This window comes from Streptomyces sp. NPDC052721 (genome assembly GCF_040678315.1).
Classification (GTDB): Bacteria; Actinomycetota; Actinomycetes; order Streptomycetales; family Streptomycetaceae; genus Streptomyces.
Genome location: NZ_JBFATL010000012.1, coordinates 1 through 56,620, shown reverse-complemented (window position 1 = coordinate 56,620; position 56,620 = coordinate 1). Strand labels below are relative to the sequence as shown.

Sequence of the window (56,620 nt, the reverse complement as noted above, 5' to 3'; positions counted from 1 at the left end):
TGCCCGGCGAACGGTATGGACTGCAGCGGGAAGTCCCAGAGTCTGCCGCCCCGCACCTTGCCCGGCCACACCTGCAGGCCGCCGGGGGAGCTGGCGTCGTACTTCCAGCCGAGCGCGGCGGCGGTGGGCAGCAGATTGGCCTGGCCCTCCAGACAGGGGGTACGGCCGCCGATCAGCTCCTTGCGGTAGTCGAAGGGGAGCGGGTCGAGGTCGGTGAAGCCGGTGTTGGTCTTCCACCGCGTCACGAAGTCCATCGCCTGCTCGATCTCGCTGCGCCACTCGGCCGGGGACCAGTTGCGCACGCCGGTCGCGCCGCAGAAGTGCCCGTTGAAGTGGGTGCCGATCTCATGGCCCTCCAGCCAGGCCGCGCGCACCTGCTGGAGCGTGGCGTGGATGTGCCGGTCGGCGAGGTAGCCGATCGCGGAGGCGCCGACCGGGTGCTGCGGCGGCCGGTACAGGTGCTTCTTGGACTCGGGCAGGGTGTAGATGCCGCTGAGGAAGAACGTCATCTTGGCGCCGTGGTCGGCGGCCACCTTGCGGAACCGGGAGAACAGCTTGTTGCTCAGCTCCCCCGCGCCGTCCCACGAGAACACCACGAACTGCGGGGGCCGCCGGCCCGGTCGCAGCCGGTCCGGCTTCGGCTGGTGCGGCTGGGCGCCGGTGTCGGCGGTGGAGCCGTCGCCGATCGGCTTCACCGGCCGGGCCTGCGCGGTGCCGTTCCCGTCCGCCGGGTTCGGCCCGCCGGTCCTGAGGCCGGTGCCGGAGGAGCAGGCGGCCACTGTCCCGAGAGCGCCCGCCGCCGCCCCGGCCGTCAGCACCCGCCTGCGTGAGATCCCGCTCATCTTCTCCCCGATTCCCTGGTCACGGCCCCTGGAGGGCCACTTCGCCGTACGGTCGACCGGGTTCGATGACCGGAGGCCGGGAAAAGATCGCGGCCCGCGGCGGCTGTTGCCGTCCTGTGACAGTTGTGGCGCGGGCATGACGAACGGGGCTCCCCCGGCGCCGGCATGACGAACCCCGCTGCCTCGGGGGTGACAGCGGGGTCCGCGCGGAGGGGGCGCCGGGTCAGGAGGGCCCGGTGCCGGGTCAGGAGGGCCCGGTGCCGGGGCTGAACACCGTCAGACGGACGGTCGAGGAGTTGCCGGAGACCGGCACCGGCCCGCCCTTCCAGGGCACCTTCAACTGGTCCCGCTCGTCCGGCGGGGTCACCAGCAGCGCGGCCGGCGTGGCCGTCTTCGCCCCGCTGACCTGGGGGTTGGAGAAGGTCAGCCCCGCCCAGGCGCTCTGCCCGGGCTTGAGCCTGACGGTCACCGGGGTGCCCGGGGACCGCTTCGGGTCCGGACCCAGTTGGCCGCCGGAGGCGCCCACGAAGGCCGCGCCCGGATAACCGTGCAGGGTGCAGGTCCGGGCGGAGGCGTTGGTGAGGACCACGGGGAAGTTCTCCTGGCCGGCGCCCGGGTCGTTGCGGCCCACGGAGGCGCGCAGCTCGGAGGTGTGGCAGCGGGTGCTCGCCGCGGCCGGGGTCGTCGTGGCCGTGGCGCCGCCCGACGACGCGGTCGCCCGGGGCGCGGACGATGTGCCGGTGCCGGTGGCGGACGGCGCCGGGCTCGTCGTGCCGCCCGTGGCGGGGGCGGCCGTACCGGAGACGGTGGCGGGGGCGTCGCTGTGCCCGCTCGTGCCGTTGCCGCAGGCGGTCAGCAGGCCCAGCACGGCGACCGTGCCCACGAGCAGGGCCCCGTGCCGCGCGGACCGGGGGGTGTACACCATGTCGCTCAACACTCCTGGAAGTCACGGCACGCGACGGGAACGCGTGCCTACGGCGCCGGGTGCGCCGTCATCTCCGTCCGATGCACGGACCGCCGGAAAAGTTCGGGACGCGCCGGGTTCTGTCGGGTTCTTTTCCCCGCCCCGGCCCTCGGCAGGCGCCGTTCAGGCCACCGTCAGCGAACGGAGTACACCGTCGGTCGCGTCGCCGTCGCCCCTCTCGCGCACCTGCACATAGACCTGCGGCCGCGCCGCCCCGCCCGCCGGGACCAGCGCGGACTCGGTGACCGAGCCGCCGTCCGGGCAGCCGCTCCAGGCCCGGACCAGCCCGTGCCAGTCGGCGTCCGTGAAGCGGTGGGCGCCCGCGTAGCGGCAGCCGGGGTGCGCCAGTGTCCTCACCTTCGCGGTGACGTCGCCGCTCTCGCCGACCCCGACGAACACCCCGTCCACGGCGGCCTTGAGATCGGACCAGCGGGACAGGTCGTCGGCCACCACGAGACCCGGTTCGTGGCCCGGCGTCAGCCCGAGCGCGTGCGGGTCCCAGCCGGAGTCGCGCAGCTCGCGGCCCCAGCCGGCGGGCACCCGGAGGGTCACCCGCCCGGTGGCGTCCGCGACCCGCACCCCGTCGTCCGTGCTGCCGTCCCGGTGCAGCGCCACGGTCACCGTGACCGCGGCGGCGGTGGCGGCGAGGACCGCGGCGGCGGCCAGCGTCACGGTGTTCAGCCGGCCGCGCAGCCCGTCCAGGCGCCGCGCGGGCCGCACCGACGGACCGGCGGCCAGCCGGTCCAGCTCGTGGGCGAACGCGAGGGCGCCGGGCCAGCGCCGCGCCCGGTCCGGCTCCAGCGCGCGCAGCAGCGCCCGTTCCACGTCCGCGCCGAGTTCCGGCCGCAGCCGCCGGGGCGGTGTCACCTTCCCCGGCGGGCCCGGCACGGTCCCGGTGAGCAGTTCGTAGCCGACCGCGCCCAGGCTGTAGACGTCCGCCCGCTCGTCGATGCCCGCGCCGGGCTCGGCCTGCTCCGGCGGCTGGTAGCCCGCCGAACCGGCCGCCAGGGTCAGTACCGACGCCTGCGCGAGGCTCTTGGCCAGCCCCAGGTCGGCCAGCAGCACCCGCCGGGTGCCGTCCGGGGCGGTGTGCAGCAGCACGTTGGTCGGCTTGATGTCGCGGTGGACTATGCCCGCCTCGTGCAGCGCGGCGGCGCTGCGCGCGGCCTCGGCCGTCAGCGCGAGCGCCTCCCGCACCGGCAACGGGCCGTCCGCCGGCAGATCGGCGAGGGTTCCGCCGGCGGCGTACTCCATCACGAAGTACGGCCGTCCGTCCGGGAGTTCCCCGATGTCGTAGACCTGCACCACCCGGCTGGACCCGGCCCGGCGCAGCAGCCGCGCCTCGGACAGGAAGCGCTCCCTGATGTCGAGCCGGTGCGCCCAGTTCTCGGCGAGGACCTTCACCGCCACCGGGGCCTGGAGCTCGGGGTCGTGCGCGAGCCACACCGTGGCGAAGGCGCCGCTGCCCAGCGGCCGTTCGAGGCGGTGGCGGCCGATCCGCTCCAGGGGGTGCATACGACTATCATGCCTGGCCTGTGATCGACTTGAAGGGGGGCCCGTCCGTGCAGGACCAGGCGCCGACGGAAGACCTCGCCCGGCGCGCCGCCGCCGGCGACAGCGGGGCCCTGGACCGGCTGCTGACCGAGATCCGGCCCGAGGTCGTGCGCCGCTGCGCACGCTTCCTGCCCTGCCGGGAGGACGCCGAGGAGGCCGCCCAGGACGTGCTGCTCCAGGTCGCCCGGCACATCAGCGGCTTCCAGGGCCGCAGCCGCTTCGGCACCTGGCTCTACACCGTCGTCGCCAACTGCTGCCGGCAGAAGTACCGCGAACTGAAGCGGCGGGCCGCCGAACAGCCCGCGGCCATCGAGCCGGCGCACGCCGTCGACCCGCGCACCACCAGCGTCATCGCCGGCTCCCGGGTGGATCTGCTGGAGGCCCTGGACCGGCTGGAGCGCGAGCATCCGCATCTGGTGGCGCCGCTGGTCTACCGGGACATCTGCCAGCTGGACTACGCCGAGGCCGCCGAGCGCGCGGGCATCCCGCTCGGCACCCTCAAGTCCCGCCTCCACGAGGCCCGCAAGCAGGTACGGCCCTGGCTGGCCGCCTCCTGAGGCGCGGCCCCGGGCCTACTGGTCCTCCTCGTACAGCGGCAGCTCCGCCCAGATCGTCTTGCCCTCCGGGGTGTGCCGGCTGCCCCAGCGCTGGGTGAGCTGGGCGACCAGCAGCAGACCCCGGCCGCCCTCGTCGAAGGTCTTCGCCCGGCGCAGATGCGGGGCGGTGTGGCTCGTGTCGGAGACCTCGCAGATCAACGTGGTCGCGTCATGGATCAGCCGGAGCCGGATCGGCCGCGCCCCGTACCGGATGGCGTTGGTGACCAGCTCGCTGACCACCAGCTCCGCCGTGAACGTCGCCTCGCTCAGCGACCAGGCGTCCAGCTGGTCCACGACCTGCTTGCGGATCGGCGCGACCAGCGCCGGGTCGGCGGGGATGTCCCAGGTCGCCACCTGCGAGGCGGGCAGGCCCCGGGTGCGGGCCAGCAGCAGAGCCACGTCGTCCGGTGCGGCCCCGCCCGGGAGCAGGGCGTGCAGGACGCCGTCGCACGCCTCCTCCAGGGAGTCCGTGTCCTGCCCCAGCGCCCGGTACAACAGCTCACGGCTGGCTTCCACGTCCCGCTCCCGGGACTGCACCAGGCCGTCCGTGTACAGGGCGAGGACGGTGCCCTCGGGCAGGTCCACCTCGGTGGACTCGAACGGCAGCCCGCCGAGGCCCAGCGGGGGACCGGCGGGCAGGTCGAGCAGCTGAGGCCGGCCGCCCGGCCGCAGCAGCACGGGCGGCGGATGCCCGGCGCGGGCCAGCGCGCAGCGGCGGGACACCGGGTCGTAGACGGCGTACAGGCAGGTCGCGCCGACCTCGCCCGGGCTGCCCTCGGCGCCGGCGTCCTCCGACAGCCGCAGCACCAGGTCGTCCAGGTGCGTGAGCAGCTCGTCCGGGGCCAGGTCGATGTCGGCGAGGGTGCGCACGGCGGTGCGCAGCCGGCCCATGGTGGCCGAGGCCTGGATGCCGTGCCCGACGACGTCCCCGACGACCATCGCGACCCGCATCCCGGACAGCGGGATCACATCGAACCAGTCCCCGCCCACGCCGGCGCGCGCCGCCGGCAGATAGCGGGAGGAGGCCTCCAGCGCGGCCGTGCGCGGCAGTGAGCGGGGCAGCAGGCTGCGCTGGAGCGCGAGCGCCGTCTCCCGCTCGCGCGAGTAACGGCGGGCGTTGTCGATGCAGACGGCGGCGCGCGCGGTGATCTCCTCGGCCAGCAGGACGTCGTCCGCGGTGAAGGGATCCGGGCGGCGGTGCCGGGTGAGCACCGCGACCCCGAGGGTGAGTCCGCGTGCCTGGATCGGTACCGACATCGAGGAGTGGATGCCGAACCGCCGCACCCGCTCGCCGCGCTCCGGATGCCAGGCCAGCCACGGGTCCATGTCACCGGCGGACACGGTGGCGGTGATCGTGCGGCCGGCGGTCAGCGCGTCGGCCTGCGGGGAGAGGGCCGGGTACTCCTCCGCCGTCCCGGGCTGGATGACCGCCTCCGGCAGGCCCGGCAGCACCGACTGGTGGGCGGCGCGGCGCAGCCGCACGGGCGCGGTGATGCGGGCCGGGGGCTCACCGCCGTACTCCTGCGGGTCCAGCAGGTCGATGGTGACGAAGTCGGCGAGCGCGGGCACGCACACGTCGGCCAGCTCCTGCGCGGTACGGGCGACGTCGAGCGTGGTCCCGATGCGCACGCCGGCCTCGTTGAGCAGTTGCAGCCGCTGCCGGGCGCGGTGGTTGTCGCTGATGTCGTGCGCGGCCAGGCACACGCCCCGGACCTGGCCGGCCGGGTCCCGGACCGGCGCCATGCTGGCGAGCCAGGCGTGCGCCCGGTCCTCGCCGCCGGTGCGCATGAAGGTCTGCACGTCCAGGGGCCGGCCCGAGGTCAGCACCCGGAGCATGCTCTCCTCCAGCTCCTCGCTCTGCGGTCTGCCGCCGATCTCCGCGAGCCGGAGCCCCCGTACCCGCTCCTCGGGCAGCCCGACGACGCCGGCCATCGCCTCGTTCATCCGGCGCAGCCGCAGCCGGTCGTCGTACACGGCGACCGGGCACGGCGACTGGAGCAGGCCCGCCTCGGTGAGCGGGTCGTCCCCGGCGGGCGGATCGGTGCCGGTGAGCGGGGTGACCACGAGCCAGTCACCCGGGTGCTCGTCGTGCGGCGGGCGGCGGTGGGCGAGCAGCCACACGGGGACGGTCCGGCCGTCCCGGTGGCGCAATCCGACCGTCCCCGCCCAGCGGGGGCCCGCCGGGGGCCACGGGGTGCCGGCGTCGGCCAGCAACTCGGCGGCGGGGCGGCCCAGGACGGCGTCGGCCGGGTGGCCGAGCAGGCGGCGGGCGCCCTCGTTCCACTCCACCAGCGTTCCGTCGTGGCCGATGACAGCCCGGGCCGTAGCCGCATCGTCGAACGGATAGACCCGGCTCATCGTCGCCGCTCCCAAGCGCACACTCACAGTGAACAGGTGGCACCACTCGCGTACCAGCCTAGTGCTTCGCGCCCGCCCGTGAGCGCCGATCCGGGGCTGCCCGGCCGACCCGTCGAACATGTCGGGGCACGGTCAAGGGAACAAATCCGGCCGATGTGTCGTCGGCCGTACGCGTAAGGTTCCGGACCCTTGACGATCGTGTGTGGCGGCACGTCAGAATCTGTTTGGTCACGATCAGTTGTGAGTACTTCTGGGCCCTGATGAGGGAGAGCCGCCATGTCGGTCACGCGCTGATCGGGGCGGTCAGACAGCGTCGTGGAAGACCAGGCCCAGGGTGCGCCGCCGCCCCGACCGGACCGCGCTCACCCCGTGCCGCATCGCCCCCGCCGACCAGCCGCGGCGGGTACGCACGGGGCGCTCCCGGGTGGTGAACACCAGCCCGTGCCCCTGACGCAGGACACTCGCCGTACCCCGGGACTGGGCGCGCGGGCGCTGTTCGACCATGAGGAACTCACCGCCGGTGTAGTCGGTGCCGTACGCGTCCAGCGCGATCACCACCTGGAGCGGGAAGACCAGCTCCCCGAACACGTCCCGGTGCAGCGCGTTCCAGTCGCCCGGCCCGTAGCTGAGCAGGATCTGCGCCGACCGGTCCTGGCCGGCCGCGTGACAGCGCGCCAGCCACGCGTCGAGCGAGTCGGGCCAGGGCGCCGGGCGGTCCAGCCGGGCCGCCCAGTCCCGGGCGACCGGCAGCAGGCGGGGATAGAGCGCCGCACGCAGCGCGGCGACCGGCGCGGGCAGATCGTGCGTGAAGTAGCGGTACTCGCCGGAGCCGAACCGGTGCCGGCCCAGGTCGACCGTGGTGCGGAACAGTCCCGGCTCGTCGTACAGGGCGGCCAGGTCCGCGCACTCGGCGGGCGTCAGCAGCGGGCCGGTGGGCGCGCTGCCGTGCTCGTCCAGCTCGGCGGCGAGCGCGGCCCAGTCGGTGCGGGCGGCCCGGCGGTCGGCCCCGGCCGGGGTGAGCGTCATGGGTCCTCCCCTCACGGCAGCGCCGGCTGCGGCGCGCCCTCGTGCGTCAGCAGCCACCGCTTGTGCTCGACCCCGCCCGCGTACCCGCGCAGCGAGCCGTCCGCGCCGGTCACCCGGTGACACGGGCGGACCAGCAGAAGGGGATTGGCGCCCAGGGCCCGGCCCAGCGCGCGCAGTTGGGAACGGGGCACGCCGGCCCGGGCGGCCAGTTCGCCGTACGTGGTCGTCGTGCCGTACGGGATGTCGTCCAGGGCCCGCCACAGGGCCCGTTGGAACGGGCTGCCGGCGGTGGACAGCGGCAGGCCGAAGCGGGTCCGGCGGCCCGCGAAGTACGCCTCCAGCTGCCGGTGCGCCTCGGTGAACGGCCGGTCGTCGCGGTCCCCGGGCCGCACCGCGGGCGCGCCGCGCTGCCCGGGCAGGGACAGCGAGGCGAGGGTGAGGCGGCCGGCCGGGGGCACGGATCCGGTCAGCAGCAGGTCGCCCAGCGGGCTCGGGTGCACGGTGTGCGTCTCCATCGGCGCTCCTACCTGTTTCTTCGGTGTTCTTCGGTGTTCTTCGGGGTCCTCCGGCTGCTTCCGCGCTGTCGAGTCTGCTGCGCCGCCGGCCGTGCCACCGGCGGGAATCGGACATGACCCTCGGCCCGGGCCGGTACCACACCGTAGGCCTGGTGACCTGGGCATATTTACGCGTGAGTACCCGCGCGGTACCGTGAGGGGCATGCCAGCTCTCAACGTGGAGTTCAGCGAACGGGAACTAGAGGACCTGCGGCAGATCGCCAAGGAGCGCGGTACGTCGATGAAGGCCCTCGTGCGCGAGGCCGCCGCCGCCGACATCGCCCGGCACCGGGCCCTTCAGGAGGGCGCCGAGGCGTTCCGCCGCTTCTTCGCCGGCCATGCCGAGGAGTTCGCGGCGGCCTTCCCCGACGACGAGCGCCCCGCAAAGGGCGAGGCCGCCTGAGCGATGCCCTCCGTCATCCATATCGACGTCCCGTGGCTGCTCCAGCGGCACGAGGAGGTCCTGCCCGACCAGCCCGCCGTGGACGACTTCTCCGCGCTGGTCGCCGCCGTCGCCCGGCACCGGGTGGACCCGCCCCGGCTCGGCGTGGACTCCGACGCGGCCTGGCGCGCCGCCGCGCTGCTGCACACCCTCGCCGTGCTCAAGCCGCTGCCCGCGGCCAACGCCCGCTTCGCCTGCGCGACCGCCGTGGCCTACATGTTCGTCAGCGGCGTCGGCATCGACCCGCCCTACGGCGCTCTCGTCGATCTGGCCCGCGACCTCATCTCCGGCAAGACCGACGTGTACGGCGCCGCCGACCGGCTCCGTTCCTGGCAGATCTGACGCGCCCTGGGCCCGCCCTGTCCCCGGCCGGCGGGGGAAGCCGCCGGGAGCCGCCGGCCGGGGACGGGCCTTCCGAGGAGGACCGGCACCCAGTCCACTACCGGGCCGCCCGCCGCGGGAGCGTGCGCGTCCGGTGGACGTGTGCGCGCGCTTCACACGGGGCGCATGAGAAATCCGGCCGCTTTCGCGACAACGGCCGGCCGGGGCCCTGATTCTGACTTTCTTTCAAACCGGCTGATGTCCTCCGTGTGCCTTGTTGCCCGTGTGGAAGGTGTGCAAGGGTTCAAACGCGGTTTGAATTTCCCGCTCGCACCACGCGCCAAAAGGAATCCGCTCCGTGCTCACCCCCCACCCCCCTCGTCCTCCCTATCCGCCGTCCGGCGCCGATCCGGGGGAATCCGACGAGTTCCTCGCCGGTCCGCTCCGGGCCGGCTCCGACGCGGAGGCCTCCCGGTCGGCCGCCCTCCTGATGGCCCGGCACTGGCAGCCGGCCCAGGAGTACGCGGTCATCTGCCTGGCCGCCTCCGGACCCCTCGCCCACATGGTCACCGCCACCGCCTTCCACCAGGTCCTCGGCCGGCTGGCGCTCGGCGAACCCGCCGACGCGCTGCGGCCGCGCCTGCTGGTGGCCGTCCGCGACACGGTCCTGAACTGGTCCGGCACCGACCGGATCACCGCCGTGCTCCCCGGACTCGGCAAACCCGCCGGGGGCCGCGGGATGCGCGCCGCGCAACCGCTCGTACCGGAGAACCGCGCCCTTTCCGACCGCTCCTTCCACGGCCTTTCCCGGCTGGAACAGGCCCTGTTGTGGCACGCCGAGGTCGAGGCCGAGCCACTGGACGTGCCCGCCGGACTGCTCGGCGTGGACATCCGGAACGCGACCGCCGCGCTCGAACAGGCCCGGGAGAAATTCCGCGAGGGCCTGGTACGCGCCCACCGGGAACTCGCGCCCGGCAAGGAGTGCCGTTACTACAACCGCCTGCTCGACGTCCCCATACGCCGGGGCGGCGCGCTGCTGCCCGATGTCCAGGAGCACCTGGCCGGCTGCGCCTACTGCCGGCACGCGGCCGAGCAACTGGGCCACGCGGACGCGGCGTTGGGCGTACTGCTCGCCGAGGCCGTGCTCGGCTGGGGCGCCCGCCGCTACCTCGAATCGCGCCCCGGCCGCCGCCCCGGCCCCGCCCGTGGCGGCTCCCGGCGGTCCGGCGGACGCCGCCGCGGCGGCGTCCGGCGCGGCACCGAGGAGGGCGGAAGGGGGCTGCCGGCCCGGTTCCTCGCCGGGGTGTCCGCGCACCGCGCACCCGGCACCGCATGGTCGTCCCGGACGCTGCTGACCGGGGTCGGCGTGGCCTCGGCCGGACTGCTCGCCACCGTCCTCGCGGTCAGCGTGTGGCCGGACGGCGACGACGGCACCGCCCCGGTCGCCACGACCAGCGCGGTCCCCGGCACGTCGGCCCCGGCGGGCGCCACGGGCCTGCCCGCCACCGGCCGGCCGGGTCCGCTGCGCAACGCCGCCGGCCGGTGCCTGGACGTCAAGGGCACGCCGGAGGCCGGGGCGAGTGCCGTCCTCGCCGGGTGCTCGGGCTCGGCCACGCAGCGGTGGACGTACGACACCGACGGGCTGCTGCGCAGTGCCGCCGACACGGGTCTGTGCCTGGACTCGCACGCCGACGCCGGCGTGGTGCTCCTCGGCCGCTGCGCCGACGCCGGGTCGGAACGGGGCGACGACGTGCGCTACGACCTCACGGCGGAGGGCGAGTTGCTGCCGCGGTGGGACCGGACCCTCGCGCTCGCCGCCGGCGGCGACCAGGCGGGGGCCGACCTCGTCGTCAAGGTCCGGGACGGGTCCGCCGGGCAACGGTGGGTCTCCGGCGGCTCGCCGTAGGGCTGCGGCAGATCGCCTCGCCGGCCGCCGGTCCGCCGCGGACCGGCGGCAGAACCAGCAGAACCAGCAGCAGGGCATGCGAGGTCCCGGCGCTCCGGTGCCCGCCGGGACATCGGGCCCGCCGCGGCGGCAGAGGGGTGGCCCATGGGGGCCCGCCCCAGCTGCCGAGCGGTGCCCCGCAGCTGCCCGCCGGCCCCGGCGGTCAGGTCGGCCCGCAGGGTCCCGGACCGACGGGCCCAGGATCCGAGGGGTCAGGACGCGAGGGGTCAGGACCCGATGGGCGGTCCCATGGGCGGCCCCGGTCAGGACCCCCGTGGCGACAGTGCCGCCCGTGTCCTGGGTGAGCGGCACGCCGACACCGACCCGCGTCCCTCAGGAGGCCGCGCCCCCGTCGGATTCCAGGTCCGACCGCGTCACCGTACCCGGGCGTGCGTGGCCCGACAGGGCCAGGGTCAGGTCGAACTCCGCCAGGAGGCAGCGGATGACGTGCTCCACGCCCGCCTGACCGTCCAGGCCCAGGCCGTAGACGTACGGGCGCCCGAGCAGGACCGCCCGTGCGCCCAGGGCCAGGGCCTTGAAGACGTCGTCGCCGGTGCGCACCCCGCTGTCGAACAGCACCGTCAGCCGGTCGCCCACCGCGTCCGCGACCCGGGGCAGCGCGTCGGCCGCCGCGACCGAACCGGCCACCTGCCGGCCGCCGTGGTTGGAGACCACCACGCCGTCCATCCCGGCGTCCGCGGCGAGCCGGGCGTCGTCCGGGTGCAGGACGCCCTTGAGGACGATCGGCCCGTCCCACTGCTCCCGCAGGAGGGCCAGGTCCGGCCAGGTGTGGCTCGCGTCCCCGAACAGGCCGAGGAAGTGCAGCACCGCCGCGTTCGGGTCCTCGTGCACCGGCTTGGCGAGGCCCGCCTGGAAGGCCGGGTCGGTGAAGTAGTTGGCGGTGCCCACGCCGTGCACGAACGGCAGGTAGGCCTGGTCCAGATCGCGGGGCCGCCACGCCAGCAGCGGGGTGTCCAGCGTGACGACCAGCACCGAGAAGCCGGCCGCCCGTGCCCGCGCGAGGAAACTCCGGGTCACCTCGCGGTCCTTGCCCCAGTACAGCTGGAACCACCGCTCGGCGTCCCCCATCGCCTCCGCGACCCGCTCCATCGGCGTGCTCGACGCCGACGACAGGATGTACGGCACGCCCTGCGCGGCGGCGGCCCGGGCGGCGGCGGTCTCGGCGTCCGGGTGCATGATCGACAGCACACCCACGGGAGCGAGGGCGAGCGGTGCCGGCAGGGTCCGCCCGAGCACCTCGGTGGTGAGGTCGCGTTCGTGCACGTCCCGCAGCATGCGCGGCACGATCCGGCGCCGGGCCAGTGCCTCCCGGTTGGCGCGGGCCGTGCCGCCATCGCCCGCGCTGCCCGCCACATAGCCCACCGGGCCCGGGCCGAGCCGGTGTTCGGCCAGTTCCTCCAGCCGGGTCAGATCGGTGGGGAGCCGGGGCACGGCCCCGGTCATCCCGTTCAGGTAGATCTCGTACTGGAAGTCCGCCCAGTGCCGTGCCATCCGTCAACTCCCGCGCGTCGTCGGCCGCGTGCGCCCCCGACGATACCGACGGGTACGTCGGACGGCGCCGCACCGGGTCGCGTCAGCCGGCCCCGCCCGCCGGCACGGGCGCGGGGGCGCCGGCACCGGCTCCCGGCCCGGTGACCGGTGGCACCGGGACCTCCACGGTACGGACCAGCCGGGCGCCCTCGGGGCCGTACGCGGCACGGGGTTCGGGGAACAGCCACAGCAGGGCCAGGAAGAGCACCGCGGCCGCCAGCAGCGACAGCGGCAGGCTGATGTCGACGCCGTGCGCCAGACCGCCCAGCGGCCCCACGAACTGGCCCGGGATGTTCGTGAACAGCACACCGATGAGCGCCGACACCCACCACGCGGTCATGCCGCGCCAGTTCCAGCCGTGCGCGAACCAGTAACGGCCGCCGCGCTGACGGCGGTTGAAGACCTGGAGCGCGTCCGGGTCGTACCAGCCGCGGCGGGTCCAGAAGCCGAGCATCATCACGACCATCCAGGGCGTGGTGCAGGTGATGATCATCGTGGCGAAGGTGGAGATCGACTGGACCAGGTCCAGGCCGAACCGGCCCACGAAGATGAACGCGATCGACAACACGCCGACCAGCAGCGTCGCCTGGACCCGCGACAGCCTCGGGAACACCGAGGAGAAGTCCAGGCCGGTGCCGTACAGCGAGGTCGTGCCCGTCGACATGCCGCCGATCAGCGCCAGCAGGCACACCGGCAGGAAGAACCAGCTCGGCGAGATCGCCAGCAGCCCGCCCACGAAGTCCGGCGCGGCCGGGTCGACGTACTTCGGCGCCTTCGTCGCCACGATGCTGGCCGTCGCCAGACCGAACACGAACGGCAGCAGCGTCGCGAGCTGGGAGAGGAACGCGGCCCCGACCACCCGGCGGCGCGGGGTGGAAGCCGGGATGTAGCGCGACCAGTCGCCGAGGAACGCGCCGAACGACACCGGGTTGGACAGCACGATCAGCGCCGCGCCGATGAAGGACGGCCAGAACATCGACCGCGTCGCCGCGTCCGCCGAGGCCGTGAACACCCCGGCGTACGACGCGTCGAAGTCGCCGGCGAACGCGACCGCGCCGAGCAGGAACAGCACGCTCGCCGAGGTCACGGCGATCTTGTTGACGAACAGCATGAACCGGAAGCCGTAGACGCACACCGCGAGCACCAGACCGGCGAAGAGCGCGTACGCGACGATGTACGACAGGTTGCCGCGCTCCAGGCCGAACAGCCGGTGCGCGCCGCCGACCAGGGCGTCGCCCGAACTCCACACCGACAGCGAGAAGAACGCGACGGCCGTCAGCAGGGACAGGAACGAACCGACCACCCGGCCGTGCACACCGAGGTGCGCCGAGGACGACACGGCGTTGTTGGTGCCGTTGACCGGGCCGAACACCGCCATCGGGCACAGGATCAGCGCGCCCGCGAGGACACCGAGCACGGTGGCGGCGAGGCCCTGCCAGAAGGAGAGCCCGAAGAGGATCGGGAAGGCGCCGAGGACGCAGGTGGAGAAGGTGTTGGCACCGCCGAAGGCGAGCCGGAACAGGTCCCGCGGGGTCGCGGTGCGGTCGGCGTCGGGGATGCGTTCCACACCGTGGGCCTCGACCTCGGTGAGGGCGGGTCCGGACGAGGAGGCGGACGCGGCGGGTGGTTCGGGTGGTGCGGACACGGGCGCTCCAGCGGGGGACGGCAGCGGGGTGCGCTGACGGTACGGCGGGCGGAACCGTGTGATCCAGTGGACGGTTCATCCATCTTTCGCGCCGCCTATGGATGAATCGCCCATCGGCTGGATGGCGGAGGCACCGGCGGCTGGTGATCACTTCATGAACACGAGGAGTCATGTAGGGGCGTGGCGCGGTCGGAGCCGGAATGTTTCAGGACGATTAACGAAGAGCTGTTTTTCGGCCACCCGGCCGCTTCCGCGGCGGGGGAACCGCTCAGTTCCGGGGTCACGGCGTTCGAATTCCGTGACTTCACGCCACTGATTGAACACGAAAGGTTACTGAAACCCATGGGTTCGATGTGAGTTTCGCCGATGGAGTCGGCAGAGTGGCGCTCGCCGCTCCGGCACCCGACCGGACCGGAGCCGGCAACCCGACTGTTCGAGCGGAAGGATGCACACAATGCGGAACACCGCGCGCTGGGCAGCGGCCCTCGGCCTCACGGCCGCCGCCGTTTGCGGACCCCTGACCGGGGCCGCCGTCGCTGCACCGGGCGCCGCCCCGTCGTCGCTCTACGCCCCCTCGGCGCTGGTGCTCACCACCGGCCACGGCAACGACGCGGCCACGGCCACCCCGGAGCGCGCCGTCACCCTCACCTGCGCCCCCACAGCCTCCGGCACCCACCCGGCCGCCGCCCAGGCCTGTGCCGAACTGCGCGGCGTCGGCGGCGAACCGGACGCCCTGAAACCGGCCGACGACGTGATGTGCACCAAGGTCTACGACCCCGTCGTCGTCACCGTCCAGGGTGTCTGGCAGGGCAAGCGCGTCACCTACGAGCGCACCTTCGGCAACGCGTGCATGAGGGACGCCGTCGGCGGCAGCCTGTTCGCCTTCTAGGACCGGGATCGCACGGGTCCCCGTGGACCCCGGATCAGGCCCGCAACTGGGGAGTGCGGCCCCCTGGAGCGGGGAACCTGCGATCTCGCACCGGGGCCGGCGGGCGGAGTGGGGCCGCCCGCCGGGCCCGGGCACACAGCCGCTCCCCGGGCCGGTCCGTGGGGGACCGCCCGGGGAGCGGCGAAAAACAATCTGTTTCAACCAGGTGTTCAGGCCTTGCGCCGGTGACTCGTGTCGCACCAGGGGTAGCGGCGACTGCGCCGGCAGGTACACAGAGCGACGCGGAAGCGGTCCGAGGAGACCGTGGTCCCGTCCTCCAGTTCGATCTCCACGGGCCCTTCCACGAGGAGGGGCCCGCGCCGCTGCACGGTGATCCGCCGGGCCCGGTCGGCCGAAGCCCTCGCCGCCGGGCCGGCAGGGGCGGCGTCCGCCGCCGAGTCGGCGGCGCCCGCGGAGCCGACAGGGCCGTGGGAGCCGGCGGGACCACCGGAGACAGCGGGCCCGCCACAGACAGCGGGGCCGTTGGAGTCAGCAGGGTCGTTCGGCACGGATGACCACCAGCTCTTCCCTGTTCTCGGCCGGCGCGAGCAGCCCGCTCCGGCGCAGCCAGTCCTCCCGGGAGCGCAGCACCGGGCCGAAGGCGATCCAGCGGCGCCGGACCACCGCGGCCTTCAGACCCGCCGCCCGCAGCAGTTCCAGGGTGCGGTCGGGACCGCTCAGCGCCGAGTGGACGATCAGCAGCACCCCTCCGGGGCGCAGCAGCGCCGGCGCGTCCCGGCAGATCCGGTCCAGCAGCAGCCGCCCGTCGCGCCCCGCGTCCCAGGCCCGGGCCCGGCCATGCGGCCCCCGCCCGGCGTCGGGCGCCGGGACATAGGGCGGGTTCGCCAGGATGAGGTCGTACGTCCGGCCGCGCACCGGTGCGAAGAGGTTGCCGCGCCGGATGCGCACCGGCAGCCGCGTCAGCCACGCGTTCAGCCGGGCCGTCCACACCGCCCGCCGGGACACGTCCACCGCGGTCACCGCGGCGCCCCGGCGAGCCGCCTCCAGGGCCAGCGCACCGCTTCCGGTGCCGACGTCCAGCACCCGGGCACCGGGCGGCGGCGCCTCCTCGCGGAGGGCCTCGGCCAGCAGCTCCGTGTCGTCCTGCGGGGCGTACACACCCGGAAGTACCAATGCGATCACATCGCGCGGGTACCCCGGGAGTCATGATGTATGGGACATCTCCTGTTCCGGAGGGGTCCCCGGCGATGATTCCGGTGCCGTGCGCACGGGGGAGTCCAGGGGCGTCCGCAGGGACGGCCGTCCCGCGCGCCAGTCGGCGAGCAGCCGCCGGGCCAGCCGGTCCTCCAGATACTCGGTCGCGTCGATCCCGAAGACGATGTCCGGCGCCAGCTCCGGTTCCTCGGCGAGCAGTCCGCCGATCACCTCGTGCCGGACGACCTGCTCGTGCACCGCGTCGGCCTCCACGTGCTCGTCGTAGAAGAACTCCGCGGCCGGGCCGGCGCCGGTGCGGCGCATCGCCTCGGCCAGCCGGCGGGAGCCCGGCGAGGACGTGATCTCGACCTCGGCGAAGTGGCCCACCAGCGCGCCGCGCAGGTCGCGGTGCAGGCCGAACAGGGACATCAGGTTGACGACGGCCAGCATCTCGGCCGGGGCCGCGTCCAGATGCCGGCCGTACGTGGTGTCCAGGCCCAGGTCTCTCATCAGGTCGGCGAACAGGCGCGCGTGCACCCGCTCGGCCCGGCCGCCGCCGAACTCGTCGTACTCCACCGCGGCCATCGCCGCCTTCGCCCGGCCCCACAGCCGCGGCAGCACCCAGGCGTGCGGGTCGGCCTCCTTCAGGTGGTACAGCGAACGCAGCGCCGCGTACTCCCGCACCTGCCACAGCTCGCCCTCGGCACACAGGAAGTGGGTGACCCCCGTGCCCTCGGCCGGCTCGACCAGGAGGGCGGCGAGCGCGTCGTCCAGGCTGTCGTGGACCGGGGTGTCGGCGCGCAGTGCGGCGCCGAAGCGGTGTTCCAGCGCGGCCCGCACACGCAGCAGCTCCGGGTCCCACTCGGTCTGCGGCGGGACACCGGCGAAGCCGCGGTAGTGCAGCTCGTAGCAGAGGTACAGGGCGAGCTGGAGGTCGTCGCCGTACGGGTCGGCGGCCCCGGCGTCCGCGGGGTCGGGGAGCGGGCCCGTGCCGCGCAGGTACGCGGTGACCGCGGCGGAGAGCGGGCCTCGGGGCGGGGGCAGCAGGGGTCCTCGCACGTGGTGGTTCATGCGGCACGGGTACCCGCCCCGCGGAAAAGCAGTAGTGATCAACCGCACCCTGAGGAGGTCACCGGACGGAGGCCGGACGGGGCCGTCGACCCGCCCGTCGCGCCGGTCCCCCTCAGCGATCAGCGAGTCCCGTGCCGGCCTTGCGGAGCGCCCTGGGGCGCGCCGCCCGGCCGACCTCAGTCGCCCTTCGCCTGCTCCTGCGCCCCGGTGTTCGGGGTGATGGCGTCCCCGGCCTCACCCGAGGCGGCCTTGTCCTCGTCGCGCTTCTCGGCCTCCTCGACCTCCCGGAGCACCTCCTCCAGGGCCGTCTCCGGCCGGTCCTCGTGGTCGTCGTGGCCGTTCCCGCCAGGCATGACGTCTCCTTCCGTCGGCGAGGTGATCTCCCCTGCGAGTTACCCGACGGCGGCGTCCCAAGCGTGTCCCGGACAGGGCGACGAGCCGCCGTCTCCCCGCCGACGGCGGCCCCTCACGACTGGACTGCGACGGCTGACACATGCGGACGACGGGTGCGGCGCCCGCGTCCTGCCGCGGCACCACGCGCCGGAAGCAGAGGAAGGCGATGACCGCGCCGGCGCCGACGAGGACCGCCGACCACCAGAAGGCGGTGGCGCAGCTCTCGACCGGGGCCTGCGCCCGCCAGCGTCCCGGCGGGCCAGGTAGTCGGCGAAACGGCAACGTTTCTCTATTGCGGCCCACTTCGCCGTGCGCGGTGTTTCAGTGTGTGGCGCCCTGGATACACCGCGAAGGTTCGGCCCCGGAGTTCGCGAGCCCGTGCAACGCCGTCGCAGTGAGGTCGTCACCATGTCCCATGCCCCGTCCCCCGCAGGACCGTCGAACGACACCCGGCCGCTCCCGGCCCCGGCCGGAACGGCGGACACCGCCCCGTGCCCGGGCCAGGGCGGTGCCGCCCTGGTGACGGGCGCCTCCTCGGGCATCGGCGCGGCCGTGGCCCGCCGACTGGCCGCCGAGGGCGGCTGGCGGCTGGCCCTGAACGGACGCGACGTCACCCGACTGGAGCAGGTGGCCGCACAGGCCGGTGCGGTCGCGCTGCCCGCCGACCTGACCCGGCCCGGCGCCGACCGCCGGCTCGCCGGCCTCGCCCTGGACCACCTCGGACGGCTGGACCTGCTCGTCGCGGGCGCCGGCGTGGGCTGGGCCGGGGACTTCACCGGCATGCCGGCCGCGCGCATCGACGAGATCGTGGCGGTCGACCTGCTGGCCACCGTGCACCTGGTGCGGACCGTGCTGCCGCACATGGTCGCGACCGGCTCCGGACGCGTCGTGCTCATCGGATCCCTCGCCGGCAGCGTGGGCGTGCGCGGCGAGGCCGTCTACTCCGCCGCGAAGGCCGCGCTGGCCACCTTCGCCGACTGCCTGCGGTACGAGCTGCGCGGCACCGGAGTGGGCGTCAGCCATGTCATCCCCGGCGTCGTCGCCACCCCCTTCTTCGACCGGAGGGGCACCCCCTACACCCGCGCCTGGCCGAGGCCCGTGTCCGCCGAACGGGTGGCCGACGCGGTCTGCGCCGCCGTCCTGCACGGCCGGGACGAGGTGTACGTCCCCGGGTGGCTGCGTCTGCCCGCCCGGGTGCGCGGTGCCGCGCCCGGACTCTACCGGCGGCTCGCCGCCCGCTTCGGGTGAGCGGCCATGACCGCGCTGACGGTCCTGCTCGCCCTGCTCGCGGCCCTGTCCAACGCGTCCGCGTCGGTGCTCCAGCGCCGGGCCGCCGTGCAGGAGCCGGACCAGGGCGGTGGGGCGGGGTCCGCCGTGTGCCGGTTCGCCCATCTGCTGCGCAGACCCTACTGGCTGGCGGGTGCCGGGCTCCTGGGGCTGTCCAGCCTGTTGCAGGCCGGGGCACTGGCCGTGGGCAGCCTGTCCCTGGTCCAGCCCCTGCTCACCGCCGAACTGCTGTTCACGCTGGCCGTGGGCAGTGTCGTCTTCCGGCGCCGCCCGGACCCCCGCACCTGGCTGGCGTTCGTCGCCCTCGCCGGCGGGCTGGCCCTGTTCCTCCTGGCGGCGGCGCCGTCCGCGGGCCGGGCCACCGCGCGGCCGGGGGACTGGCTGCTGGGCGGCGGCGGGGCGCTCGGCGTCGTCGTCCTGCTCGTGGTGATCGCGCGCCCGGCCCGGGGCGCGTCCCGGGCCGCGCTGCTCGGACTCGCCTCCGCCGTGTCCTTCGCCCTGACCGCGGCGCTGCTGAAGGAGGCCGTGGGACGGCTCGGGCAGGGGCCCGCGGAGATGTTCGGGCACTGGTCGCTGTACGCCACGGGGGCCGCCGGACTCGTCGCGTTCCTGCTGCTGCAGGGCGCGCTCGGCGCCGGTTCGCTCACGGCCTCCCAGCCCGCGCTCACCCTCGGCGACGCGCTCACCAGCGTCGTGCTCGGCTGGGTGCTGTTCGGCGAATCGATCCACCTGGGCCTGAGTCTGCTGCCGGAGGCGATCGGTGTCGCCCTGATCGGCGCGGGCAGCATCGGCCTGGTCCACTCGCCGTCCGTCGGCGGGGAGTGGGACGCCACGGACCCGAGGGAGTCCCCCGGCTCCTCCGCCGCTCTCCCGCGCACCCCGAGGAGGTAGGTCACCGATGTCCCTCGTGTCCGGCCGCGCCGTGCGGACGGCCGCCGTCCTGCTGCCCGCCGCAGTCGCCGCGGCCCACATCGGCCCGGCGGCCACCTGGCTCCCGGGCGTACGGCTGCCGCTCTTCCCCGGGCTCGCCGGCACCGGCCCCCGCCTGCACATCGCGCTCACCTTCGACGACGGACCGGACCCGGTGTCGACCCCGCGCTTCCTCGACGCGCTCGACGAGCTCGGCGTGCGGGCCACGTTCTTCGTCCTCGGCGAGCAGGCGGTCCGCCATCCCGCGGTGGTCCGGGAGACGGTACGGCGCGGGCACGAGCTGGGGGTGCACGGCTGGACCCACCACCGGCCCTGGTGGCCGGCGTTCGCCCGCGACGCCGAGGAAGTCGCCCGGACCGTCCGCGCGGTGCACGACCTCACCGGCCACCGCCCGCGGTGGTACCGCCCGCCGTACGGCATACTCACCACGAGCCGCTGGCTGGCCGCCCGGCGGGCCGGACTGCGGACGGTGCTGTGGTCGGCCTGGGGCAGGGACTGGACGGCCGACGCGACGCCCGCGTCCGTACGGGCCCGGGTCGCCGCGGACCTGCGCGGCGGCGGCACCGTCCTGCTCCACGACTCCGACCGCCACTCGGCCCCCGGCTGCTGGCAGGCGACCCTGGCCGCCCTGCCGACGGTGGTCCGGGACTGCCGGGAGGCGGGGCTGACGGTGGGACCCTTGCGTGACCATGGGCCGGTTCCGGTTCCGGGCGGGGTGGTTGTGCCGGCCGGGGTGGTGGGGGAGTGACGGGGTGGTGCTGGGGGCCGGGTGCTCTCAGGCCGTCGGCGCAGCACTCGGCTCCGGTTGCCGACGCGACCTTGGGTGTTTCCTGCCGGCGGTGGTCCGGGACTGCGGGCTGACGGTGGGACCTCTCCGTGACCTGGGCCGGTTCCGGTTCCGGGCGGGGTGGTGGGGGAGTGACCGCCGGCGTCCGGCACCGATCGGCTCACGGGTTCGTCGCCAGATCCGTCACGCAGTCCAGGGCGTCCCCTCGGAACAAGGTGCGGGCGCGGGCCACCCGGTCCGCGCGTTCCCGGGTGTTCTCCCCGAGCCGCCCGAGTGCCGCCAGCAGGGCGGGGGCGTCCGGGGCCAGTTCCGACAGGCCCAGCTCGGTCATGCGGCGTACGCCGTCCGTGCCGTGGCCGGGGAGCGGGCGGTGGGCGATCACGGGCAGGCCCGCGGCGAGGGCCTGGACGGCGGTCTGGCCGGCCGCGTTGTCCACCAGGGCGTAGCAGGCGGCCAGCAGGCCCGGCATGTCGTCGACCCAGCCCAGGGCCAGCGCCGCCGGTTCCCGGGAGACGTGTGCGCGCAGCCGCTCGTTGCGGCCGCACAGCACCACCGGCAGATAGCCGGCCGCCGCCAGCAGCCGTGCGGTGCCGGCCGGGCGGGACGCCGCTCCCCAGGCACCGGCGGACAGCAGCACCGGGGGCCGGCCGGGCGCCCGCCGCGCGAACCGCTCCCGCCAGCGGGCCGCCCCGGGGGCCGGCGCACGGAAGGCGGGCGCGACCACCGGCCCGGTGGTGACCACGGGCACGTCGAGGAACCGGCGCACCTCCCGCGCCGCCGCGTCCGTGAGGCACAGATACCGGTCGTTGCCCGGATGCAGCCACTGCCGGTGCACCGCGAAGTCGAGCAGGAAGACGGCGCTCGGCACCCGCAGCCCGCCCCGCTCCCGCAGATGCCCGGTCAGCTGTGCGGCCAGATGGAAGACGGACACCACCACGTCGGCGCCCAGCCGGTCCACGAGTTCCGTCAGCCGGTCCCCGGCCAGCCGGGCGAGCGGGACCCCGCTGGGCCGCCGGCCGGGCCCGCCGCGCAGGAACGCGCCGTAGACGCCGCCGTACAGCCAGGGCAGGTGCCGTACCGACGCCTGGTAGCCGCGGCGCAGCCCCGTGCCCAGGCCGTACGGCAGCAGCGTCAGCACGTCGGCCACCCGGGCCTCGTGGCCCCGGTCGGCGGCCCGCCGCGCCAGCTCGGCGGCCACGGTGTCGTGACCGGCTCCCATGCTCGCGCTCACGATCAGCATGCGCCGCCGGCCGCCCGGCGGGTCCTCGGTGGTAGGCACGGAGTCCGATTCTCCGCCGCCGCGACGCGCAAACCGCGCACCCGCCGGCCGTGTCGCCCGGCGGGACGGTCACCCGTGCGCAGCAGCGCGCCGTGCCGGTGCCCGCCCTCCGGCTGCGAGTCGCGCGGCGCGTGCCAGGCTGGATGAATCGGCACCAAGAGCGTGTGGTGGGCGGCGAGCAGCGGGAGGAGCCGTGAGGCGGTTGCGGCGCGGCCTGCATCGCGCATGGGAGTGGGTACGCCTGCGGGCCCTGTTCGAACACGGCCGGGAGCTGGAGCTGATGCACCGGGCCATGGGCTTCGCCACCCTGGCCCTGATCACGCTGGCACCGCTGCTGATCGTGGTCGCCGCGGCCGACCCGCTGGTACGGGGCGGCTTCGCCTCCTGGCTCACCGACGGCATGGGCCTGTCCGGCCGGTCCGCCCACGTCGTCACCGACGTCATCAGCCCCCCGCGCAAGGTCATCGGCACCACCAGCGTGTGGAGTGGCGTCCTGCTCGCCGTCTTCGGCGTGTCCTTCGGCGGCAGCGTGCAGAACGCCTACGAGCGGATCTGGGGCCTGGCCGCCGGCCCCTGGCACCGGGTGTGGCGGCAGGCGACCTGGCTGGTGGTGCTGACGGCGTACCTCTACCAGGAGGTCGCGACGAAGTCGACGCTGCACGGGACGCAGCGGATCGTGTTCTCCGCGCTGATCGGTGTGCTGTTCTTCTGGTGGGGGCAGCGTTTCCTGCTCGGCGGGCAGGTCCACTGGCGCTCGCTGCTGCCCGGCGCCGTGGCCACCGTCATCGGCCTGGCCGGCCTCCGCGCCTTCTCCTACCTCGTGTTCACCCCGCTCATCGTCACCAACGCCCTGAGCTACGGCGCCGTCGGCACCGTGCTCGTCGTCGAGTCCTGGCTCATCGGCGTCGGCTTCGTGATCTACGGCGGTGCCCTGTTCGGCCGCTGGTTCACCCAGCATCACTGGGTGCCGTCCCACCACCACGACGAGCCGGCTCAGCCGGGTGACGACGGGTTCTAGGCCAGCTGCCGGCGCACCAGCTCGTGCAGCCGGCCCCCGGTGTCCGCGAGGAGTTCCGCCGGGGTGCCTTGCTGGACGACCTTGCCGTCCTCCATCACGATCACCCGGTCGGCGTCCATGACGGTCGACAGCCGGTGGGCGATGACGATCCGGGTGGCGTTCAGCTTGCGGGTGCTGTCGATGACGACGCGCTGGGTGTCGTTGTCCAGGGCGCTGGTCGCCTCGTCGAAGAAGAGGATGCGCGGGCGCCGGATGAGGGCCTGGGCGATCATCAGGCGCTGCCGCTGGCCACCGGAGACCGCGCCGCCCGCCGCGACGATCGTGTGCAGCCCCATCGGCATCCGCTTGATGTCCTCCGCGAGCCCCGCCAGTTCGGCCGCCGCCATCGCCTCCTCCGGCGTGTACGGCTCGGTGCCGCAGATGACGTCCATGATCGAGCCGGTGAACGGCTGGGCGTGCTGGAGGACGACCCCGCACTGGCGGCGCACCGCGGACTGGTCGAGCGCCGCCAGGTCCTGGCCGTCGTACAGGACGCTGCCGGACACCGGCCGGTCGAAGCCGATGAGCAGGCGCAGCAGCGTGGACTTGCCGCAGCCGCTCGGGCCGACGACCGCCACGAACTCGCCCGGCCGTACGGCGAACGACACGTCGTCCAGCACGAGCGGGCCGTCGTCGGCGTACCGGAAGGACAGCCGGCGGGCCTCCACCGCGCCGGACAGCGGACCGGGGCGGGTGCTCGCCGTGCGCACCTCGGGCGTGGCCTCCAGCACCGGCTTGATCTCCTCGAACAGCGGCAGCGCCGCCACCGCCGACACGAACGCGCCGGTCAGCTGGGTGACCGAGGTCAGCACCATGGTCACCGAGGTGTTGAAGGCGAGGAAGTCCGCCGCCGACATCGCCCCCTTGGCCGGGCCCGCCAGCAGCATGAACATCAGCAGGGTGCACACCGGCAGGTAGACCGCGCCGAGGACCGTGGTCAGGTTCTTGATCCGGCCGGCCTTCTGCTGGAGTTCCCGGCTGTGCGCGAACTGGCGCGCCCAGGCCGCGTAGGCGTAGTTCTCGGCCGCCGCCACCCGCAGCTTCGGCAGCCCGCGCAGGGTCTGGAACGCCTGGTTGTTGAGTTTGTTGCCGAGCACCACCAGGCGCCGCTGCCAGCGCACCTGCCACAGCCCGAGCCCGCCGAACACCGCCGCGATGACGACGAGCATCCCGATCGCGGCCGTCGCCATCGCCGGGCTGTACCAGAACAGCAGGGCGAGGTTCATCGCGCCGACGGTCACCGACTGGGCGACGACCGGGCCGACGCCCGCCAGCAGCCGGCGGATCGTGCTGATGCCCATCGCGGCACTGGCCAGCTCACCCGTCGAGCGCTGGGTGAAGAAACGGGTGGGCAGGCGCAGCAGCCGGTCCCAGACGGCGGGTTGCAGCGCCGCCTCGATCCGGCCCTCCAGGCGCAGGATGGACAGGTTCTCCAGCAGCGTGAACGCCGCCGCGACCACCCCGCTCACCATCACCGCCAGGCACACCTGGACGATCAGGCCCTCCTGCGCCTTCGGCACGTACTCGCCGAGCACCTTGCCGGTCGCGATCGGCACCAGCGCGCCGATCGCCACCGTCACCAGCCCCGCGAGGAGCAGGTTCAGCAGGTCGGCGCGGGTGCCGCGCAGGCTGAACCGCAGCAGCCCGAGCGGCCCGAGCCGCTTGTCGGGCAGCGGCCGGTAGAACATCACCGCGCGCGGCTCGAACTCCTCCGCGTTCGCCTTCTCGACGGGTGTCTCGCGCCCCGTCCCGGGGTGGACGGCCACATAGCCGCCGCGTCGCCACAGCAGCGCGACCGGCGCCCCGGACAACGCCCGGTGGCCGACCAGCGGGCCCACGTTCTCCCGCCACCAGCGCCCGTCCAGGCGGACGGCCCGGGTCCGCACCCGGGAGGCCAGCGCCACCCGCTCCACTGGGTCCAGCCGGTCGCTCTCCGTGCCGCTCTGCGCGGGTTCGGCGAGCCGGATGCCGGCCGCCTCGGCGACCAGCTTGCAGGCCGCGTACGTGGCGTCGGCGTCGGCGGCCGTCGTACGGCGCGAGGAGCGCTTGCCGATGGAGGCCAGCAGGGTCCGGTCGGCCTGGGCGCGGACCGCCTCACCGGCCTTGATCCCGGCGGCCGTCCGGGTCTCGTGGGTGCGCTCCAGCTGCTCGATCCACCGGTCCAGCGCGGTCAGCAGCCGGTACTGCTGGTCCACCATGCTCTGCCACAGCGCCGGGTCCATCAGCAGATCGGCGGCGGCCTCCGCGCCGTACAGCGAGCCGTACTGCACGCTGCCCGGCGGCACCTGCATCCAGAACACGTCGTCGTCCGCGGGGGCCGTCGCCCGCTCCTCGGCCAGCGGGGCCTGGAAGAGGACGGACAGGCCACGGCCGACGCCGAGGGCGAGCGCGTACTCCAGCGGGCTCGACGTCGGCGGCACGTACTGCGGGTTGCCGTACTCGTCGTACGACCAGGTCTGGGTCTGCGCCGGCTGGTACAGCTCGCGCAGGTTGACGCGGTGCACCACGCAGTCCCGGACGGGGCGGGCCACGAGGGTGTGCTGGGGGCCGGCGACCGGGCCGAGCAGCAGCGTTCCCGCCTCCAGCCGGCCCAGGTGGTGCCAGTGGCCCTGCTGGGCGGCGTCCACCGCGTACAGGTCCAGGGCGCCGGCCGCGACCAGCCACAGCACCTGCGGACCCTCCAGGTCCAGGCGGCTCAGACCGGCGCAGTCGAACCGCGTGCCGAGCGAGCCGAGCGCCCCGAGGACGAGGTCGCCGTCGAACCCCTCCTGGACAGTCGTCATCTCACCGCTCCCTGACCAGTGCCGCGTACGCGCCGCCGCGCGCCACCAGCTCCTCGTGCCGCCCGCGCTCCACGACCGTGCCGTGCTGGAGGACGACGATCTCGTCGCTGTCGCGGACCGTGCTCAGCCGGTGCGCGATCACCACGCAGGCGCAGCCGCGCCGCCGCAGGTTGTCCATCACGACCAGCTCGGTCTCCGCGTCCAGCGCGCTGGTCACCTCGTCCAGCACGAGGATGCTCGGCCGGCGCACCAGCGCCCGCGCGATCTCCAGGCGCTGGCGCTGCCCGCCGGAGAAGTTGCGGCCGTCCTGCTCGACCTTGCTGTGGATGCCGCCGGGCCGGCGCATCACCACGTCGTACAGCGCCGCGTCCTTCAGCGCCTCCACCACGGCCTCGTCGGGGATCGACGGGTCCCACAGGGCCACGTTGTCGCGGACCGAGCCCTCGAAGAGGAAGACGTCCTGGTCGACGAAGGAGACGGAGGCGGCGAGCGCGCCGCGCGGAATGTCCTCCAGCCGGCGGCCGTCGATGCGGATCACCCCGTCCCACGGCGTGTACAGGCCCGAGATCAGCCGGGAGACCGTGGACTTGCCGCTGCCCGAGCCGCCCACCAGCGCCACCTGCTGCCCGGGGCCGACGGTCAGGTCGAAGCCGGTCAGCAGCGGCTGGTCCAGCGGGCTGTAGCCGAAGGTGATGTTCTCCAGCTCGACGTGCCCGTGCAGCCGCCGGGTCGAGTCACCGCCGCCGGGGCGGGCGTAGAGCGGGTCGGCCTGGAAGTTCTCCACGTCCTTCAGCCGGGCCACGTCGGCGGCGAAGTCCTGGATGCGGCCCGCCACGCCGTTGAGCCGGGTCAGCGGCGCGGTGAAGCGGGTGACCAGCGCCTGGAACGCGACCAGCAGACCGACCGAGATGTGCCCCTCCACCGCGCGCATCCCGCCGATCCACAGGATGAGCGCGCTGTTGAAGGTGGCGAGCGTCGGCGCGACCACACCGAGCCAGGCGCTCGGCACGCCGAGCCGCTGCTGCTCCTCCAGGGTGGTGGCGTGCTGCCCGGCCCACTTGCGGAAGTAGCCGTCCTCGCCGCCTGTCGCCTTCAGCGTCTCGATCAGCTGAAGGCCGGTGTACGACGTGTTGGTCAGCCGCGCGGTGTCCGCGCGCAGCTTCGCGGTGCGCGTCGCGCGCAGCCGTACGACGAGCCGCATGGCCACCACGTTCAGCAGGGCCACGGCGATGCCGACGAAGGTCAGCTGCGGGTCGTAGGTGTAGAGCAGGACCGCGTACAGGACGACCACGATCGCGTCGACGCCGGCCGCCGCGAGGTCGCGGGCCAGGGTCTCGGCGACCTGGTCGTTGGACTGCAGGCGCTGCACCAGGTCGGCGGGGGAGCGCTGGGCGAAGAACGTCACCGGCAGCCGCAGCAGATGGCGCAGGAAGCGGGCGCTGGAGAGGGTGGAGGAGATGATCCGGCCGTGCAGCAGGTTGGCCTGCTGCAGCCAGGTCAGCACCAGCGTGAGCAGCACGCAGGCGGCCATCGAGGCGAACAGCACGCCCAGCAGCGAGGTCTGGCCGCCGATGAGGAACATGTCGATGTACGTGCGGCTGAGCGCGGGTACGGCCGCGCCGACCGCCACCAGCAGCAGACTGGCCAGGACGGCGGCGGGCAGGGTGCCCGCGGTGCCGCGCAGCCGGGCCGGCATCGCGCCGAGCACACCGGGCTTGCGCCCGCCCCTGGTGAAGCCCTCATCGGGCTCCAGCACCAGCACCACACCGGTGAAACTGCCGTCGAACTCCTCCGTGGGCACGAAACGGCGGCCCTTGGCGGGGTCGTTGACGTACACCCCGCGCCGGCCGAAGCGGCGGCCCATGCCGTCGTAGACGACGTAGTGGTTGAACTCCCAGAAGAGGATGGCCGGTGCCCGCACCTCGGCGAGGGCGGCCAGGTCCATCTGCATGCCCTTGGCCGTCAGGCCGTAACTACGGGCCGCTTTGAGCAGGTTGGAGGCGCGGGAGCCGTCGCGGGAGACACCGCAGGCGATGCGCAGCTCCTCCAGCGGGACGTGCCGGCCGTAGTGGCCGAGGACCATGGCGAGGGAGGCGGCGCCGCACTCGACGGCCTCCATCTGCAGCACGGTGGGCGTACGGACCGTGCCGGTACGGGACTTGGGGACCGGCCGCTTGGCGGGGGCCGCGCGTCTGCGGCCTCGGGTGTCCTGGGACTTTCCCATGTGGGGGGTCACGGCAGCAGCCAATCGACGGGATGCTGGTCGGCGAGCCGGACGGAGCCGGTGGCGAGCGTCATGGAGTCGAGCCGGAACGGCGGTCCGTCGGTGGTGGACCAGCGGTAACCGCTCTTGGTCGACGAGGACGTGGCGAGTTCCACCAGGACGGCCACCGGGCGGCCCTTGCGGGTGAACTGCTCGCCGAGCTGGCTGTCGCCGAGGAACGCGGAGATGGACTGGGCGGACTGCGCGGTACGGTCCACCGACTTCACCTCGCCGCGCAGCACGCCGTACCGCTGCGTGGGTACGGAGGACACGGTCAGGTCGACCGAGGCGTGCGCCGGGATGGCGGCGGCGTTCTCGGCCGGCACGTACACGGTCGCGTACAGCGGGTCGGAGGCGTGGGCGACCTTCTCGACCGCGGCGACGTCGGTGCCGGTCCGGACGATCTGGCCGATGGTGGCGGCGAGCGTGGTGACGCGTCCGGCGGCCACCGTCCGGACCACGGTTTCACCCTCGTCGGTACGGACCTTGACCACGGGCGCGTTCGCGGGCAGCCGGTCGCCCTGCCGGGCGAGGACGGCCGTCACCTGTCCGGCCACCGGGCTCTGCAGCAGATAACTGCCCTGCCCGTGGGTGAGGATGGCGGGCGCGCTCACCGTGGAGGCGACCGAGCCGGTTACCGCCCAGACGGAGGCGGCGGCCATGACGACGACGGTGACGCCGAGCGCGAGCCAGCCCTGCGGGCGCGCGAGACGCACCGGGAGGTCCAGCTCCTCCGGTGACTGGAGCTTGGCGAGGGCCTGTTGGCGGAACTGCACGGAACTTCCCTCACCTGGGGGAGAGACACGGGTGTTTCAGGGCACCGATGAGTCCCGGAGCCTAGGGACGGCTCCGGGACGTCGGTCACACCGAGGTGCGATCAGAGACCGGCGACCAGGCCGTTGATCGGGGCGGTGTGCAGGCCGGAGACGCCCTCGACGGTGCCGACGACGGTGTTGACCAGGCCGGTCACGCCCGGGGCAACCGCGTTCACGGTGCCCAGGGTGCTGTTGAGGGTGTTCGAGGACAGACCACCGGAGACGTTGTCCAGCTCGGCGTCCGAGATCTCGACGGTCTCAACCTGGGGGGTGGAGTTCATGGTGGAACTTCCCTTCATATGGATATTTCACAAGGGGGGAGCGGCCCCCTCTGGGGACAGACGGACGGCCGCAGCCGCGGGCGCCGGGCACCCGTCTCCGGAGGCCCGCCGGACCCCGCGGTGCGATGGATCAAAGCACGCACGCGGGGCGCGCTTCCAATCAACCAGGGCCCTCACCTGGGCACTTGGCGTGCGAAGGGGGTCAACCGTGCAGGTCTGCGCACGGCATGTCGGCGACTCCTTCACACGCCGCGCGGCATCGTCGCGCCGGGTGCCTTGCCCCTGGGATCGCGAATCCGGCACTCCTCGCCAAAGACGTGTCGGGGGGCGCGCGGATGTGCAGATCTCCGGGCGGCCGTGACGTGCCTGGGTATTCGATGTGCAGATTCCCTGAAGGGGGGATTCCGCTTCGTGTTCACGGCTGAGCGTCACCGACTGATCGCTGATCGTGTCCGTACGGAATCGCCCCAGCCGACATTCCGTCAGCCGACATCGCGTCAGCCGACATTCCGTCAGCCGGCCTTCCGTCAGTCGAGAATCGCGTAGACCGTGCTCGCCCGGGCCGCGAGCGCACCCGAGGCGGCGTCGCTCAACGTGACGTCCGCGAACGCCATCCGGCGGCCCAGCTTCGTGAGCACCGCTTCGATCAGGACATCCGCGCCGGCCACCGCCCGCTGGAACGAGGTCGACTGCTGCACCGTCGTCATCGGCACGAACCCGCCCCGGGCGGCCGAGACCGCGATCACCACCGCCGTGTCGGCCGCCGCCATCAGCGCCTGCCCCGACAGCCCGCCGCCCTCCCGGGCCAGCCGGTCGGACCAGGGCAGACGCAGCACGGCCCGGTCCTCGCCCACCGCTTCGACGGTCAAGCCCAGGTCGAGCACCCAGGGGGCGAAGCTGGCGGAGAGGATCTTGTCGGCTTCGGCGGTGGTCATCGTCATATGGGGGATTGTTCCCGGCCGCCCGCCGCGACACGCGGAGCATGGCCGATTCCCCGCGCCGCTACCGCCGTGCGCAACCGGAATTGAACACACCGCGCGGCCGGTGCGTACGTACGGCCATCCAGGCGCCCCGGTACGAACCCGATACGCACTGCCCGTGAGCGGCAGACCCCGTGGAGGTCGAGAAGTTTGAGTCACAAGCGAATGCCCAAGCGCAAGGCCGCGATAGCGGTGGGCGGTGTCGCGGCGCTCGGGGCGGCGGCCCTCCTGCTGCCCAACGCCAACGCCTCCCAGGACCAGGGCGACACGACCGCGGGCGGCACGGCGGACGTGAAGACCCTGAAGGCCACGGACGCCTCGGACCTCGCCGGCCGGCTCCAGAAGATCCTCGGCGACGCCTTCGCCGGGTCCTACTACGACAGCGGCAAGCAGCAGCTGGTCGTCAACGTGGTCAGCGGCGACAACAACGTCATCGTGCAGGCGAAGAAGGCCGGCGCGGTGGTCCGCCAGGTCGACAACAGCACCGCCGAACTCAAGGCCGCCGCACAGACGCTGAAGGCCAGGGCGACCATCCCCGGCACCTCCTGGGCCGTCGACCCGCGCACCAACAAGGTCCTGGTCACCGCCGACTCCACCGTGACCGGCGCCAACTGGAACAGACTGCAGTCGACCGTGCGTAGTCTCGGGTCCGGCACGGCGACCCTGAAGAAGTCCTCCGGCACCTTCAAGACCTTCGTCTCCGGCGGCGACGCCATCTTCTCCCAGGTGCAGGGCGGCAGCGTCCGCTGCTCCCTCGGCTTCAACGTCACCGCCTCCGACGGCAGCCCCGCCTTCCTGACGGCCGGTCACTGCGGGGTCGCCGCCAAGGAGTGGTCCGACTCCGAGACCGGCCAGCCCATCGCCACCGTCGACCAGGCCACCTTCCCCGGCGAGGGCGACTTCTCCCTCGTCAAGTACAACGACCCGAACACCCAGGCGCCCAGTGAGGTCAACGCCGGCAACGGCCAGACCGTCCAGATCAACCAGGCCGCCGAGGCCACCGTCGGCGAGACCGTGTTCCGGATGGGCTCCACCACCGGACTGCACGACGGCCAGGTCACCGGCCTCGACGCCACCGTCAACTTCCAGAGTGAGACCGACCCGAACGGCGTCGACACCGTCACCGGCCTCATCCAGACCAACGTCTGCGCCGAACCGGGCGACAGCGGCGGCTCCCTGTTCACCCAGGACGGCAGCGCCCTCGGCCTCACCTCCGGCGGCAGCGGCGACTGCACCAGCGGCGGCGAGACCTTCTTCCAGCCGGTCACCACCGCCCTCCAGGCCACGGGCGCGACGCTCGGCGGCGGCGGTGGCAACGGCGCGGGCGACCAGGCCGGTGCGGGTGCCGGTGACGAGGCCGGTGCCGGTGACGAGGCGGGCGCGGGCGATCAGGCGGGTGCGGGAGATCAGGCCGGTGCCGGTGACGAGGCGGGTGCTGGTGACCAGGCCGGTGCCGGTGACCAGGCGGGTGCGGGCGATCAGGCCGGTGCGGGTGACCAGGCCGGTGCCGGCGGTGACCAGATCGGGGGCAGCGCCGATCCGTCCGGCTCCGGCGCGGCGGGCGACGGGTCGTCGTCCCTCACCGGCTCCCACTGACCGGGACCGGCGGGCACTGAGCCGGCCGGCACTCCCCACAGGGCTCCCCCTCGGTTCCGGCCGGCGGGGAGTGGTCCGGCCCTCCGGCGGGAGGGCCGGACCCGCCGCACGCCCATCAGGCGTCGCACGCCCGCAGCAGGAGCACCGCCACGTCGTCCACGCGTCCCCGGGCTCCCGCACTGTGCCGGACCACCTCGTCCGCCAGGCTCTCCAGCGGCTGGTCGCCGACCTCCGCGAGCAGCCCGCCGAGGTCGACCAGCGCGTCCTCGATGTCGATGCCCGGGGACTCCACCAGGCCGTCGGTGTACAGGACGAGCACCGAGCCGGGGGTCAGGGACACCTCGGTCGTCGGATACCTGGCCGAGGCATCGATCCCCAGGAGCGGGCCTCCGGCCAGGTCCAGCACCCGCACCCGCCCGTCCGGCCGGCGCAGCAGCGGCGGCGGATGACCCGCCCGGGCCATGACGGCCCGCCCGCGCGCCGGATCCAGCCGCAGATACAGACAACTGGCGAACAGTTCGGCACCGAGGTCGATCAGCAGCCGGTTGGTACTGCTCATCACCTCGTGCGGCGCCTGCCCCACCGTGGTGTACGCGCGGACCCCGGTGCGGATCTGACCCATCAGGCCGGCCGCGGTGACGTTGTGCCCCTGGACGTCCCCGATCACCGCCGCCGCCAGCGGCCGGGTCGGCACCAGGTCGTAGAAGTCGCCGCCGATCTCCATGCCCTGGGTGGCGGGCAGATAGCGGGCCGCCGCCTCGATGCCGGGCGGGGGCGTCAACGAGTGCGGCAGCAGCGCCTGTTGCAGGCCGTGCGCGAGACGGTGCTTGGCGTCGTAGAGCAGGGCCCGCTCCAGGGCCTGCGCGATCAGCCCGCCGAGCGAGGTCAGCACCGCCCGCTCGTCGGCGGGGAAGACGTGCGGCTCCAGGTAGGCCAGTACACAGGTGCCGACCGGCCGCCCGGACGCGATCAGCGGCAGGTACGCCCAGGCCGCGAAGCCGTCCGGGGCGCGGTGCCGGCTCGGATACAGCCGCTCCAGCTGCTCCCGGGAGTCGAAGAAGGCGGGCACCCCGCTGTTCAGGACGTGCGTGCCCGGGGTCCGCTCGGACAGCGGCAGCCCGTTGAACCGCTCCACGATGAGCGGGTCCGGATAGCCCCGGTGCCCCAGCACGTGCAGCCGCCCGCCCTGCGCCCGCAGCAGCGCCAGCGCCTGGCTGCCGACGGCCGGCACCACCTCGTGCCACACCAGCTGCACCACGTCCCGCACCCCGACCGCCTCGGTCAGGGCCCCCGCCAGGCTCAGCAGCTGGGAGATCGTCACGAGCCGGGACGGACCCGGACCCGCCTGCGGCGTCCCGCCCGCCATCTCCGCCACCGCCCTGGCCCGGGTGACGCGCACGCTCAGCCCGGTCGTGCTCGGATACATCCGGAACGACAGCCACTCGCCCGGCGGGCGCAGCGCCACGAACGACGTCACCTGCTGGCTCATCAGCGCCGCCCGGTAACGGTCCTCGTACATCGGGTCGTTCAGCCAGGGCACCGACACCCAGGGCACCGTGCCCAGCAACTCCCCTGCGGGCCGGCCGAGCAGCTCGGCGGCGGCCGCGTTCACGAAGCCGATCCGGCCGTACAGATCCAGAGACATCAGCCCGTACGGCAGCCGGGACACCATCCGCGCCGCCTCGACCGAGCCCAGCGTCTCCGCCACGAACGACATCGGCGCGGCAAGCACGTCCGGCTCGTGTCCGAGCGGGCGGTCCTCCCGCGCGGCCCGCTCCAGCCGCAGCGCCAGCCGTGCGCAGGCCGCCGTCAGATGCTCCCGCTCCCGGTCCGACAGCTCCGGCGGATGCGTGGCCGGCCAGGTCACGAACACCGCGCCGTACACCGTGTGCTCCGTCGCCACGGGCGCGGCGGCCAGCGCGAACGGGTACGGCAGCACCACGGAGATCCTGGGATAGCGGCGGGCCATCTCCGCCTCGCCGCCCACCCACACGAGCCGTCCGTCCCGCGCCGCGTCCGCGACCGGGATGGGCGCGCTCAGCCCGACCCGCTCCCACGGCGCCGCGAAGGCCCGGGGCATGCCCGCCATCACCACCATCTCCAGGACCGGCTCGTCGGGCCTGAGCAGATAGACCGCGCCGGAGTGCGCCTGCACCTCCTCCAGCAGGGAGGCCAGCGCGAGCGACAGCACCGGCTGTCCGGCCGGCGCCGCGCCGCCCGGACGTGCCCGTCCCGGCTCCGGCCCGTCGGACACGCCGACCACCTCCTCGTACGGCCGCGCGTCGCATCCCGGCCACAAGACTCCCTCGCGGCGGCGCCCCGCGCACGGCGAACGCTCGCGAGGCTCCTTTCGCGCCCGCGTGTGCCGGATGGCTCCGAATACCCCGCCCGGCCGTCTCCATGCGCCGACGGAGAAGGGGCGGGCGGGCGGCGCCCGGCGGTGGGGGAGAAGCACAGGTGGTGCACGGACTTCTCGTGTGCGCACCCGCCGCGCAGGGCCGGCCGGATCCGCGCGCACCGGCCCGGCCCTGCGCGGCGCTGAAGCGGTCGCGTGCGGGGCGGGCGCACGCGTGACCGCGGGGCGTGTCGGCGGTGGGCCGGTGCGGCGCGCCGCGCGTGTCGTCGCCCTCCCCGGCGGCGCGTCCGGAGTCTGTGCCGGCCGGATCATCGCCCCTGATCAGGGGCGTGCCAGCCGGATCATCGCCCCTGATCAGGGGTGGTCCGGCCATCGGATCGCACAACGGGGCGGCGCACCGGCCCACGGCGGACGCGGGGCGCTGGGCTGCGCCCTGGACGCGCTGCTGGAGCACCACGACGCGCTGCGCGTGCGGTTCACCCGGGACCGAACGCCTCGGCGGCAGCGCGCACCGGCCGTCCGCCGCAGCCGGCGCCGCCTCCCTCAGGGCCGACGGCAGGCCGGCCCGCGCGTCGCGGCGTCCGTCGCGCCCGCGTTCCCGCTCACCGCCGACCCCCGTCGACGGCCACCCTCGGCCAGGGCATACGGGCCGCGTCCGTTCAGGGCGCTTCACAGGGGCTGCGCAGGCGGCTCATACGCGCTGTAATGGCGACGTGGTGAGTGAGGGCGCTGCGATCAGCGGGACGAGAACGGCGCCGGAGCGTGCCGAAGCCGCCCTCGCGTCGCTGATGGCGTCACCGGCCACCCCCGACCGGCTCCGCCGGGTCCTCGAACAGGCGCTCGTGTTCGCCGGTGCGTCCTTCGCCGGGGTGTACACGCCCGGCGCCGATGCCACGCAGCTCTGTCTCGCCGAGTCGGCCGGTCTGCCCCGCACGCTGTACGGCCTCCGGGACTGCTACCCGGCCGCCGGCGCCTCCCCGGTCGCCGAGGCGCACCGCACCGGGCGCCCGCGCTGGCTCGGCCCGGCAGAACTGGCCGCGGGCCCGGACTCCCGCCGTACCCCGTCCCCGGACTTCTCCGTGGGTGTCCTGCCGCTCGGCCCGGCGGGCGGCGGCTGTCTGCTGGCCGTGGGCGAGCACCCGGGCGGCTTCGGCACCGACGACCGGACCAGCCTGGAGCTGATCGCCCGCGCCGTCGCCGTACCGGCCCCGGCCGGTACGGGTGACACCGGCGAGCTGCTCGAGGACGCCTTCAGCCTGGCCATGGACACCGGCCGGATCGAGGTCGGCGAGGCGACCCTGCGGCTGTTCGGGATCGACCGGGAGAGCTTCGACGGCCGGGTGGAGACCCTGCTCGGCCGCGCGGTGCCCGAGGATCTGCCCGCGCTGATGTCGGTGGTCGAGGCCGACCACATGTCCATCGGCGACCGCGAGCTGGAGTTCCGCATCCTGCAGCCCGCCGGCCCGCCCAAGTGGCTGCGGCTGCGCGGCCGGCTGCTGCCCGGCGGCAAGGGCCGCTCCGCCCGGCTCGTCGGCACCGTCGCCGATGCCTCCACCCTGCGTTCCGACGTGACCGACGTCGCCCGTGTGCAGCGCCTGGCCGCCGCCCTCGCCACCGCCGGCACGGTCAAGGACGTCGGCCAGGCCGTCGTGGCCGCCCTGCGCAAGCCGCTGCGGGCGGACCGGATCGCCCTGGCCGAACTGGAGAACGACCGGCTGGTCGTCACCGTCCTCGACCCGCCCGAGCCCGAGGCCTGGCCCGAGGTGTGGCGCAGCGAGTGGCGCACCGAATGGCCCGACGCGCCGGTGCGCGCCATGCCCACCCTGGCCGCGGCGCTGCGCCAGGGCCGCGCCAGGATCTGGCCCGCCGGCTCGGCGCTGGAGCCCGCTCTCGCCGAGGTCGGCCCGGGCGGCCTCGCCGTGCTGCCGCTGCCCGCAGGCAGCCGTATGGCCGGGGCCTGCCTGGTCGGCTGGGACCGCCCGCACGACTTCGCCCCCGACGAACGCGCCCTGCTGACCGCCTGCGCGGGCCTGACCGGCCAGGCCCTGCTGCGCGCCCACGCCTTCGACGCCGAGCACGAACTCGTCGGCATGCTCCAGCGCACCCTGCTGCCCCGCCGGCTGCCCAGGCTGCCCGGCGCGGTCGCCGTCGCCCGGTACCTGCCCACCACGGCCGGTCTGGAGGTCGGCGGCGACTGGTACGACGTGATCCCGCTGGCCGACAACCACGTCGCCCTGGTCATCGGCGACGTCCAGGGCCACAACGCGGGCGCCGCCACCCTGATGGGCCAGATGCGCACGGCGCTGCGCGCCTACGCCGCCGAGGGCCACACCCCGGACGTGGTCGTCGCGCACGCGAACCGGCTGCTGCTGGACATGGAGACCGACCTCTTCGCCACCTGCGCCTACGTCGACGTCGACGTGGAGCAGGGCACCGCCTGGTGCGTACGCGCCGGGCATGTGCAACCGGTGCTGCGTCACCCGGACGGCACCGCCGAGATCGTGCGGGCGGAGGGAGGCCCACCGCTCGGCGTCCTCGCCCAGGCCGAGTTCCCGATGACCCCGCTCCGGCTCCAGCCCGGTACCGTGATCGCGCTGACCACCGACGGTCTCGTGGAGTCCCCGGAGACCGACCTCGACGACGGCATGGACCGCCTGGCCCGCGAACTGGCCGCCGCCGACCCCGCCCACCTCGGCCTGGTCGCCGACGCCCTGCTCACCGGAGCCCACCGCGGCGACGACGTGGCGCTGCTGCTGATGCGCTACGACGGCCTGGCCGTGAAGCCGCTGCGGGAGAGCTGGACGGTGTGGCGGGTGCCGGAGGCGGCCCGGCACGCCCGCCGCTTCACCCGGCGCACCCTGCGCGCCTGGGGCCTGTCACGGGACACGATCGACGTGGCTCTGCTGGTCGTCTCCGAACTCGTCACCAACGCGCTGGTGCACACCGGCGGCCAGGTCCGGCTCGACCTCAGCCTGATCAACCACCGGCTGCGGCTCGCCGTCGCCGACTCCTCCCCGCGCAGCCCCGTCAAGCCCACCAGCATCGGCTGGGAGGCCACCGGCGGCCGGGGCATCCTGCTGGTGGAGGCGGTGTCGGCGGCCTGGGGCACGGTCCCGGTCAGCGGCGGCAAACAGGTCTGGGCGGACCTCGTACCCGACCGCTGACCCGCCACTCGGGTACGGGTGGCGGCGCCCCCGGCAGGTCGTCGCGGGCCCGCGCCCCTGACCTGCCTAGGGTCGGTTGGCGTGTCGCACACCTTCGAAGAACTGGTCGCGAAGCAGCGCGCGGCCGCCGCCGCCCACGCCCAGGTGCAGGAACTGCGGGACGCCTACGGCCCGCCGGCCGAGCGGCGGATGACCGGCGCCCAGTCGGGCACCTACGAGACCGCCCTGCGCGCCTGGCGGGACCTCGCCCGCGATGTGCAGACGGCGGTGAGCGAGTACGCCCGGCAGACCGGCCGGCCACGGGCCGAGGTCGAGGCGGAGGTGGAACGCGCGGCGGCGCAGGAGGCGGACTGACCCACGGCCGGGCCCGGCCATGACCCACGGCCGGGCCCGGCTCGGCCGGACAGAGCCGCCGGGCCGCCGGCCTGCCGGTTTGTAGGGGGCCGCGCATCCGTGGCGCCGCGCCGGGTACCCGGCGGTCATGAACACTGCCATGTACGAAGCGGCCACGGGCGCCCAGGTCTTCGGCTACGCCCTGATCCTGATCGCCGGAGTGGCCTGCGTCGCGGGTCTGATCTGGGCCTTCCGGCTGGGCTTCAAGGTGCGCGAGCGGGAACCGGCGCCGCCGCGGCCCGACGAACAGCCGAAGATGCCGCCGTCGGGGCCGGTCCACGAGACCCATGAGGTCCGCGAGCCCGACGAGGTGCCCAGGGCGACCGACGAGAGCGAGCGCCTGACCCCCCACGAGCTCGGCAACGCCGGCACCAAGCGCGCCGACGACCAGCGCCGCCCCCGCTGGTCGCCGGGGTCCAGCGGGTCCTTCGGCGGTGGCGGCGGCGGTCGTACCTGACCCGGTGCGGGGCACGGCCGCGTTTGCGGGCCGCCCGGCCCGGGGACCCGGTCAGGCACACATCACACCCCGGGCCCGGGCGGGCCCGGCGAACGGCGCCCGCGGCGAGCGGGACACAGAAGGAAGATGAACGACGTGACCGCGCATGCCAGCGAGAAACCGGCCATACCCCACGCGGAGACGGGCTGGGCGCAGGCCCACCGTCGGCGGAACCGGGGAGTACGCACCTGCGTACCCGCCGTCCTGGACCGCACCTCCGTGCAGCGGCAGGGCCCGGACCTTGAGGACAACATCGTGCGCGGCGAGGACTGAACGCCCGGGCGCGGCCGGACGCCGTCACGCCGCGCGGTCATACTCCCGGTCATGAACCTGCTCGCACCCGCCGCCGCCGGCTTCATCGGCTCCCCCTACGTCCGCGGGCTCCTGGCCGACGACGCGCCGGACGCACCCCACGTCACCGTGCTGGACAGGCTCACCTACGCCGGCACGCTCACCGACCTCCCCCTCGGCCACCCCAGGCTGGACTTCGTGCACGGGGACATCTGCGACGTCGGGCTGGTCGGCAAACTGACGGCGGACGCCGACCAGGTCGCGCACCAACGAGGAGCTGACCGGCCTGCTGCTGGAGGCGTGCGGCCCGGGCTGGGAGCACGTGGTCCACGTCCCCGACCGCAAGGGCCACGACCTGCGCTACTCGCTCGACTGGAGCAAGGCCCGCGACCAACTCGGCTACCGGCCGCGCCGCGACTTCACCACCGGCCTCGCCGAGACGGTCGCCTGTACCGCGCCCACCGGTCCTGGTGGGAGCCGCTCGAACGGCACACCGCCCGCTGACCCGGCAGCCCGTCGCGGCCCTCACCCGCGGTCCCGCCTCGGCGTCCGGCCGGCGGTCAGGCGTGGGTCCTGGTGAGCAGTTCCAGGATCTCGGCCGCCGTGCCGGTCTCACCGAGCCGCGGGAAGACGCGTTCGACGCTGTTCGCGTGCGCCTCTCCGTCGGCGTCGGCCATGGCGTCGGTGGCGAGGGTGACGTGGTAGCCGTGCGCGTAGGCGTCGCGGGCGGTGGATTCGACGCCGATGCTGGTGGCGATGCCGGTCAGCACGATCTGCGTGATGCCGCGGCGGCGCAGCTGGACGTCCAGGCCGGTGCCGTGGAAGGCGCTCCAGTTGTGCTTGGTGACACGGATGTCGCCGGGGTGTCCGGACAGGTCGTCGACGACGACGTCCCAGCCTTCCGGGAAGGAGAGCCCGCGCGGCTGGCGCTCGGTGCGGCCGGGGACGGCGTCCGCCCCGTCCGGCGCGAAGGAGACCCGGACCAGGACCACGGGCAGCCCGTGGGAGCGGAACGCGTCGGCGAGCGCGGCCGTGCGGGAGACGACCTCGGCGCCCGGGTACGGCTGGGTGGGCATGGCCACGATGCCGTTCTGGAGGTCGATCGCGACGAGGGCGGTACGGGGGTCGAGCGTGGTGAGCGACATGGGGTCGGTCTGGCCTTTCGGGTGTCTCGTGGGGTCAGCCGGCCGAGGGACCGGCCGGGCAGGGTCGTCGCCGGCAGCAGTGCGGAGCAGGCGACCGTGAACAGGGCCAGGCTGTGCGGCCCGGCCGTGTCGGCGCGGTGCGGGTGCAACGCCGCGGTGGCGGCGGAGGCGCCCGGCGCGCCGAGGTAGGTGAAGGTCCGCGGCAGTCCGGCCGCGGAGGCGATCCGCTCCGGCTCGGCCTGCCGGGACAGCGCGTTCCGGGTGGCGAGGCCGGTCAGCCCCTGCGGGACGCCGAGCAGCACACCGACCCCGGGCAGCAGCCAGACCGGGCTGCGGTCGCCGGTCAGGACCATCGGCGGGATGAGCCGGCGGCCGAATCCGGCGGGGGAGGGCGGTCCGGGCGTGCTCGGTGAGCCTCGGTGTCACGGCCGGGACAGTCGTTCCATCAGCTCCAGCGCCGCGAGGACGGTCTGCCGCTCCTCCTCGGTGTAGCGGTCCTGGAAGGCGCGGGCCAGCCACTCCTCGCGCACCTGCCTGTTCCCCTCGATACGGGCCCGGCCGCCGTCGGTGAGCGTGACCAGCTGGCGGCGGCCGTCGTCGGGGTCGGGGGCGCGGCGGATCAGCCCGTGCTGCTCCAGGGCGGCCAGCGTGGTGGCCATGGACTGCGGGCGCACCCCCTCCGCGGCGGCGAGCGCGCTGGCCGTGGCCGCGCCGTGCTTGCCGACCAGGGTGAGTGCCGACTCCTGCGAGGGGCTGAGGTCGGCGTCCTGCGCCACCTCGCGGATGCGGCGCCGCAGCCTGCTGAACACCACGCGCAGATCGCGCGCGGCGCGGGCGGCGGAGTCGGAGATGTCAGCCATGCCGCCAGACTAGGACCGACAGCACAGACTGTCCAGTTGGAACTGTTCAGTTTTGCCTGTCTATTTGCCGGGGTACTCGCCGGGCCTCGGACGGCGCGGCACGCGCAGACGTCGGTGCACCCACGGAGCGAATCGAGGAGCGCAGATGACCCCTCCGGACAGGTCCGGCCTGGAGGCGGCCCTGAGCGCCGAGGTGGACGGCGAAGTCCGCTTCGACGCGGGCAGCCGTGGCGCCTACGCCACGGACGGTTCGAACTACCGGCAGGTCCCGCTGGGCGTCGTCGTCCCCCGTACCGTCGAGGCGGGCGCCCGGGCGGTCTCGGTGTGCGCACGCTTCGACGCCCCCGTCCTCTCCCGGGGCGGCGGCACCAGCCTGGCCGGACAGTCCACCAACACCGCCGTGGTGATCGACTGGAGCAAGTACTGCACCGGTGTGCTGTCCGTCGACCCGGAACGGCGCACCTGTGTGGTGGAGCCCGGCATCGTCCTGGACGAACTCAACCGCCACCTCGCCCGCCACAAGCTCCAGTTCGGCCCCAAGCCGTCCACCCACAGCCACTGCGCGCTCGGCGGCATGATCGGCAACAACTCCTGCGGCTCCTCCGCCCAGGCCTACGGCAAGACGGTCGACAACGTCCGGCGCCTGGAGATCCTCACCTACGACGGACAGCGCGCCTGGGTCGGCCCCACCCCGCCCGACGAGCGCGCCCGGATCATCGCCGGCGGCGGCCGGCTCGCGGAGATCTACGCCGGCCTCGACCGCATCGCCACCGAGTACCTGGCCGACATCCGCCGCGGCTTCCCCCAGATCCCCCGCCGCGTCTCCGGCTACAACCTGGACTCCCTGCTGCCCGAGAACGGCTTCGACGTCGCCAAGGCGCTCGTCGGCAGCGAGGGCACCCTGGTGACCGTCCTGCGCGCCGAACTCGACCTCGTGCCCGTGCCGCCGTACCAGTCGCTGCTCGTCCTCGGCTACGAGGACATCTGCGCCGCCGCCGACGACGTCCCCCGTCTGCTGGAGCACTGCTCGCCCAGCCAGCTGGAGGCCCTGGACGGGCGCATGGCCCAGCTGATGCGCGAGGAAGGCGCCTACCTCGACTCCCTCAACATCCTGCCCGAGGGCGACAGCTGGCTGATGGTGCAGTACAGCGGCGACAGCCAGGAGGACGTCGACGAACAGGCACACGCGCTGCTGCGGGCCATCGGCCGTGGCGAGAAGGAGGCGAACGTCGCCTTCTCCGACGACCCCGAACGCGAGCAGAAGATGCTCAAGGCCCGCGAGGCCGGACTCGGCGTGACCGCCCGCCCGCCGGACGACCGGGAGACCTGGGAGGGCTGGGAGGACTCCGCCGTACCGCCCGAGCGGCTCGGCGACTACCTGCGCGACCTGAAGGACCTGTTCGCCGAGTTCGACTACGACCACCCGTCCCTGTACGGGCACTTCGGCCAGGGCTGCGTGCACACCCGCATCCCCTTCGGGCTGCGGAACGCCCAGGGAGTGGCCGGCTTCCGCCGGTTCGTGGAGCGGGCCGCCGACCTCGTCGCCTCCTACGGCGGCTCCCTCTCCGGCGAGCACGGGGACGGCCAGTCCCGGGGCGAACTGCTCACCCGCATGTTCGGGGCACGGCTCGTCACCGCGTTCGGCGAACTGAAGGCCCTCTTCGACCCCGGCAACCGGATGAACCCCGGCAAGGTCGTCCATCCCAACCCCGTCGACGGACAGCTGCGGCTCGGCCCCACCTGGCGGCCCGCCACCCCGGCGACCCACTTCGGCTATCCCGAGGACGACCACTCCTTCAACCGCGCGGTGATGCGCTGCGTCGGCATCGGCAACTGCCGCGGCCACTTTGGCGGCGTCATGTGCCCCTCCTACCGGGCCACGATGGAGGAAGAACACTCCACCCGCGGCCGGGCCCGGCTGCTCTTCGAGATGCTGAACGGGCACGCCGACTCCGCCGTCAAGGACGGCTGGCGCTCCACCGCCGTACGCGACGCCCTCGACCTCTGCCTGGCCTGCAAGGGCTGCAAGTCCGACTGCCCCACCGGCGTCGACATGGCCACCCTCAAGGCCGAGTTCATGTCCCACCACTACGAGGGACGACCGCGTCCCATGGCCCACTACTCCATGGGCTGGCTGCCGCTCTGGGCCAGGCTGTCCCGCACCGCTCCGTCCCTGGTCAACTCCGCGCTGCACGCGCCCGGCCTCGCGTCCCTGGGCAAACGGCTCGCCGGGATCGACGAGGCCCGCCCGGCACCGGTGTTCGCCGGGCAGTCCTTCCTCCAGTGGTGGCGGGCCCGCGACGGGGAGGAGCCCGACCCGGCCGACCCGCGCACCGTCGTGCTGTGGCCCGACACCTTCAGCACCTACTTCCACCCCTCGATCGCGATCTCGGCCGTACGGGTCCTGGAGGACGCCGGCTTCCGGGTCGCGGTCCCCACCCGGCCGGTGTGCTGCGGCCTCACCTGGATCTCCACCGGCCAGCTGCCCACCGCGAAGCGGGTGCTGCGCCGCACCCTCGACGTGCTGCGCCCCTATCTGGAGGCCGGCACCCCGGTCATCGGCCTGGAGCCCTCCTGTACGGCCGTCTTCCGCTCCGACGCCCCCGAACTGATGCCCGGCGACCAGGACGTGGAACGGCTCGCCGCCCAGACCCGCACCTTCGCCGAACAGCTCGTCCACCACGCCCCCGACGGCTGGCGGCCCCCGCGGCTCGCCCGGCAGGCGACCGTGCAGACCCACTGCCACCAGCACGCCATCATGAAGTTCGACGCCGACCGCGAACTGATGCGCCGCGCCCACCTCGACGCCGACGTGCTCGACGAGGGCTGCTGCGGCCTGGCCGGCAACTTCGGCTTCGAACGCGGCCACCACGAGGTGTCCATGGCCGTCGCGGAACAGGGCGTCCTGCCCGCCGTGCGCGGGGCCGCCCCGGACAGCCTCGTCCTCGCCGACGGCTTCAGCTGCCGCACCCAGATCGAGCAGGGTCACACCGGCCGCCGCGCCCTGCACCTCGCCGAGGTCCTCGCGCTCGCCCTCGACGGCAACCTGCCCAGCGACCACCCCGAGCGGCTGGCCGACCGCCCCGCCGGACCGTCCCGCACGGCCCGCTGGGCGACGACCGCCACCGTGGCCGCCCTCGCCCTGGGCGCCGCGGCCGGACTGCGGCAGCTCAGGAGGTGACCATGAGCGACCAGCCGGCCGTCGAGGCCGTGGACACCGCCGTCTACACCGTGCCCACCGACACACCCGAGGCCGACGGCACCCTCGCCTGGGACAAGACCACCCTCGTGCTGGTCACCGCCCGCGCCGGCGCCACCACCGGGCTCGGCTACACCTACGCGCCCGCCGCCACCGCCCACATCGTCCGCGAACTGCTCGCCGGCACCGTCACCGGCCTGTCCGCGTACGACGTACCGCGCGCCAACGAGCGCATGTGCCGGGCCGTACGCAACGCCGGACTGCCCGGCGTCGCCGCCCAGGCGATCGCCGCCGTCGACATCGCCCTGTGGGACCTCAAGGCACGCCTGCTCGGCCTGCCCCTCGTCCACCTGCTGGGCGCGGCCCGCGACGACGTGCCCGTGTACGGCAGCGGCGGCTTCACCACCTACGACACCGGCCGGCAGGAGCGCCAGCTGCGCGGCTGGACCGCGGAACAGGGCATTCCCCGCGTCAAGATCAAAATCGGCGAGTCATGGGGCGCCCGGGAGGACCGGGACCTGGAACGCGTCGCCCGCGCGCGGGCCGTCATCGGCGACACGGCCGAGCTGTACGTCGACGCCAACGGCGGCTACCGCGGCGGCCAGGCCCTACGCCTCGCGGACCCGCTCGCCGACCACGGCGTCACCTGGTTCGAGGAACCCGTCTCCTCCGACCACCTCACCGCCCTCGCCGACATCCGCGGCCGGATCCCGATCGACGTCACAGCCGGCGAATACGGCTACGCCCTCCCGTACTTCCAGCACATGCTGGACGCCGGAGCCGTCGACTGCCTCCAGGCCGACGTCACCCGGTGCGGCGGCATCACCGTCTGGCTGCGCGCCGCCGCGCTCGCCCACGCGCGCGGCCTCGACGTCTCCGGGCACTGCGCGCCCCACGCCCACGCCCACGTGGCCGCCGCCGTGCCCAACCTGCGCCATCTGGAGTGGTTCCACGACCACGTCCGCATCGAACGGCTGCTGTTCGACGGCGTCCTCGACCCGGGCGGCGGCAGCGTCACACCGGGTGCCGACGGGACACCCGGCCTCGGTCTGACCCTCGCGCAGGAGCGGGCGGCGCCCTACCGGGTGGAGTGACAGACACCGCGTACGCAGGAGGAGAGGAACATGCCCCCCACCGTCGTCATCACCGGCGCCAGCGCCGGCATCGGCCGCGCCACCGCCCGCCTGTACGCCCGGCGCGGCGCCGACGTCGTCCTGGTCGCGCGCGGCGAGGGCGGCCTGGAGGCGGCGGCCGACGAGGTCGCGGCGCTCGGCGGACGGCCCCTGGTGCGGCCCGCCGACGTCGCCGACCCGGCCCAGACGGAAGCCGTCGCCGAGGCCGCGGAGAAGGAGTTCGGCCCCATCGACATCTGGATCAACTGCGCCTTCGCCAGCGTGTTCGCACCGTTCGAGGAGATCACCCCCGAGGAGTACCGGCGGATCACCGAGGTGACCTACCTCGGCTTCGTCAACGGCACCCGCTCCGCCCTGAAGCGCATGCTCCCCCGCGACCGGGGCACGATCGTGCAGGTCGGCTCCGCGCTCGGGGAACGGTCCATCCCCCTGCAGTCGGCGTACTGCGGAGCCAAGCACGCCATCAACGGCTTCACCTCCTCCCTGCGCACGGAACTGCTGCACCGGGGCAGCAACGTCCGCGTCACCGTCGCCCAGATGCCCGCCGTCAACACCCCCCAGTTCGAATGGGTGCGCTCCCGCCTCGCCAAGCACCCCATGCCGGTCCCGCCGATCTACCAGCCCGAGGTGGCCGCGCGGGGCGTGCTGTACGCCGCCGACCATCCGGGCCGCAAGCAGTACTACGTCGGCGCGTCCACCGTCGCCACCATCTGGGCCAACCGGCTCGCCCCGGCGCTGCTCGACCGCTACCTGGCCCGCACCGGCTTCGACTCCCAGCAGACCGACCGCATCCCGCCCGCCGGCCTGGACAACCTCTTCGAACCGGTGGACCGCCGGCCCGCCGACGACCAGGGCGCCCACGGCTCCTTCGACGACACCGCCCACGCCCGCTCCTGGCAGGAGACCCTGGTCCGGCACCCCGCCGCCACCGCCCTCGGCGCGGGCGCCGCGCTGCTGGGCACCGTACGCGGCATCCGCCGCCTGACCTCCTCCTCCGCATAGGCTGACGAGGTGCGCCTCCTGCTCATGTCCGACACGCACCTGCCCAAGCGCGCCAAGGCGCTCCCGGAGCAGCTGCTCGCCGAACTCCCGCGCGCGGACGTCGTGTTCCACGCCGGGGACTGGGTCGACACCGCCACCCTCGACCTGCTGGAGAGCCGCAGCCGCCGGCTGATCGCCGTGTACGGCAACAACGACGGCCCCGAGCTGCGCGCCCGGCTCCCCGAGGTGGCCCACGCCGAACTGGGCGGGCTGCGCTTCGGGGTCGTCCACGAGACCGGCCCCGCCCAGGGCCGCGAGGCCCGCTGCGCCGCCCGCTTCCCCGACCTGGACGTCCTGGTCTTCGGCCACAGCCACATCCCCTGGGACACCACCGCCCCCGGCGGCCTGCGCCTCCTCAACCCCGGCTCCCCGACGGACCGCCGCCGCCAGCCCCACTGCACGTACCTCACGGCGACGGTCGCCGACGGAGCCCTCACGGAGGTGACCCTGCACCGGCTGCCGCGACGGTAGCCGCCGGGGATGGATCTACCGGTGGGTCTCCGGCTTCGGCAGGTGCGCCGGTGGTCCCCGGCTGTGACGGATGCGCCGGTGGTTGCCGGTTACGGCGGGCGCGTCGGTGGTCCCCGGCGCGGCCGGTGCGCCGGTGGTCCCGGGCTGTGTGGATGCGCCGGGGTCGTCCCGGCTACTGCGGGCGCGCGGGTGGCTCCGCTGCGGTGGGTGGGCCCATGGCCCCGGCTGTGGCACATGCGCCCGTGGCCCCGGCTGCCGCGGATGGGCGCTGGTCCCGCTGCGGCGGATGCGCCCGTGGTCCCCCGCTGTGGCAGGTAGGTCGGTGATCACCAGCTATGGCACGATGCGTCGATGATCTCCAGCTCCGGCATACCCGCTGTCGTACCCCCGGGCCGCCTAGCCGAGTCCGACCAGCCCGTACTGCCGCTGGACGGCGGCCTGGAACTGCGGCCCTGGCAGCTGACCGACGCCGACGCGGACGCCCTCCTCGCCGCCGGACAGGACCCGGACATCAGCAGGTGGAACCTCTTCTCCCTCGCCGACCGCGCGGAGGCCAGGGCCCGGATCGAGCGCATACACGCGCGGCGGCGGGCCGAGACCGGTGCCATCTGGGCCATCGCCCCCCACGGCGGCGCGGCCGTCGGCCTCGCCGGACTCAACGACGTCGACCTCGCCGCCGGCACCGCCGAAATCCTCTACTGGGTGCTGCCCCCGGCGCGCGGAACGGGCCTCGCCGTCCAGGCGGCGCGCCGGCTGAGCCGGTGGGCCCTGGACGACCTCGGTCTGCACCGCCTGATCCTGTGCCACTCCGTCGCCAACCCGGCGTCCTGCCGGGTCGCGGAGAAGGCCGGATTCAGCTACGAGGGCACCCAGCGCAGCGCCCCGCTGCACGCCGACGGCTGGCACGACCAGCACCTGCACGCGCGCGTGGCCACAGACCCCGACTAGCACGCCCCGATCAGCGGGTGCGCGGTGCGTCCCGCCTCGCGCGCCGGTTCCCCGCACACCGTCCTCGTCGTCATGTGCGCCGGGTACTTCCTGGTGCTGCTCGACGTCACGATCGTCAACGTCGCCCTGTCCACCATCGGCTCCGGCCTGGGCACGGACGTCGGCGGACTCCAGTGATGCTGACGAGCGGCACGGAGGGGGCCGGTACGGCCACAAGCGGGTCGTGCTGGCCGGGCTCGCCGTGTTCGGCACAGGGTCTCCGTCCTGCCGGGCACCCCCGGCTCGGTCTTCCCGCCGGACCACCGACGGACACCCGGGCTCACCCCCGTCGGCACCTCCCGCCGCACACCCCCGCCAGAGCCTCACCCCACCCCCCGAGGATGGATCGCCCCCCTCGTCCCGCTCAGCGGTGCCCCGGTGCCGCCCCATCTCAGGGCCACGATCTCCGCTGCCACCGACACCGCCACCTCCTCCGGGGTGCGGGCGCCGAGGTCCAGGCCGAGCGGGGAGCGCAGGCGGGACAGCTCCTGTTCGGTGAGGCCGGACTCGATCAGGCGGCGGAGCCGGTCGTCGTGGGTGCGCCGGCTGCCCATCGCCCCGATGTACGCCGCCGGACGCCGCAGCGCCTCCAGCAGTACCGGCACGTCGAACTTCGGGTCGTGCGTCAGGACGCAGATCACCGTCCGCTCGTCGGTGTGCGTGCCGCGCAGATACCGGTGCGGCCAGTCCACGACGACCTCCGCCCCTTCCGGGAACCGGCGGGGCGTGGCGAACACCGGCCGGGCGTCGCACACGGTGACCCGGTAGCCGAGGAAGTCCCCGATCCGGGCGACGGCGGCGGCGTAGTCGATGGCACCGAACACCAGCATGCGCGGCGGGGGCGCGAAGGACTGCAGGAACACCGTGACGGTGTCCTCGCGGCGCTCTCCGTGCGGGCCGTAGTGCCGCAGGCCGGTCATGCCGAGGGCGAGTTCGCCGCGCGCGTCGGCGGCGACGGCCGCGTCGAGCCCCTGGGTTCCCAGGCTGCCGGCGGCCGTCCGCGGCCACACCGCGAGGGTGGCCCCGCGCGGCGCGGGCCCGTCGACCACGGTGGCCACGGTGACCGGCTCACCGCCCGCGACGGACGCGGCGACCGCGCCGAACGCCGGATCGCGGGCCGGAGTCACCGGCCGTACCAGCACGGTGATCTCACCGCCGCAGGTGAGCCCGACCGCGAAGGCGTCCTCGTCGCTGTAGCCGAACGTCTCCAGCCGTGCCGCGCCGCTCTCGACGGCCTCCTGGGCCAGCTCGAACACCGCGCCCTCCACACAGCCGCCGGACACACTGCCGACCACCTCGCCGTCCGGGCCGACCGCCATCGCGGCACCGGGCCCGCGCGGCGCGCTGCGGCTGACCGCGACGACCGTGGCCAGCCCGAACGGGACCCGGGCGGCGTACCACCGGTCCAGCACGGCGAGAATCTCACGCATGGTCCGCTCCTCGGCTCAGCCCTGGCACGGCATCTGGTTGAACGTTAATCCGTTGGCGGCGCGGCGGCCGTTCTGCTGCACTGCACCGGTCGAGTTCCCGAGAGAACCAGGAGCGATCATGCGCGCACCGTTCATGTCCGGCCCGGAAGGAATCGCCCGCTCTCTCAAGGACATGACGCTTCGTGCCATTGCTCAATCTGGGAATCCTCGCCCACGTCGACGCGGGTAAGACGAGCCTGACCGAACGGCTCCTGCACACCGCCGGAGTGATCGACGAGATCGGCAGCGTCGACGCCGGCAGCACCACCACCGACACCCTCCCGCTGGAGCGGCAGCGCGGCATCACCATCAAGTCCGCCGTCGTCTCCTTCCCGCTCGACGGCATCACCGTCAACCTCATCGACACCCCTGGTCACCCGGACTTCATCGCCGAGGTGGAGCGGGTGCTCGGCGTGCTGGACGGAGCCGTCCTGGTCGTCTCCGCCGTCGAAGGCGTCCAGGCGCAGACCCGCGTGCTGATGCGCACCCTGCGCCGGCTGCGCCTCCCCACCCTGGTCTTCGTCAACAAGATCGACCGGCGCGGCGCCCGGGACACAGCCGTGCTCCGCCAGATGGCCCAACGGCTCGCCGTACCGCTCGTCCCCATGGGGACCGCCGCCGGACTCGGCACACGCGCCGCCCGCTTCCGGCCCGGCCTCGGCCCGGCCGCGCTGGAAGCACTGGCGGACCAGGACGACGGCCTGCTCGCCGCCTATCTCGACGGCGCAGTCCCCGGGGCCCGGTTGCGCCGCGTCCTCGCGGCACAGACCCGGAGCGCCTCCGTCCACCCGGTGTACTTCGGCTCCGCGATCACCGGCGCCGGCGTGCCCGAGCTGATCGACGGCATCCAGCGCCTGCTGCCCACCGCCGCCGGCGACCCGGACGGCCCCCTCTCCGGCACCGTCTTCAAGGTCGAGCGGGGCCCGGCGGGGGAGAAGGTGGCCTACGCCCGCCTCTTCTCCGGCACCCTGCGCGTCCGCGACCGCATCCCGTTCGGCGACGGCGGGAACGGAAAGGACACGGGCACCGGCGGGAACGGCCGGAAGGACACCGCCACGGGCCGCGAAGGCCGTGGCACCGAAGCCCGTGTCACCGCCCTCGCCGTCTTCGACCACGGCACGGACACCCGCGCGGACAGCGCGGGCGCGGGCCGGATCGTCAAGGTGTGGGGCCTCGGCGGCATCCGGATCGGCGACGCACTCGGTACGCCGGGACGGCCGTACGAGCACCACTTCGCGCCGCCCACCCTGGAGGCGGTCGTCGTCCCCGGCCCCGGCACGGACCGGCGCTCCCTGCACCTCGCGCTCACCCAGCTGGCCGAACAGGACCCACTCATCGGCGTCCGCCACGACGAGCAGCGGGGGGAGACCTCCGTGTCCCTCTACGGCGAGGTGCAGAAGGAGGTCGTCCAGGCCACCCTCGCCGACGAGTACGGCCTGGACGTCACCTTCCGCGAGACGACGACCCTGTGCATCGAGCGGCCGGCCGGCACCGGGCACGCCGTCGAGTTCAACAAGAAGGACGCCAACCCCTTCCTCGCCACGGTCGGCCTGCGCGTCGACCCCGCCCCGCCCGGATCGGGCGTGGCGTTCCGGCTGGGGGTGGAGCTGGGCTCGATGCCGTACGCCTTCTTCAAGGCGGTCGAGGACACCGTCCGGGAGACGCTCGGCCAGGGGCTGCACGGCTGGCAGGTCACCGACTGCACGGTCACCATGACCCACTGCGGCTACTCGCCCCGGCAGAGCCACGCACACCAGGGCTTCGACAAGAGCATGTCGAGCACGGGCTACGACTTCCGGGGCCTGACCCCGCTGGTCCTGACCGAGGCGCTGCGCCGGGCCGGCACCCTGGTGCACGAGCCGATGCACCGCTTCCGCCTGGAGGCGCCGGCCGACACCCTGGGCGCGCTGCTGCCGGTGCTGGCCCGGCTCGGCGCCGTACCCGAGACCACCGGCACGCACGGGGCCGCCTGTGTCCTGGAGGGAACCGTGCCGGCCGCCCGGGTGCACGCGCTGGAGCAGCGGCTGCCGGGGCCGACCCGGGGCGAGGGCGAGCTGGAGACGGCCTTCGACCACTACGCGCCGGTCACCCGCGGCATGGTCCCCGAACGTCCGCGCACCGACCACAATCCGCTGAACCGGAAGGAGTACCTGCTGAACGTCACGCGCCGGGTCGGGGAGTGAGCCGGCGCGGCACCCGTGAGCCGACCCGGCGCTCCGAACTGACCCACAGTCAACTTACTTGGCAGTCAGAAACTATTGACGCTGTCCGGACCGCGTCGGAGTGTGGTGGACATGCCGAACATCCGGGTGCGTCTGCTGGCTGTCCTCGTCGTCCTCTGCGGATCCCTGACGGTGGCGGGAGCCCCGCCCGCCACCGCCGCCACCCCCTCCGACTCCCTCTGGTTCGACGGCGCCCCGCTGACCGTGCGGGACGGCCGGTTCACCGACGGTCAGGGCCGCGAGATCGTGCTGCGCGGCTACAACGTCTCCGGCGAGACCAAACTGGAGGAGAACGGCGGACTGCCCTTCGCCTCGGTCGCCGACGCCCGCAGGTCCGCGACCGCGCTGCGCGCCCTCGGCGGCGGCAACGCGGTCCGCTTCCTGCTCTCCTGGGCGCACGCCGAACCCGCGCGCGGCCAGGTGGACACCGCCTATCTGGCCGCCGTCACCGAGCAGATGCGCGCGTTCCTGGACGCGGGCATCCGCGTCTACCCCGACTTCCACCAAGACCTGTACTCCCGGTACCTGTTCGACGCGGGCAGCTGGTACACCGGCGACGGCGCGCCCAAGTGGGCGGTGGACGCCGGGAGTTACCCGAAGGAGTCCTGCGGCATCTGTCTGTTCTGGGGGCAGAACATCACCCAGAACGCGGCCGTGCAGAAGGCCCAGTACGACTTCTGGCACCACACACACGGACTCCAGGACGCCTTCCTCGCCACCGCCCAGACCACCATGGCCTACCTGAAACAGCACCTGGACGGCGCGGAGTTCGCGGGCATCACCGGCTTCGACCCGTACAACGAGCCGTACGCGGGCAGCTACGACTCCGGACAGACCTCCCGCGCCTGGGAACGCGATCTGCTCTGGCCGTTCTACGTCAGGTTCCGCGCCCGTATGGACGCCGCCGGCTGGCAGGACAAACCCGCCTTCGTCGAGCCCCAACTGTTCTGGAACGCCAACATCGCGACCCAGAAGCAGGAGGGCGGCCTGCTGGACGCGGGGACGCTCGGCCCGGGCTATGTCCTCAACACCCACTTCTACGACCAGAAGGCCATCTCCGGCATCCTGATGTGGGGAAAGGCGGCCGACGGCCAGTACGCCGCCGACTTCGCCGCCGTCCGCGACCGCGCCTCGGCCGCCGGCACCGCGGCCGTGGTCAGCGAGTTCGGCCACCCCCTGTCCGGCACGGTGTCCGACAAGGCGCCGACCGTCCTGAAAGCCATGTACCAGGCCCTGGACTCACGTCTGAAAGGGGCGAGTTGGTGGACCGCTCCGGCCTCCTCCGGCCCGGTGCTGTCCGGCACCCAGTGGCAGTGGGACCTCTACAACGGCAGGCACCACGAGCTGATGAACGGCAACCCCGACAAGGTGTCCACCTCCGGGGACGCCTGGAACGACGAGGACCTCTCGGCCGTACGGCTCGACGACTCCGGGAACGCGGCCCTGCGCCAGGACGCCCGCCTGCTGGACCGCGTCTACCCGAGCGCCACGGCCGGCACCGCTGTCGCCTTCACCTACGAGGACCGCTCCCGCGACGGTTCCACCACCCTCACCTGGAACCCGGTGCCGAACTCCCTGCCGAACGTGGCGAAACTGGTCGGCTCCGGCCAGTACGGGCTGCTCGTGTGGCGCTCCGGCGGCGGCACCGCCCCCACCGAACTGCACCTGCCGGCGTCCTTCCCGACCGCCGCCACCACGGTCGTCTCCGACCTCGGCACGGTGCACGCCCCGCCCGCCTACACCGCCGCCACCCCGGTCGCCGTGGCCCCGGAGCCGGGCGGCACGGGCAGCCGCCGGCTGCTGCTGACCGACACGGACTCCGGTGTGCCGCACTACGCGCTGGTCACCAACGGCGCGACGGCACCTTCCGCGGACCTGCTGAGCGCGGCGAAGGCCGAACTGGCCGCGTGGGCGGCGGCGCGCTTCTGACGGCAGAGGTGTGGCCTCCGGAGTGAGTGGGGACACCCCGGAGGCCACGGCTCGGTGTGGCGTCAACCGCCGCTGGGACCGGTCCAGTCGGCCTGGACGTGCCCCAGCCGGACGCGCTGCGGGTGGTCGCCGACCGGCACCGACGTCACCTTCCTGCCGGTGGCGAAGTCGATCGCCGTCACCTGGTCGGCGCCGCTCTCGGAGACGATGCAGTCCTTGCCGTCCCCGCTGACCGTCGCCCAGTACGGCTTGGACGTCGTGACCAGCGGGCCCTCCTGGAGCGAGGCGCGGTCGACCACGGTCGCGTAGTCGTCCATGGTGCCCGCGACGCACAGCTTGGTGCCCCCGGGGTTCATCGAGATGCCGTGGTGACGCGAGTCGTTGACCCAGGTGGTGCGGTCCTCGCTGGTCGCCGGGTTCTTCGGCAGCGTCTTCATCCGGGTGATCTTGTCGGTGGCGACGTCGTACTCCAGGAACCCGTTGAAGAACGACACCTGGAAGTACAGCTTGGACTCGTCGGCGGAGAACACGGCCGGGCGGACCGCGTCGGAGAAGTCCTTCAGCCCGAACGCGTCCAGCCGCTGCCGCATGTCGATGACCTTGACCTGCTTGTACGTCGTCGCGTCCACGACGGTGATGTGCCGGTCGCCCTTGCTCCAGTCCCAGCCAGGGCTGTCCAGGTCGGTGTTGACGTCGCCGATGGACATGTTCCAGATGTACTTGCCGTCTTTGGTGAAGATGTTCTCGTGCGGCTTGTCACCGGTCGCGAACGACCCGAGCTGCTTGCCGGTGTCGATGTCCAGGACGTGCACGGTGTTCGCGGTCGAGGCGGAGACCGCGACCCGGGTGCCGTCCGGGGAGACCGCCATGTGGTCGGCGCGGTAACCGGACACCGGGAAACGCCAGTTGACCTTCCCGGTGGCGAGGTCCAGGGAGACGACGTCCGCGAAACTCGGCCGGGACACCACCACCGACCTGCCGTCGGGCGTGGAGTACATGTCGTCGGCGAACTGGTCGTGGCCCTCGCCGACGCTGTTGCGGATCGCCTGGAAGTAGATCCACTTGATCGGGTCCGCGTTGATCTCGGCCATCCGGGCGTCCTTGTCCGGGATGACGTTGATCCGGCCGATCTTCGCGAAGTCGCCGGAGGAGCGGATGACATCGGCGGTGCCGTCCCAGTTGTTGCCGACGAACAGCACCTCGCGCAGCCCGGCGGGGGCGGCGGAGCTTGCGGAGGCGGCGGTCGCGGGGGCGGGGACGGTCAGGACGAGGGCGGCGGCCACGGAGCACAGGTGCCTGGTTCTGGAGGCAGCCATGACGGCTCTCTTTCCTCGGGGGAATCTGAACACGGGTGCTTTCACAGTGAACTTACTGAAAAGTAAGGAAGGGTTGGCCTTCTCGACAAGATGTGTGCACGACAAGATTGGGGGAGCGGGCGGATGACGGAGGGGGACGCGTGGAGGGCAGGCTCAGAGCGCCGACGGGACGCTACGGCGGACGGTCCGCCGAGGAACGGCAGGCCGAGCGCCGCCGCCGCTTCCTGGAGGCGGCGCTGGGGCTGTTCGGCGACACCCCCGGCTACCGGGGCACCACGGTGGCCGCGCTGAGCCAGGCGGCGGGCCTGTCCACGCGCCAGTTCTACGAGGAGTTCCGCACCCTGGAGGACGTCCTCGCCGCCCTTCACCTCCAGGTCAACGGCTGGGCCGAACAGGCCGTCCTGGACGCCCTCGCCGACGCCGACGGGCTGCCGCTGGCCGAGCGCGCCACCGTGCTCTTCCGGGCCTACGCCCACGGCGTCACCCGCGACCCGCGCCGCATCCGCATCGCCTTCGTGGAGATCGTCGGAGTCAGCCCCCGACTGGAGGAGCAGCGCCTCGCCCGCCGCGCCCGCTGGATCGACCTCATCCGCGCCGAGGCGGACGCCGCCGTCGCCCGCGGGGAGGCGGCGCCGCGCGACTACCGCCTCGCGGCCACGGCCTTCATCGGCAGCGTCAACGGCCTGCTGCACGACTGGAGCGCCGGCTGGGTGGACGCCACGCTGGACGAGGTGGTGGACGAACTGGTCCGGCTGCTGCTGGGCATGCTCCGGCCGGAGGGCTGGCGCCCCGGGAGCCCCTGACACACCGGTTCGCGGAGCCGGGCCCCGCAGGTCAGCGGCGGCAGGGTCCGTTCGGCGCGCGGGATCTCGCCGAAGCTGCTCTGCTGGGTCTGTGGGGGCTGTCGTACCCGTTCCCGGAGAGAGCCATGAGTACCTATCGAGCCGCGCAGGTCACCGCGCCGAACGGCACCTTCGAGCTGGTCGAACGCGAGGTCCGGCAGCCGGGGCCCGGCCACGTGAGGATCGCCGTGGAAGCCTGCGGGGTCTGCCACAGCGACGCTCTCTTCGTGAGCGGCGGAGTACCGGGCGTGTCGTTCCCGGAGGTGCCGGGGCACGAGATCGCCGGACGCCTGGAGGAACTGGGCGAGGGCGTGCGCGAGCGGGGCTGGCAGGAGGGCGACCGGGTGGCCGTCGGCTGGTTCGGCGGCAGCTGCGGCCACTGCAGGCCCTGCCGCGAGGGCGACTTCATCGTGTGCCAGAACCTGAAAGTGCCCGGATGGACCTACGACGGCGGCTTCGGTGAGAAGGTGATCGCACCCGTCGACGCCCTGGCCCGGATCCCCGACGCGCTCTCCCCGAGCGACGCCGGACCGATGGCCTGCGCGGGCGTGACCACGTACAACGGACTGCGGCGCAGCTCGGCCCGGCCGGGAGACCTGGTCGCGGTGCTCGGCATCGGCGGCCTCGGTCACCTCGGCGTGCAGTACGCGGTGGCCATGGGCTTCGAGACCGTGGCGATCGCCAGGGGCGCCGGGAAGGCCGACTTCGCCAAGCGACTGGGCGCCCACCACTACGTCGACAGCACCTCCGGAACCCCGGTCGCCGAGGCGCTGCAGTCCCTCGGCGGCGCCAAGGTCGTCCTGGCCACCGCGGGGAACTCCGAGGCCATCACGGCCACCGTGGACGGCCTGTCCCACCGCGGCGAACTGGTGGTCATCGGCGCGGACACCGCGCCCCTCGGCATCAGCCCGACCCAGCTGCTCATGGCCGGCCGCGTGGTGCGCGGCCACCCGTCCGGCACCTCGCAGGACGTGGAGGACACCATGGCCTTCAGCGCCCTGCACGGCATCCGCCCCATGACCGAGAACGTGCCGCTGGACGACGCGGACGAGGCATACCAGAAGATGCTCTCCGGCGGAGCCCGCTTCCGGATGGTGCTCACCGGCTGACCGGTGCGGCGCGCACGGGCGCGGGGCCGTCCTCGGGGTGGCTCGTAGCTGCGGCGTGGACAGCGCGTCCACGGTCAGGCGGCGTGGCGGTACGACGGCCGGGGCGACGCTCAGGGCGACCGGCCGGGCGGACCGGAAGCCCGCGTCGGACCGGCCGGCTTCGTCCCCGCCGGCCGCGAGCCCGCCCCAGCCGCGCTGGATCACCCCGCGCGGCCCGACGCGCCCGGACGCGTACGGCGCCGGCACCGGCAACGGCACCCCGTTGGTGCTGTGGACCTGCGACGGCGGCGCCGACCAGGAGTGGTCCCGCACCTGACAGCGGCCCTACGCGGCGGCGGACACCACCAGCAGGGCCGCCGCCGCGATCACCGCGCAGCCCAGCACACAGCAGGCCAGCAGCCGGCGGCGAAGCGCCCGGTAGCGCGACTCGTACGCCTGCCGCAGCTCCTGCGCCCGCTCGGCCGTGCGGTGCCACGAGAGCCGGGCCAGCGCAAGGTACTCGGCCTCGAACTGCCGCTCCACGTCCTCCCGTTGACCGTCGGTGAGCCAGGCCAGCCGGGAGCTGAGGCGCACCGCGGCGGTACGGCCCTCCTCCCGCGCGGCGACCAGCAGCAGATGGCCCTCGATCTGCCGGACGAGGTCCTGTTCGTCGTGGGCCGTCACCGCGCGGCCGACTCCCGCTCCGGGGACGGGACACCGGGGTGGTGCAGGTCGAACGCCGGGGACTCGCTGCGGATCCGCGGCAGGGTGAGGAAGTTGTGCCGGGGCGGCGGGCAGGAGGTCGCCCACTCCAG

The 56,620-nt window shown here is 74.0% G+C and carries 49 protein-coding genes and 2 pseudogenes (1 of these 51 cut by a window edge); 26 read left to right on the top strand and 25 right to left on the bottom strand.

Features of this window, described 5'->3' with window-relative positions; genetic code table 11:
- From AB0L21_RS14375 to AB0L21_RS14365, 3 genes are all read right to left on the bottom strand, one after another.
- Positions 1–842, bottom strand: the 5' portion of a protein-coding gene (locus AB0L21_RS14375; protein WP_365784196.1) for a hypothetical protein. It extends 400 nt beyond the left edge of the window; the window shows 842 of its 1,242 coding nt (coding positions 1–842); the start codon lies at positions 840–842; its stop codon lies beyond the left edge, outside the window.
- A 244-nt stretch (positions 843–1,086) separates the two neighbouring features.
- The gene (locus tag AB0L21_RS14370; protein WP_365784194.1) at positions 1,087–1,767 is read right to left on the bottom strand and encodes a DUF4232 domain-containing protein; all 681 of its coding nucleotides are present in this window, start codon (positions 1,765–1,767) and stop codon (positions 1,087–1,089) included.
- A 162-nt stretch (positions 1,768–1,929) separates the two neighbouring features.
- Positions 1,930–3,321, bottom strand: a complete 1,392-nt coding sequence (locus tag AB0L21_RS14365; protein ID WP_365784192.1) for a serine/threonine-protein kinase — start codon at positions 3,319–3,321, stop codon at positions 1,930–1,932.
- Between the two features lie 47 nt (positions 3,322–3,368).
- Here AB0L21_RS14365 and AB0L21_RS14360 point away from each other — a divergent pair, with 47 nt between their 5' ends.
- On the top strand, positions 3,369–3,917 hold the full coding sequence (locus tag AB0L21_RS14360; protein ID WP_365708495.1) for an RNA polymerase sigma factor: 549 nt from the start codon (positions 3,369–3,371) through the stop codon (positions 3,915–3,917).
- Between the two features lie 15 nt (positions 3,918–3,932).
- Here AB0L21_RS14360 and AB0L21_RS14355 read toward each other — a convergent pair whose 3' ends face one another.
- The 3 genes from AB0L21_RS14355 to AB0L21_RS14345 form a co-directional block, all read right to left on the bottom strand.
- Positions 3,933–6,314: a SpoIIE family protein phosphatase gene (locus AB0L21_RS14355; protein WP_365784191.1), complete on the bottom strand. Its 2,382-nt coding sequence runs from the start codon at positions 6,312–6,314 to the stop codon at positions 3,933–3,935.
- Between the two features lie 303 nt (positions 6,315–6,617).
- Positions 6,618–7,340 (bottom strand): 2OG-Fe(II) oxygenase, encoded by a 723-nt coding sequence (locus AB0L21_RS14350; protein ID WP_365784189.1) that lies wholly within the window; start codon positions 7,338–7,340, stop codon positions 6,618–6,620.
- 11 nt (positions 7,341–7,351) lie between these two features.
- Entirely contained in the window at positions 7,352–7,855 is a 504-nt protein-coding gene (locus AB0L21_RS14345; RefSeq protein WP_365784187.1) for a methylated-DNA--[protein]-cysteine S-methyltransferase, read from the bottom strand.
- Positions 7,856–8,057: 202 nt separating this feature from the next.
- Here AB0L21_RS14345 and AB0L21_RS14340 point away from each other — a divergent pair, with 202 nt between their 5' ends.
- The 3 genes from AB0L21_RS14340 (at position 8,058) to AB0L21_RS14330 (ending at position 10,563) form a co-directional block, all read left to right on the top strand.
- The gene (locus AB0L21_RS14340; protein ID WP_030344647.1) at positions 8,058–8,297 is read left to right on the top strand and encodes a hypothetical protein; all 240 of its coding nucleotides are present in this window, start codon (positions 8,058–8,060) and stop codon (positions 8,295–8,297) included.
- A 3-nt stretch (positions 8,298–8,300) separates the two neighbouring features.
- Positions 8,301–8,678: a toxin Doc gene (locus AB0L21_RS14335; protein WP_041666033.1), complete on the top strand. Its 378-nt coding sequence runs from the start codon at positions 8,301–8,303 to the stop codon at positions 8,676–8,678.
- Between the two features lie 337 nt (positions 8,679–9,015).
- Entirely contained in the window at positions 9,016–10,563 is a 1,548-nt protein-coding gene (locus tag AB0L21_RS14330; RefSeq protein WP_365784185.1) for an RICIN domain-containing protein, read from the top strand.
- 372 nt (positions 10,564–10,935) lie between these two features.
- On the opposite strand, the gene AB0L21_RS14325 is transcribed toward AB0L21_RS14330, so the two are convergent.
- Together AB0L21_RS14325 and AB0L21_RS14320 are read right to left on the bottom strand one after the other, a co-directional pair.
- The gene (locus AB0L21_RS14325) at positions 10,936–12,114 is read right to left on the bottom strand and encodes a lactate 2-monooxygenase (RefSeq protein ID WP_365784183.1); all 1,179 of its coding nucleotides are present in this window, start codon (positions 12,112–12,114) and stop codon (positions 10,936–10,938) included.
- A gap of 82 nt (positions 12,115–12,196) precedes the next feature.
- Positions 12,197–13,798 carry a cytosine permease gene (locus tag AB0L21_RS14320; protein ID WP_365784181.1) on the bottom strand — a complete coding sequence of 534 codons (1,602 nt, stop codon included), beginning with the start codon at positions 13,796–13,798 and terminating at the stop codon, positions 12,197–12,199.
- 454 nt (positions 13,799–14,252) lie between these two features.
- Between AB0L21_RS14320 and AB0L21_RS14315 the strand changes: the two genes are divergently transcribed.
- The gene (locus AB0L21_RS14315; protein WP_365710802.1) at positions 14,253–14,687 is read left to right on the top strand and encodes a protease inhibitor; all 435 of its coding nucleotides are present in this window, start codon (positions 14,253–14,255) and stop codon (positions 14,685–14,687) included.
- Between the two features lie 209 nt (positions 14,688–14,896).
- Here the strand turns inward: AB0L21_RS14315 and AB0L21_RS14310 are convergent, their stop codons facing one another.
- From AB0L21_RS14310 to AB0L21_RS14290, 5 genes and pseudogenes are all read right to left on the bottom strand, one after another.
- A complete protein-coding gene (locus AB0L21_RS14310) occupies positions 14,897–15,061 on the bottom strand; it encodes a CDGSH iron-sulfur domain-containing protein (protein ID WP_103816469.1) in 165 nt (54 codons plus the stop codon).
- Between the two features lie 154 nt (positions 15,062–15,215).
- Positions 15,216–15,869 carry a HemK2/MTQ2 family protein methyltransferase gene (locus AB0L21_RS14305; protein ID WP_365710804.1) on the bottom strand — a complete coding sequence of 218 codons (654 nt, stop codon included), beginning with the start codon at positions 15,867–15,869 and terminating at the stop codon, positions 15,216–15,218.
- Positions 15,870–15,890: 21 nt separating this feature from the next.
- Positions 15,891–16,952: an iron-containing redox enzyme family protein gene (locus AB0L21_RS14300; protein ID WP_365784179.1), complete on the bottom strand. Its 1,062-nt coding sequence runs from the start codon at positions 16,950–16,952 to the stop codon at positions 15,891–15,893.
- A 176-nt stretch (positions 16,953–17,128) separates the two neighbouring features.
- On the bottom strand, positions 17,129–17,305 hold the full coding sequence (locus AB0L21_RS14295) for a hypothetical protein (RefSeq protein WP_365710808.1): 177 nt from the start codon (positions 17,303–17,305) through the stop codon (positions 17,129–17,131).
- A 139-nt stretch (positions 17,306–17,444) separates the two neighbouring features.
- Positions 17,445–17,588 (bottom strand): annotated as a pseudogene (locus AB0L21_RS14290) (MFS transporter); the annotation flags it as partial.
- Between the two features lie 165 nt (positions 17,589–17,753).
- Between AB0L21_RS14290 and AB0L21_RS14285 the strand changes: the two are divergent.
- The 3 genes from AB0L21_RS14285 to AB0L21_RS14275 are packed head-to-tail and all read left to right on the top strand — an operon-like array spanning position 17,754 to position 20,310.
- Positions 17,754–18,593 (top strand): SDR family NAD(P)-dependent oxidoreductase, encoded by an 840-nt coding sequence (locus AB0L21_RS14285; protein ID WP_365710810.1) that lies wholly within the window; start codon positions 17,754–17,756, stop codon positions 18,591–18,593.
- A 6-nt stretch (positions 18,594–18,599) separates the two neighbouring features.
- Positions 18,600–19,523, top strand: coding sequence for a DMT family transporter (locus AB0L21_RS14280; protein WP_365784177.1), 924 nt, complete (start codon positions 18,600–18,602; stop codon positions 19,521–19,523).
- Positions 19,524–19,530: 7 nt separating this feature from the next.
- Complete coding sequence (locus AB0L21_RS14275; RefSeq protein ID WP_365710813.1) at positions 19,531–20,310, top strand: polysaccharide deacetylase family protein; 780 nt, start codon at positions 19,531–19,533, stop codon at positions 20,308–20,310.
- A gap of 199 nt (positions 20,311–20,509) precedes the next feature.
- Here AB0L21_RS14275 and AB0L21_RS14270 read toward each other — a convergent pair whose 3' ends face one another.
- Positions 20,510–21,628: a galactosyldiacylglycerol synthase gene (locus tag AB0L21_RS14270; RefSeq protein WP_365784176.1), complete on the bottom strand. Its 1,119-nt coding sequence runs from the start codon at positions 21,626–21,628 to the stop codon at positions 20,510–20,512.
- Positions 21,629–21,821: 193 nt separating this feature from the next.
- Here AB0L21_RS14270 and AB0L21_RS14265 point away from each other — a divergent pair, with 193 nt between their 5' ends.
- Positions 21,822–22,646 carry a ribonuclease BN gene (locus tag AB0L21_RS14265; protein ID WP_365710817.1) on the top strand — a complete coding sequence of 275 codons (825 nt, stop codon included), beginning with the start codon at positions 21,822–21,824 and terminating at the stop codon, positions 22,644–22,646.
- On the opposite strand, the gene AB0L21_RS14260 is transcribed toward AB0L21_RS14265, so the two are convergent.
- The 5 genes from AB0L21_RS14260 to AB0L21_RS14240 all read right to left on the bottom strand — a co-directional run bounded on the left by AB0L21_RS14260 (position 22,643) and on the right by AB0L21_RS14240 (position 29,768).
- Positions 22,643–25,468 (bottom strand): NHLP bacteriocin export ABC transporter permease/ATPase subunit, encoded by a 2,826-nt coding sequence (locus AB0L21_RS14260; protein ID WP_365710819.1) that lies wholly within the window; start codon positions 25,466–25,468, stop codon positions 22,643–22,645. The two genes, AB0L21_RS14265 and AB0L21_RS14260, sit on opposite strands and share 4 nt — an antisense overlap.
- Before the next feature lies 1 nt (position 25,469).
- On the bottom strand, positions 25,470–27,692 hold the full coding sequence (locus AB0L21_RS14255; protein ID WP_365784175.1) for an NHLP family bacteriocin export ABC transporter peptidase/permease/ATPase subunit: 2,223 nt from the start codon (positions 27,690–27,692) through the stop codon (positions 25,470–25,472).
- Positions 27,693–27,700: 8 nt separating this feature from the next.
- On the bottom strand, positions 27,701–28,507 hold the full coding sequence (locus tag AB0L21_RS14250; RefSeq protein ID WP_365784174.1) for an HlyD family efflux transporter periplasmic adaptor subunit: 807 nt from the start codon (positions 28,505–28,507) through the stop codon (positions 27,701–27,703).
- Positions 28,508–28,608: 101 nt separating this feature from the next.
- Positions 28,609–28,827, bottom strand: a complete 219-nt coding sequence (locus AB0L21_RS14245; RefSeq protein ID WP_365710825.1) for a type A2 lantipeptide — start codon at positions 28,825–28,827, stop codon at positions 28,609–28,611.
- 527 nt (positions 28,828–29,354) lie between these two features.
- Positions 29,355–29,768 carry a PaaI family thioesterase gene (locus tag AB0L21_RS14240; RefSeq protein WP_365710827.1) on the bottom strand — a complete coding sequence of 138 codons (414 nt, stop codon included), beginning with the start codon at positions 29,766–29,768 and terminating at the stop codon, positions 29,355–29,357.
- A 204-nt stretch (positions 29,769–29,972) separates the two neighbouring features.
- Between AB0L21_RS14240 and AB0L21_RS14235 the strand changes: the two genes are divergently transcribed.
- On the top strand, positions 29,973–31,403 hold the full coding sequence (locus tag AB0L21_RS14235) for a S1 family peptidase (protein WP_365784173.1): 1,431 nt from the start codon (positions 29,973–29,975) through the stop codon (positions 31,401–31,403).
- Positions 31,404–31,518: 115 nt separating this feature from the next.
- Here the strand turns inward: AB0L21_RS14235 and AB0L21_RS14230 are convergent, their stop codons facing one another.
- Entirely contained in the window at positions 31,519–33,657 is a 2,139-nt protein-coding gene (locus tag AB0L21_RS14230; protein WP_365710831.1) for a SpoIIE family protein phosphatase, read from the bottom strand.
- Between the two features lie 818 nt (positions 33,658–34,475).
- Here AB0L21_RS14230 and AB0L21_RS14225 point away from each other — a divergent pair.
- The 5 genes and pseudogenes from AB0L21_RS14225 to AB0L21_RS14205 all read left to right on the top strand — a co-directional run bounded on the left by AB0L21_RS14225 (position 34,476) and on the right by AB0L21_RS14205 (position 38,607).
- Positions 34,476–36,923, top strand: a complete 2,448-nt coding sequence (locus AB0L21_RS14225; RefSeq protein ID WP_365784171.1) for a SpoIIE family protein phosphatase — start codon at positions 34,476–34,478, stop codon at positions 36,921–36,923.
- An 81-nt stretch (positions 36,924–37,004) separates the two neighbouring features.
- Entirely contained in the window at positions 37,005–37,277 is a 273-nt protein-coding gene (locus tag AB0L21_RS14220; RefSeq protein WP_365710093.1) for a hypothetical protein, read from the top strand.
- Positions 37,278–37,404: 127 nt separating this feature from the next.
- A complete protein-coding gene (locus AB0L21_RS14215) occupies positions 37,405–37,773 on the top strand; it encodes a DUF6479 family protein (RefSeq protein WP_365784169.1) in 369 nt (122 codons plus the stop codon).
- A 126-nt stretch (positions 37,774–37,899) separates the two neighbouring features.
- Positions 37,900–38,085, top strand: a complete 186-nt coding sequence (locus AB0L21_RS14210; protein WP_365710090.1) for a hypothetical protein — start codon at positions 37,900–37,902, stop codon at positions 38,083–38,085.
- Between the two features lie 51 nt (positions 38,086–38,136).
- Positions 38,137–38,607 (top strand): annotated as a pseudogene (locus tag AB0L21_RS14205) (hypothetical protein).
- 56 nt (positions 38,608–38,663) lie between these two features.
- On the opposite strand, the gene AB0L21_RS14200 reads toward AB0L21_RS14205, so the two are convergent.
- Together AB0L21_RS14200 and AB0L21_RS14195 are read right to left on the bottom strand one after the other, a co-directional pair.
- Positions 38,664–39,248, bottom strand: coding sequence for an isochorismatase family protein (locus tag AB0L21_RS14200; protein ID WP_365784167.1), 585 nt, complete (start codon positions 39,246–39,248; stop codon positions 38,664–38,666).
- 422 nt (positions 39,249–39,670) lie between these two features.
- Positions 39,671–40,108 (bottom strand): MarR family transcriptional regulator, encoded by a 438-nt coding sequence (locus tag AB0L21_RS14195; protein WP_365784166.1) that lies wholly within the window; start codon positions 40,106–40,108, stop codon positions 39,671–39,673.
- Positions 40,109–40,253: 145 nt separating this feature from the next.
- Here AB0L21_RS14195 and AB0L21_RS14190 point away from each other — a divergent pair, with 145 nt between their 5' ends.
- The 6 genes from AB0L21_RS14190 (at position 40,254) to AB0L21_RS14165 (ending at position 47,077) form a co-directional block, all read left to right on the top strand.
- Positions 40,254–43,289, top strand: a complete 3,036-nt coding sequence (locus AB0L21_RS14190; protein WP_365784164.1) for an FAD-linked oxidase C-terminal domain-containing protein — start codon at positions 40,254–40,256, stop codon at positions 43,287–43,289.
- Between the two features lie 2 nt (positions 43,290–43,291).
- On the top strand, positions 43,292–44,401 hold the full coding sequence (locus tag AB0L21_RS14185; RefSeq protein ID WP_365784162.1) for an enolase C-terminal domain-like protein: 1,110 nt from the start codon (positions 43,292–43,294) through the stop codon (positions 44,399–44,401).
- A gap of 30 nt (positions 44,402–44,431) precedes the next feature.
- Positions 44,432–45,442 (top strand): SDR family oxidoreductase, encoded by a 1,011-nt coding sequence (locus AB0L21_RS14180; RefSeq protein ID WP_365710080.1) that lies wholly within the window; start codon positions 44,432–44,434, stop codon positions 45,440–45,442.
- Positions 45,443–45,451: 9 nt separating this feature from the next.
- A complete protein-coding gene (locus AB0L21_RS14175; protein WP_365784160.1) occupies positions 45,452–45,952 on the top strand; it encodes a metallophosphoesterase in 501 nt (166 codons plus the stop codon).
- A 351-nt stretch (positions 45,953–46,303) separates the two neighbouring features.
- Positions 46,304–46,900 (top strand): GNAT family N-acetyltransferase, encoded by a 597-nt coding sequence (locus AB0L21_RS14170; RefSeq protein ID WP_365784158.1) that lies wholly within the window; start codon positions 46,304–46,306, stop codon positions 46,898–46,900.
- 24 nt (positions 46,901–46,924) lie between these two features.
- A complete protein-coding gene (locus AB0L21_RS14165) occupies positions 46,925–47,077 on the top strand; it encodes a hypothetical protein (RefSeq protein WP_365784156.1) in 153 nt (50 codons plus the stop codon).
- 185 nt (positions 47,078–47,262) lie between these two features.
- On the opposite strand, the gene AB0L21_RS14160 is transcribed toward AB0L21_RS14165, so the two are convergent.
- On the bottom strand, positions 47,263–48,369 hold the full coding sequence (locus AB0L21_RS14160; RefSeq protein ID WP_365784154.1) for an XdhC/CoxI family protein: 1,107 nt from the start codon (positions 48,367–48,369) through the stop codon (positions 47,263–47,265).
- A gap of 182 nt (positions 48,370–48,551) precedes the next feature.
- Between AB0L21_RS14160 and AB0L21_RS14155 the strand changes: the two genes are divergently transcribed.
- Positions 48,552–50,591, top strand: a complete 2,040-nt coding sequence (locus AB0L21_RS14155; protein WP_365784152.1) for a translation factor GTPase family protein — start codon at positions 48,552–48,554, stop codon at positions 50,589–50,591.
- A gap of 111 nt (positions 50,592–50,702) precedes the next feature.
- Entirely contained in the window at positions 50,703–52,559 is a 1,857-nt protein-coding gene (locus AB0L21_RS14150; protein ID WP_365784150.1) for an endoglycosylceramidase, read from the top strand.
- Between the two features lie 62 nt (positions 52,560–52,621).
- On the opposite strand, the gene AB0L21_RS14145 is transcribed toward AB0L21_RS14150, so the two are convergent.
- Positions 52,622–53,875 carry a YncE family protein gene (locus tag AB0L21_RS14145; protein WP_365784148.1) on the bottom strand — a complete coding sequence of 418 codons (1,254 nt, stop codon included), beginning with the start codon at positions 53,873–53,875 and terminating at the stop codon, positions 52,622–52,624.
- 140 nt (positions 53,876–54,015) lie between these two features.
- On the opposite strand from AB0L21_RS14145, the gene AB0L21_RS14140 reads away from it, so the two are divergent.
- The 3 genes from AB0L21_RS14140 (at position 54,016) to AB0L21_RS14130 (ending at position 56,142) form a co-directional block, all read left to right on the top strand.
- A complete protein-coding gene (locus tag AB0L21_RS14140; RefSeq protein ID WP_365710064.1) occupies positions 54,016–54,678 on the top strand; it encodes a TetR/AcrR family transcriptional regulator in 663 nt (220 codons plus the stop codon).
- A gap of 125 nt (positions 54,679–54,803) precedes the next feature.
- Complete coding sequence (locus AB0L21_RS14135) at positions 54,804–55,826, top strand: alcohol dehydrogenase (protein WP_365784146.1); 1,023 nt, start codon at positions 54,804–54,806, stop codon at positions 55,824–55,826.
- Between the two features lie 37 nt (positions 55,827–55,863).
- The gene (locus AB0L21_RS14130) at positions 55,864–56,142 is read left to right on the top strand and encodes an RICIN domain-containing protein (protein WP_365710060.1); all 279 of its coding nucleotides are present in this window, start codon (positions 55,864–55,866) and stop codon (positions 56,140–56,142) included.
- Between the two features lie 8 nt (positions 56,143–56,150).
- Here the strand turns inward: AB0L21_RS14130 and AB0L21_RS14125 are convergent, their stop codons facing one another.
- Positions 56,151–56,489, bottom strand: coding sequence for a hypothetical protein (locus AB0L21_RS14125; protein ID WP_365784144.1), 339 nt, complete (start codon positions 56,487–56,489; stop codon positions 56,151–56,153).
- Positions 56,490–56,620 lie beyond the last annotated feature (131 nt).

Bases quoted from the DNA above. Each gene is read 5' to 3' on its own strand.
- AB0L21_RS14245 (WP_365710825.1), bottom strand. From the start codon at position 28,827: ATGAACTCCACCCCCCAGGTTGAGACCGTCGAGATCTCGGACGCCGAG.
- AB0L21_RS14255 (WP_365784175.1), bottom strand. From the start codon at position 27,692: ATGGGAAAGTCCCAGGACACCCGAGGCCGCAGACGCGCGGCCCCCGCC.
- AB0L21_RS14235 (WP_365784173.1), top strand. From the start codon at position 29,973: ATGCCCAAGCGCAAGGCCGCGATAGCGGTGGGCGGTGTCGCGGCGCTC.
- AB0L21_RS14170 (WP_365784158.1), top strand. From the start codon at position 46,304: ATGATCTCCAGCTCCGGCATACCCGCTGTCGTACCCCCGGGCCGCCTA.
- AB0L21_RS14185 (WP_365784162.1), top strand. From the start codon at position 43,292: ATGAGCGACCAGCCGGCCGTCGAGGCCGTGGACACCGCCGTCTACACC.
- AB0L21_RS14340 (WP_030344647.1), top strand. From the start codon at position 8,058: ATGCCAGCTCTCAACGTGGAGTTCAGCGAACGGGAACTAGAGGACCTG.
- AB0L21_RS14325 (WP_365784183.1), bottom strand. From the start codon at position 12,114: ATGGCACGGCACTGGGCGGACTTCCAGTACGAGATCTACCTGAACGGG.
- AB0L21_RS14350 (WP_365784189.1), bottom strand. From the start codon at position 7,340: ATGACGCTCACCCCGGCCGGGGCCGACCGCCGGGCCGCCCGCACCGAC.
- AB0L21_RS14295 (WP_365710808.1), bottom strand. From the start codon at position 17,305: ATGCCTGGCGGGAACGGCCACGACGACCACGAGGACCGGCCGGAGACG.
- AB0L21_RS14200 (WP_365784167.1), bottom strand. From the start codon at position 39,248: ATGTCGCTCACCACGCTCGACCCCCGTACCGCCCTCGTCGCGATCGAC.
- AB0L21_RS14195 (WP_365784166.1), bottom strand. From the start codon at position 40,108: ATGGCTGACATCTCCGACTCCGCCGCCCGCGCCGCGCGCGATCTGCGC.
- AB0L21_RS14275 (WP_365710813.1), top strand. From the start codon at position 19,531: ATGTCCCTCGTGTCCGGCCGCGCCGTGCGGACGGCCGCCGTCCTGCTG.
- AB0L21_RS14135 (WP_365784146.1), top strand. From the start codon at position 54,804: ATGAGTACCTATCGAGCCGCGCAGGTCACCGCGCCGAACGGCACCTTC.
- AB0L21_RS14285 (WP_365710810.1), top strand. From the start codon at position 17,754: ATGTCCCATGCCCCGTCCCCCGCAGGACCGTCGAACGACACCCGGCCG.
- AB0L21_RS14150 (WP_365784150.1), top strand. From the start codon at position 50,703: ATGCCGAACATCCGGGTGCGTCTGCTGGCTGTCCTCGTCGTCCTCTGC.
- AB0L21_RS14335 (WP_041666033.1), top strand. From the start codon at position 8,301: ATGCCCTCCGTCATCCATATCGACGTCCCGTGGCTGCTCCAGCGGCAC.
- AB0L21_RS14240 (WP_365710827.1), bottom strand. From the start codon at position 29,768: ATGACGATGACCACCGCCGAAGCCGACAAGATCCTCTCCGCCAGCTTC.
- AB0L21_RS14180 (WP_365710080.1), top strand. From the start codon at position 44,432: ATGCCCCCCACCGTCGTCATCACCGGCGCCAGCGCCGGCATCGGCCGC.
- AB0L21_RS14190 (WP_365784164.1), top strand. From the start codon at position 40,254: ATGACCCCTCCGGACAGGTCCGGCCTGGAGGCGGCCCTGAGCGCCGAG.
- AB0L21_RS14160 (WP_365784154.1), bottom strand. From the start codon at position 48,369: ATGCGTGAGATTCTCGCCGTGCTGGACCGGTGGTACGCCGCCCGGGTC.
- AB0L21_RS14315 (WP_365710802.1), top strand. From the start codon at position 14,253: ATGCGGAACACCGCGCGCTGGGCAGCGGCCCTCGGCCTCACGGCCGCC.
- AB0L21_RS14300 (WP_365784179.1), bottom strand. From the start codon at position 16,952: ATGAACCACCACGTGCGAGGACCCCTGCTGCCCCCGCCCCGAGGCCCG.
- AB0L21_RS14365 (WP_365784192.1), bottom strand. From the start codon at position 3,321: ATGCACCCCCTGGAGCGGATCGGCCGCCACCGCCTCGAACGGCCGCTG.
- AB0L21_RS14280 (WP_365784177.1), top strand. From the start codon at position 18,600: ATGACCGCGCTGACGGTCCTGCTCGCCCTGCTCGCGGCCCTGTCCAAC.
- AB0L21_RS14215 (WP_365784169.1), top strand. From the start codon at position 37,405: ATGAACACTGCCATGTACGAAGCGGCCACGGGCGCCCAGGTCTTCGGC.
- AB0L21_RS14260 (WP_365710819.1), bottom strand. From the start codon at position 25,468: ATGACGACTGTCCAGGAGGGGTTCGACGGCGACCTCGTCCTCGGGGCG.
- AB0L21_RS14370 (WP_365784194.1), bottom strand. From the start codon at position 1,767: ATGGTGTACACCCCCCGGTCCGCGCGGCACGGGGCCCTGCTCGTGGGC.
- AB0L21_RS14345 (WP_365784187.1), bottom strand. From the start codon at position 7,855: ATGGAGACGCACACCGTGCACCCGAGCCCGCTGGGCGACCTGCTGCTG.
- AB0L21_RS14355 (WP_365784191.1), bottom strand. From the start codon at position 6,314: ATGAGCCGGGTCTATCCGTTCGACGATGCGGCTACGGCCCGGGCTGTC.
- AB0L21_RS14145 (WP_365784148.1), bottom strand. From the start codon at position 53,875: ATGGCTGCCTCCAGAACCAGGCACCTGTGCTCCGTGGCCGCCGCCCTC.
- AB0L21_RS14210 (WP_365710090.1), top strand. From the start codon at position 37,900: ATGAACGACGTGACCGCGCATGCCAGCGAGAAACCGGCCATACCCCAC.